Annotated in this window: 49 protein-coding genes (1 of these 49 running past the window's edge); 15 read left to right on the forward strand and 34 right to left on the reverse strand. The window is 66.3% G+C overall.

Annotated features, from left to right (window positions below):
* Nucleotides 1-405: 405 nt before the first annotated feature.
* Both ahcY and E3T48_RS01425 read right to left on the reverse strand, forming a co-directional pair.
* On the reverse strand, nt 406-1,893 hold the full coding sequence (gene ahcY, locus E3T48_RS01420) for an adenosylhomocysteinase (protein ID WP_134522103.1): 1,488 nt from the start codon (nt 1,891-1,893) through the stop codon (nt 406-408).
* Between the two features lie 334 nt (nt 1,894-2,227).
* Nucleotides 2,228-2,446, reverse strand: coding sequence for a DUF3499 family protein (locus E3T48_RS01425; RefSeq protein WP_134522104.1), 219 nt, complete (start codon nt 2,444-2,446; stop codon nt 2,228-2,230).
* Nucleotides 2,447-2,489: 43 nt separating this feature from the next.
* Here E3T48_RS01425 and E3T48_RS01430 point away from each other — a divergent pair, with 43 nt between their 5' ends.
* Together E3T48_RS01430 and E3T48_RS01435 are read left to right on the forward strand one after the other, a co-directional pair.
* Nucleotides 2,490-2,942, forward strand: a complete 453-nt coding sequence (locus tag E3T48_RS01430; RefSeq protein WP_134522105.1) for a metallopeptidase family protein — start codon at nt 2,490-2,492, stop codon at nt 2,940-2,942.
* Nucleotides 2,943-3,200: 258 nt separating this feature from the next.
* The gene (locus E3T48_RS01435; RefSeq protein WP_134522106.1) at nt 3,201-3,881 is read left to right on the forward strand and encodes a hypothetical protein; all 681 of its coding nucleotides are present in this window, start codon (nt 3,201-3,203) and stop codon (nt 3,879-3,881) included.
* Between the two features lie 89 nt (nt 3,882-3,970).
* Here E3T48_RS01435 and E3T48_RS01440 read toward each other — a convergent pair whose 3' ends face one another.
* Nucleotides 3,971-5,395 (reverse strand): glycosyltransferase family 87 protein, encoded by a 1,425-nt coding sequence (locus E3T48_RS01440; protein WP_134522107.1) that lies wholly within the window; start codon nt 5,393-5,395, stop codon nt 3,971-3,973.
* A gap of 111 nt (nt 5,396-5,506) precedes the next feature.
* Between E3T48_RS01440 and E3T48_RS01445 the strand changes: the two genes are divergently transcribed.
* Together E3T48_RS01445 and E3T48_RS01450 are read left to right on the forward strand one after the other, a co-directional pair.
* Complete coding sequence (locus E3T48_RS01445; RefSeq protein WP_134522108.1) at nt 5,507-6,772, forward strand: molybdopterin-dependent oxidoreductase; 1,266 nt, start codon at nt 5,507-5,509, stop codon at nt 6,770-6,772.
* Nucleotides 6,769-7,305 (forward strand): hypothetical protein, encoded by a 537-nt coding sequence (locus tag E3T48_RS01450; RefSeq protein WP_134522109.1) that lies wholly within the window; start codon nt 6,769-6,771, stop codon nt 7,303-7,305. The genes E3T48_RS01445 and E3T48_RS01450 overlap by 4 nt, the downstream gene beginning before the upstream one ends.
* A gap of 6 nt (nt 7,306-7,311) precedes the next feature.
* On the opposite strand, the gene E3T48_RS01455 is transcribed toward E3T48_RS01450, so the two are convergent.
* From E3T48_RS01455 to E3T48_RS01465, 3 genes are read right to left on the reverse strand one after another with little or no spacing between them, the layout of a single operon-like run.
* A complete protein-coding gene (locus E3T48_RS01455; protein WP_134522110.1) occupies nt 7,312-8,016 on the reverse strand; it encodes a methyltransferase domain-containing protein in 705 nt (234 codons plus the stop codon).
* Nucleotides 8,013-8,654, reverse strand: coding sequence for a TIGR04282 family arsenosugar biosynthesis glycosyltransferase (locus tag E3T48_RS01460; RefSeq protein ID WP_134522111.1), 642 nt, complete (start codon nt 8,652-8,654; stop codon nt 8,013-8,015). Before E3T48_RS01460 ends, E3T48_RS01455 begins: the two co-directional genes overlap by 4 nt.
* Nucleotides 8,651-9,319 carry a glycosyltransferase family 2 protein gene (locus tag E3T48_RS01465; protein WP_134522112.1) on the reverse strand — a complete coding sequence of 223 codons (669 nt, stop codon included), beginning with the start codon at nt 9,317-9,319 and terminating at the stop codon, nt 8,651-8,653. The genes E3T48_RS01460 and E3T48_RS01465 overlap by 4 nt, the downstream gene beginning before the upstream one ends.
* Before the next feature lie 109 nt (nt 9,320-9,428).
* Here E3T48_RS01465 and E3T48_RS01470 point away from each other — a divergent pair, with 109 nt between their 5' ends.
* Together E3T48_RS01470 and E3T48_RS01475 are read left to right on the forward strand one after the other, a co-directional pair.
* Nucleotides 9,429-10,175: a response regulator transcription factor gene (locus tag E3T48_RS01470; RefSeq protein WP_338145213.1), complete on the forward strand. Its 747-nt coding sequence runs from the start codon at nt 9,429-9,431 to the stop codon at nt 10,173-10,175.
* Nucleotides 10,172-11,317, forward strand: coding sequence for a sensor histidine kinase (locus tag E3T48_RS01475; protein WP_134522114.1), 1,146 nt, complete (start codon nt 10,172-10,174; stop codon nt 11,315-11,317). The genes E3T48_RS01470 and E3T48_RS01475 overlap by 4 nt, the downstream gene beginning before the upstream one ends.
* A gap of 9 nt (nt 11,318-11,326) precedes the next feature.
* On the opposite strand, the gene E3T48_RS01480 is transcribed toward E3T48_RS01475, so the two are convergent.
* The 7 genes from E3T48_RS01480 to E3T48_RS16595 form a co-directional block, all read right to left on the reverse strand.
* Nucleotides 11,327-12,394 (reverse strand): NAD-dependent epimerase/dehydratase family protein, encoded by a 1,068-nt coding sequence (locus tag E3T48_RS01480; RefSeq protein WP_134522115.1) that lies wholly within the window; start codon nt 12,392-12,394, stop codon nt 11,327-11,329.
* The gene (locus E3T48_RS01485; RefSeq protein WP_241986521.1) at nt 12,391-13,254 is read right to left on the reverse strand and encodes an MTAP family purine nucleoside phosphorylase; all 864 of its coding nucleotides are present in this window, start codon (nt 13,252-13,254) and stop codon (nt 12,391-12,393) included. The genes E3T48_RS01480 and E3T48_RS01485 overlap by 4 nt, the downstream gene beginning before the upstream one ends.
* 134 nt (nt 13,255-13,388) lie before the next feature.
* Entirely contained in the window at nt 13,389-14,873 is a 1,485-nt protein-coding gene (locus tag E3T48_RS01490; RefSeq protein ID WP_134522116.1) for a DUF5719 family protein, read from the reverse strand.
* Nucleotides 14,863-18,000 carry a glycosyltransferase gene (locus tag E3T48_RS01495; RefSeq protein ID WP_134522117.1) on the reverse strand — a complete coding sequence of 1,046 codons (3,138 nt, stop codon included), beginning with the start codon at nt 17,998-18,000 and terminating at the stop codon, nt 14,863-14,865. The genes E3T48_RS01490 and E3T48_RS01495 overlap by 11 nt, the downstream gene beginning before the upstream one ends.
* 94 nt (nt 18,001-18,094) lie before the next feature.
* Nucleotides 18,095-18,415 carry a WhiB family transcriptional regulator gene (locus tag E3T48_RS01500; RefSeq protein ID WP_134522118.1) on the reverse strand — a complete coding sequence of 107 codons (321 nt, stop codon included), beginning with the start codon at nt 18,413-18,415 and terminating at the stop codon, nt 18,095-18,097.
* A gap of 143 nt (nt 18,416-18,558) precedes the next feature.
* Complete coding sequence (gene galE, locus E3T48_RS01505) at nt 18,559-19,533, reverse strand: UDP-glucose 4-epimerase GalE (protein ID WP_134522119.1); 975 nt, start codon at nt 19,531-19,533, stop codon at nt 18,559-18,561.
* A 55-nt stretch (nt 19,534-19,588) separates the two neighbouring features.
* Nucleotides 19,589-19,726 carry a hypothetical protein gene (locus E3T48_RS16595; RefSeq protein ID WP_166789591.1) on the reverse strand — a complete coding sequence of 46 codons (138 nt, stop codon included), beginning with the start codon at nt 19,724-19,726 and terminating at the stop codon, nt 19,589-19,591.
* A 118-nt stretch (nt 19,727-19,844) separates the two neighbouring features.
* On the opposite strand from E3T48_RS16595, the gene E3T48_RS01510 reads away from it, so the two are divergent.
* A complete protein-coding gene (locus tag E3T48_RS01510) occupies nt 19,845-20,801 on the forward strand; it encodes a GlxA family transcriptional regulator (protein ID WP_134522120.1) in 957 nt (318 codons plus the stop codon).
* A gap of 212 nt (nt 20,802-21,013) precedes the next feature.
* Here E3T48_RS01510 and E3T48_RS01515 read toward each other — a convergent pair whose 3' ends face one another.
* Together E3T48_RS01515 and manA are read right to left on the reverse strand one after the other, a co-directional pair.
* On the reverse strand, nt 21,014-22,039 hold the full coding sequence (locus E3T48_RS01515; protein ID WP_134522121.1) for a hypothetical protein: 1,026 nt from the start codon (nt 22,037-22,039) through the stop codon (nt 21,014-21,016).
* Between the two features lie 191 nt (nt 22,040-22,230).
* On the reverse strand, nt 22,231-23,523 hold the full coding sequence (gene manA / locus E3T48_RS01520; RefSeq protein WP_134522122.1) for a mannose-6-phosphate isomerase, class I: 1,293 nt from the start codon (nt 23,521-23,523) through the stop codon (nt 22,231-22,233).
* Nucleotides 23,524-23,655: 132 nt separating this feature from the next.
* On the opposite strand from manA, the gene E3T48_RS01525 reads away from it, so the two are divergent.
* On the forward strand, nt 23,656-24,834 hold the full coding sequence (locus E3T48_RS01525; protein ID WP_134522123.1) for an acyl-CoA dehydrogenase family protein: 1,179 nt from the start codon (nt 23,656-23,658) through the stop codon (nt 24,832-24,834).
* Nucleotides 24,835-25,180: 346 nt separating this feature from the next.
* Here E3T48_RS01525 and E3T48_RS01535 read toward each other — a convergent pair whose 3' ends face one another.
* Genes E3T48_RS01535 through E3T48_RS01545 form a run of 3 tightly spaced genes read right to left on the reverse strand, consistent with a single transcriptional unit; the run spans nt 25,181 to nt 27,509 of the window.
* Nucleotides 25,181-25,447: a metal-sensitive transcriptional regulator gene (locus E3T48_RS01535; RefSeq protein ID WP_134522124.1), complete on the reverse strand. Its 267-nt coding sequence runs from the start codon at nt 25,445-25,447 to the stop codon at nt 25,181-25,183.
* Between the two features lie 2 nt (nt 25,448-25,449).
* The gene (locus E3T48_RS01540) at nt 25,450-25,752 is read right to left on the reverse strand and encodes a rhodanese-like domain-containing protein (protein WP_134522125.1); all 303 of its coding nucleotides are present in this window, start codon (nt 25,750-25,752) and stop codon (nt 25,450-25,452) included.
* Nucleotides 25,749-27,509: an FAD-dependent oxidoreductase gene (locus tag E3T48_RS01545; RefSeq protein WP_134522126.1), complete on the reverse strand. Its 1,761-nt coding sequence runs from the start codon at nt 27,507-27,509 to the stop codon at nt 25,749-25,751. The genes E3T48_RS01540 and E3T48_RS01545 overlap by 4 nt, the downstream gene beginning before the upstream one ends.
* A 561-nt stretch (nt 27,510-28,070) precedes the next feature.
* Here E3T48_RS01545 and E3T48_RS01550 point away from each other — a divergent pair.
* Both E3T48_RS01550 and E3T48_RS01555 read left to right on the forward strand, forming a co-directional pair.
* Nucleotides 28,071-29,375 (forward strand): O-antigen ligase family protein, encoded by a 1,305-nt coding sequence (locus E3T48_RS01550; protein ID WP_134522127.1) that lies wholly within the window; start codon nt 28,071-28,073, stop codon nt 29,373-29,375.
* A 19-nt stretch (nt 29,376-29,394) separates the two neighbouring features.
* Entirely contained in the window at nt 29,395-30,696 is a 1,302-nt protein-coding gene (locus E3T48_RS01555) for an O-antigen ligase family protein (RefSeq protein ID WP_134522128.1), read from the forward strand.
* Between the two features lie 619 nt (nt 30,697-31,315).
* Here the strand turns inward: E3T48_RS01555 and E3T48_RS01560 are convergent.
* Together E3T48_RS01560 and E3T48_RS01565 are read right to left on the reverse strand one after the other, a co-directional pair.
* On the reverse strand, nt 31,316-32,308 hold the full coding sequence (locus E3T48_RS01560; protein ID WP_134522129.1) for a glycosyltransferase family 2 protein: 993 nt from the start codon (nt 32,306-32,308) through the stop codon (nt 31,316-31,318).
* A 2-nt stretch (nt 32,309-32,310) separates the two neighbouring features.
* Complete coding sequence (locus E3T48_RS01565; RefSeq protein ID WP_241986522.1) at nt 32,311-33,480, reverse strand: glycosyltransferase family 2 protein; 1,170 nt, start codon at nt 33,478-33,480, stop codon at nt 32,311-32,313.
* 58 nt (nt 33,481-33,538) lie between these two features.
* Between E3T48_RS01565 and E3T48_RS01570 the strand changes: the two genes are divergently transcribed.
* From E3T48_RS01570 to E3T48_RS01580, 3 genes are read left to right on the forward strand one after another with little or no spacing between them, the layout of a single operon-like run.
* Nucleotides 33,539-34,414: a glycosyltransferase family 2 protein gene (locus E3T48_RS01570; RefSeq protein ID WP_134522131.1), complete on the forward strand. Its 876-nt coding sequence runs from the start codon at nt 33,539-33,541 to the stop codon at nt 34,412-34,414.
* 4 nt (nt 34,415-34,418) lie between these two features.
* On the forward strand, nt 34,419-35,576 hold the full coding sequence (locus E3T48_RS01575; RefSeq protein ID WP_134522132.1) for a hypothetical protein: 1,158 nt from the start codon (nt 34,419-34,421) through the stop codon (nt 35,574-35,576).
* A complete protein-coding gene (locus E3T48_RS01580; RefSeq protein ID WP_134522133.1) occupies nt 35,573-36,685 on the forward strand; it encodes a glycosyltransferase family 4 protein in 1,113 nt (370 codons plus the stop codon). Before E3T48_RS01575 ends, E3T48_RS01580 begins: the two co-directional genes overlap by 4 nt.
* On the opposite strand, the gene E3T48_RS01585 is transcribed toward E3T48_RS01580, so the two are convergent.
* The 14 genes from E3T48_RS01585 to E3T48_RS01650 form a co-directional block, all read right to left on the reverse strand.
* Entirely contained in the window at nt 36,661-37,821 is a 1,161-nt protein-coding gene (locus E3T48_RS01585; protein ID WP_134522134.1) for a glycosyltransferase family 4 protein, read from the reverse strand. The two genes, E3T48_RS01580 and E3T48_RS01585, sit on opposite strands and share 25 nt — an antisense overlap.
* Nucleotides 37,814-39,448 (reverse strand): DUF2142 domain-containing protein, encoded by a 1,635-nt coding sequence (locus tag E3T48_RS01590; RefSeq protein WP_134522135.1) that lies wholly within the window; start codon nt 39,446-39,448, stop codon nt 37,814-37,816. Before E3T48_RS01590 ends, E3T48_RS01585 begins: the two co-directional genes overlap by 8 nt.
* 92 nt (nt 39,449-39,540) lie before the next feature.
* Entirely contained in the window at nt 39,541-40,509 is a 969-nt protein-coding gene (galE, locus tag E3T48_RS01595; RefSeq protein WP_134522136.1) for a UDP-glucose 4-epimerase GalE, read from the reverse strand.
* Nucleotides 40,506-40,862, reverse strand: coding sequence for a DUF2304 domain-containing protein (locus E3T48_RS01600; protein WP_134522137.1), 357 nt, complete (start codon nt 40,860-40,862; stop codon nt 40,506-40,508). The genes galE (E3T48_RS01595) and E3T48_RS01600 overlap by 4 nt, the downstream gene beginning before the upstream one ends.
* Nucleotides 40,863-40,872: 10 nt before the next feature.
* The gene (locus tag E3T48_RS01605; protein ID WP_134522138.1) at nt 40,873-41,544 is read right to left on the reverse strand and encodes a glycosyltransferase family 2 protein; all 672 of its coding nucleotides are present in this window, start codon (nt 41,542-41,544) and stop codon (nt 40,873-40,875) included.
* Complete coding sequence (locus tag E3T48_RS01610; protein WP_166789592.1) at nt 41,541-42,347, reverse strand: glycosyltransferase; 807 nt, start codon at nt 42,345-42,347, stop codon at nt 41,541-41,543. Before E3T48_RS01610 ends, E3T48_RS01605 begins: the two co-directional genes overlap by 4 nt.
* Nucleotides 42,340-43,368 carry a GDP-mannose 4,6-dehydratase gene (gene gmd / locus E3T48_RS01615; RefSeq protein WP_134522140.1) on the reverse strand — a complete coding sequence of 343 codons (1,029 nt, stop codon included), beginning with the start codon at nt 43,366-43,368 and terminating at the stop codon, nt 42,340-42,342. Before gmd ends, E3T48_RS01610 begins: the two co-directional genes overlap by 8 nt.
* Before the next feature lie 106 nt (nt 43,369-43,474).
* The gene (locus E3T48_RS01620; RefSeq protein ID WP_134522141.1) at nt 43,475-44,668 is read right to left on the reverse strand and encodes a polysaccharide biosynthesis protein; all 1,194 of its coding nucleotides are present in this window, start codon (nt 44,666-44,668) and stop codon (nt 43,475-43,477) included.
* A gap of 64 nt (nt 44,669-44,732) precedes the next feature.
* Complete coding sequence (locus E3T48_RS01625; protein ID WP_134522142.1) at nt 44,733-45,908, reverse strand: DegT/DnrJ/EryC1/StrS family aminotransferase; 1,176 nt, start codon at nt 45,906-45,908, stop codon at nt 44,733-44,735.
* A 47-nt stretch (nt 45,909-45,955) separates the two neighbouring features.
* Complete coding sequence (locus E3T48_RS01630) at nt 45,956-46,891, reverse strand: NAD-dependent epimerase/dehydratase family protein (protein ID WP_134522143.1); 936 nt, start codon at nt 46,889-46,891, stop codon at nt 45,956-45,958.
* Between the two features lie 151 nt (nt 46,892-47,042).
* On the reverse strand, nt 47,043-49,529 hold the full coding sequence (locus E3T48_RS01635) for a glycosyltransferase (RefSeq protein ID WP_134522144.1): 2,487 nt from the start codon (nt 49,527-49,529) through the stop codon (nt 47,043-47,045).
* 247 nt (nt 49,530-49,776) lie between these two features.
* Nucleotides 49,777-51,072: a hypothetical protein gene (locus tag E3T48_RS01640; protein WP_134522145.1), complete on the reverse strand. Its 1,296-nt coding sequence runs from the start codon at nt 51,070-51,072 to the stop codon at nt 49,777-49,779.
* 108 nt (nt 51,073-51,180) lie between these two features.
* Nucleotides 51,181-53,268 carry a hypothetical protein gene (locus E3T48_RS01645; protein ID WP_134522146.1) on the reverse strand — a complete coding sequence of 696 codons (2,088 nt, stop codon included), beginning with the start codon at nt 53,266-53,268 and terminating at the stop codon, nt 51,181-51,183.
* Nucleotides 53,269-53,421: 153 nt separating this feature from the next.
* The gene (locus E3T48_RS01650; protein WP_134522147.1) at nt 53,422-56,361 is read right to left on the reverse strand and encodes a rhamnosyltransferase WsaF family glycosyltransferase; all 2,940 of its coding nucleotides are present in this window, start codon (nt 56,359-56,361) and stop codon (nt 53,422-53,424) included.
* A gap of 222 nt (nt 56,362-56,583) precedes the next feature.
* On the opposite strand from E3T48_RS01650, the gene E3T48_RS01655 reads away from it, so the two are divergent.
* The gene (locus tag E3T48_RS01655) at nt 56,584-57,495 is read left to right on the forward strand and encodes an ABC transporter permease (RefSeq protein ID WP_166789593.1); all 912 of its coding nucleotides are present in this window, start codon (nt 56,584-56,586) and stop codon (nt 57,493-57,495) included.
* Nucleotides 57,495-57,671, forward strand: the 5' portion of a protein-coding gene (locus E3T48_RS01660; RefSeq protein ID WP_134522148.1) for an ABC transporter ATP-binding protein. 1,053 nt of this gene lie beyond the right edge of the window; the window shows 177 of its 1,230 coding nt (coding positions 1-177); the start codon lies at nt 57,495-57,497; its stop codon lies beyond the right edge, outside the window. The genes E3T48_RS01655 and E3T48_RS01660 overlap by 1 nt, the downstream gene beginning before the upstream one ends.

A 57,671-nucleotide genomic window follows, 5' to 3' on the forward strand; every position in this document is an offset into this window, starting at 1 on the left:
CGAACAACCCTGCGGCTTTCGTTTTGGGGCAACTTGTCTAAGTTACCTGCCCCGGCAATCCCTGTCAAATCAAGGCCTGCAGACCATTCCGAGCACGCCAAAGCACACCAAAACAACCCGCCACCTCAACCGCACAAACCAACCGGAGAGAATAACTAGCTTAGGCCTCCAACACACCAAACTCCACCCGGAGCGGCACACTCAGAAACCCGTAAACCATGGTCCCACCTGAGGCCGGGAAGCACAGCGGCTTTCCGCACCTTTGGGGTACGTGAGAACACTACGGCCCCCCACCCCACCCGTCAAAACCCCACCCCGCCCGGGCGTGTCACCCCACCCACCACCCGCTCNGCATCCGTCACGGATGCGGGCGCGCGACCTGCAGGGGCCGGGCGAGGGCAGGGCTCAGTAGCGGTAGTGGTCGACCTTGTACGGGCCCTCGATCGGCACACCGATGTAGGCGGACTGCGCGGGCGTGAGCACAGTCAGCTCGACGCCGAGCGCGTCGAGGTGGAGCCGGGCGACCTTCTCGTCGAGGTGTTTCGGAAGCACGTAGACGCCGACCGGGTACTTCTCCGGGTAGCAGTAGAGCTCGATCTGAGCGAGCACCTGGTTGGTGAACGAATTGCTCATCACGAAGGAGGGGTGGCCGGTTGCATTGCCCAGGTTCATCAGGCGTCCCTCCGAGAGCACGAGAACGCTCCGCCCGCTCGGCAGGCGCCACTCGTCCACCTGAGGCTTGATCTCGACCCTCGCCGCGCCGGCCAGGGATTCCAGCGCCGCCATGTCGATCTCGTTGTCGAAGTGGCCGACGTTCGCGATGATCGCGAGATGCTTCATCCGGAGCATGTGGTCGACGCCGATGACGTTGAAGTTGCCGGTGCCGCTGACGAAGATGTCGACCTGTTCGACGACCGATTCGATCCGGGCGACCTGGAATCCGTCCATGGCGGCCTGCAGGGCGTTGATCGGGTCGATCTCGCTCACGATCACCCGGGCACCCTGGCCGCGGAGTGCCTCGGCTGCACCCTTGCCGACGTCACCATACCCGGCGACGAAGACCACCTTTCCACCGATGAGCACGTCGGTGGCTCGGTTGAGCCCGTCCGGCAGCGAGTGGCGGATGCCGTACTTGTTGTCGAACTTCGACTTGGTGACCGAGTCGTTCACGTTGATCGCCGGGAAGAGCAGGCTGTCGGCGCCGGCGAGTTCGTACAGACGGTGCACACCGGTCGTGGTCTCCTCGGTGACCCCTGCAATGGCGGCGGCGATGACGGTCCAGCGGTCCGTCGACGAGGCCAGTGACCGGCGGAGGACATCGAGGACAACCCGGTACTCATGGCTGTCGGCGTCAGTGGTGTCGGGAACCGCTCCGGCCAGCTCGAATTCGCGGCCCTTGTGCACGAGCATCGTGGCGTCGCCGCCGTCATCGAGGATCATGTTCGGGCCGGTCCAGGTCTCGCCCGCGGCGGCCGCTTCGGTGCTCCAGTCGAAGATCTGCTCGGTGCACCACCAGTAGTCCTCGAGCGTCTCGCCCTTCCAGGCGAAGACGGGAACGCCGGCCGGAGCTTCGGGCGTGCCCGTTGGCCCGACCGCGATGGCTGCGGCGGCGTCATCCTGGGTGGAGAAGATGTTGCAGCTGGCCCAGCGGACCTGGGCACCGAGGGCGACGAGCGTCTCGATCAGCACGGCGGTCTGCACCGTCATGTGCAGGGAGCCCGCGATGCGGGCGCCGGCGAGAGGCTTCGACTCGCCGAATTCGGCGCGGAGCGCCATCAGCCCGGGCATCTCGTTCTCGGCGAGGCGGAGCTGGTGGCGTCCGGCCTCGGCGAGCGCCAGATTGGCGATCCGGAAGGCGGGCACGGTGGACGAGGGGGACGCGACAACAGTCATGCCACTATCCTGCCATCCCCTGCCCCGTCAAATTCGACGGAGATTTTGGCGAGAACGGGCCCGAGAACGCGATCTCGGGCCGAATCAGCCAAAACCTCCGTCGAATTCGACCGGGGACGGGATGTCAGCGGGCGGAGCCGACCGGTTCGGCTTCATCTACGGCGCCGGTGACGGGGCCGGCTTCCGCGACAAGGACGGGGCCGGCTTCCCCGACAGGGACGGGGCCGGCGTTCAGCCCCAGCAGCACCCGAGATTCAAGCCTCTCGGATCATCACGAGCACCGATCATCACGGGCGCCGCTCCGAAATGCCCTCCTGACAAAAATCCCTGCATATCAGTCGCGGGGCTGGGCCGGCATCGTGCGCAGGCGCACGAGCTGCCAGCCCTGAGGCGCCGAGGTGCGGCGCGCGTGCCGGTCGCACAGGTCGAAGCTGTGCGGCTCCCGGACCAGGGAGAGCGGCCCGAGCACGGCCATCGAATCGCCGTAGTCGAAGGTGAGGGTCGCCACGGACTCATCCGGGCAGGCGACGCGGGAACAGGGTCTGGAAGACATTGCCCTCAGGCTACCCTCACCGCGCCGGAACTAGGATGTGACCATGTCCCGAATCCGCCGCGCCGCCGCACCGACGCCCGCGCCGACCCAGCGCGGCAGGGGCCGTGACCGGCACGGCCGCGGCATCCGCAGTTCGGTCACCGGCCCGTTCCTGCCGCCGCTGCAGACTCGGATCACCCAGTTCGACATGACTGTGGCCTCGACCATCGACTATTTGCGGTCGGTCTGGCCCGACGAACTGAGCACCGTGACCTTCGAGGTTGCGGCCGGACCGTACGCGGTGATCCCCGGCGTCGGGGTCGAGCGGTGGACCGTCACCGCGGCGGAACGCCGGATCGTGTTCTACCGTCTGCCGATCCAGCGCCTCACCCGGTTGCACCGCAACGACGACCTGCACCGGAGGATGGTCATCGAGAGCTGCGTGTTCCGCGCGATCGCCGAAATCCTCGGCAAGGACCCCTGGGACCTGGCACCGGACCGGTTCCGCCACTTCTAGGCGAACGCCAGCGCAGCACCCGCTTCCCGAGCGGCCGAGGATTCCTCGGCCGCTTTTTCGTGCCCGGGCGGAGGCGCAGCGCTGACGTCTCGACGGCCAGGAGGCCCGCAATCACCCGGCCGGTAAGCACGATCGGGACCAATTCGGTTTTTTTCCAAACCGATTCGGCGTTCGAACCGAACCCCTGACAGCACCACAAGCCGCTCCACCTTCACCGCAACACCCCACGACCACCCACACAGACAGAAGGATCATACCATGCGCTCATTTTCCAAGGCCACCATCAGCCTCGCCACTGCCGGGCTGCTCGTCGCCGGCCTCGCAGCCTGCTCCAGCGGCGCCGAGGCCAGTGGGTCGGCGTCCAAGCCGTCCGCCTCCTCCTCCGCCGAGGCCACCCCGAAGCCCGTCGCGTCGATCCCCTCGCTCAAGGGCGTGGACACCGCCGTTCTTCTCGACGCCGACTTCGCAGCGGCGCTGACCAGCCTGGGACTCACCCCCGGCACCGTCGGAACCGCCACCCTGGTCGACGGCAGCCTGCACTTCCCGATCACCGGCGGAAACGTGGACTACTACGACCCGAACGAGAGCTACCGTCCGTTCGTCCAGGGCTCGATCGAGCACTCGGGTTCCGGCTTCTCGCTGACCGCCGGCGACACGACGGTCGAACTGACCAACTTCACCATCGACCCCGGATCCTCGAAGCTGTTCGGTGACGTCAGCGTCAACGGCACCTCCGCGGCCACCCAGGTGCTGCTCTTCAACCTCTACGGTGGCACGCTCAAGCCGCTGCAGATGGACGGCGACAACGCCATCCTCGAAGGCACCACCGTGCACATCTCCGCCGAGGCCGCCGGCCTGCTGAACAGCACGTTCAAGACGGAGGCCGTCGCCGACCAGCTCCTCGTCGGCATCGCGAAGATCACCGTCGCGACCAAGTAACACCCGACCGCGACCCGCGTCGCGCAAGAACAGGCGCCTTCGTCTCCTCGACGAAGGCGCCTTTTTTGTGCCTCGGGGTGGTCGCCGGCTCAGGCGGTGACCGATTCGGTCCTGGTCCCCTCGCCGGCCGGACTCCCCTGCGGCGGCCGTCTGCGGAGAAGGCGCCCGAGCGCACCCGGACCCGCCCGGCGGAGCGAGATGACGACGATGAGGATGACTGCCGCGATGAGGGTCACCCGGGTGAGCTGAACGGACGGCACCAGCATCCGGACGCTGAGGGCGATCGGCACGGCGAGCCACTCCCAGCGGCCGCTCAGGGCGACGAACGGCACGAGCAGCAGTGCGTACCACGGGTAGCGGGGGCTCAGGATGATCAACGTGCTGCCGATCATCACTAGCTGGCCGAGCCAGGGATTCGCCGGGTCGGTCTTCCACAGGGTGAGAGCGGCGACGGCGGCGAGCAGGATGCCCGCGACGACGATCGCGGCCCCGCCGGGGGCGACCAGCGAGACGAGCGCGAACCGGGTTCCGTCCTGATACCCCTCCTCGGTGAGATAGCCGGGCAGGTAACCGAGGACGCCGATTCCGGTCGCCAGGACGTAGGGGACGTAGAGGAGGAGGAAGGTGGCGGCGGCGGCGACGGTCACCTTCCAGCCCTGTCTGCGGAGCAGGGCCGGGGCCGCGATCACCGGGATCAGCTTGGTGGCGATCGCCGCGCCGAGGGCGATTCCGCCCCGCCAGTAGCGTTCCCTGGTGACCAGGAAGGCGGCGGCAACGGTGAAGACGACTCCGAGCATGTCTACGTGGGAGTTGGTGACGGCCTCGGACGCGACGAGGGGGCACCACGCCCACAGCGCCGCGTGGCGCAGGTCGATGCCGCGGCGGCGCATCCCGAACAAGAGCATCACGGTGGTGCCGATGCTGAGCAGCAGCCCGGTCAGCTGCAACGGCCAGTAGGCCGGCCCCGGCCCGGTGACCGCACGCACTCCGGTGAAGTAGAGTTCGGCGGCGGGCGGATAGATGGTGGGGACGCGGGTGCGGTTCAGCGCCGAGCAGAGCAGATCGCCCGGCCCGGTTCGGGGCACGGCCTGGATGCGTTCGCCGACGCAGCGGGCGGTGCCGTCCGCACCGACCTGCGGGGCCGGGAACAGCCAGTCCGGCCGCAGCGAGTCGAGACGAGGGTCGGAGGGCACGTACGCATACGGCGAGATGCCGGCGTTCGCCACGATGCCGTCCCAGGCATACCGGGCCGAGTCGGTGCTCGTGTTGGGCGGCCCGGTCATGGCGGCGGCGCCGATCCCGAGCGAACCGGCCAGGATGAGCACCACGACGGCCCGCCCTCGGACGCCCCGGAGCGCGATCACCGCGGCGGCGAAGAGCAGCCAGGCGGCAGCGAGGGCAACGACCAGCGGCACCGTGTCCCGGCCGGGCGAGAACAGGTCGAAGCTTCGCACCCCGAACCAGGTGAGGACCGCGCTGGCGGCAAGGAGCAGGGAGACGACAGTGATTCGCACAGTGCCATCCTGTCGGAGTCCCGGCCCGGTCACCGGACCTGGGCGTGCGCGCGTCATCGAACCGTAAGGATTCCGGCCCCCCTCAGCCGCTCGAAACTGGTGCAATGGAACATGCGCCGTTTGATGTACGAAGCCCAGCGATCCCTGGCGTCGCCGGCGCGCAACCCGCGGATGGCGACGGTGATCGGCCGCCTGCTCGGGGCCGCGTTCCTGATTTGCTTCGGTACCGGGCTGTACAGCCACTTCCTGCAGCAGCCGCTGCCGGGGATGCGCTTCGCCACCCGGCCGGAGTTCCTCTACCAGTTCACCGAGGGAACCCACATCATCGCCGGGATGGCGTGCTTTCCGCTGCTGCTGGCCAAGCTGTACATCGTGTTCCCCGACCTCTTCGCCTACCCGCCGGTGCGTTCCTTCGTGCACCTTCTCGAACGGGCGTCGATCGCCCTGTTCGTGGGCGCGTCCCTCGCACAAATCACTATCGGGCTGCTCAACACGTACCAGTGGTACCCGTGGCCGTTCCCGTTCCGGCAGGTGCACTTCGCCCTGGCCTGGGTGCTGATCGGTTCGCTGGCGCTGCACATCGGCATCAAACTGCCGATCATCGCCCGGTTCTGGCGCAAACGCGCCGACTACGGGCCCGGCACCGATCACCTCACCGATGCGGTACCCGTCGAACGCGTCGCGGGCACCGAGGCCGATCGCCTGTGGGGAAGCAGCCGGCCGACCGGCCTGACCGGCCGGCTCATCGCCTACCTGGACGCCACCCCGCCGGCCGCCGAGAAGGTGAGCCGTCGCGGATTCCTCGCCACGGTCGGCGTCGCCGTCGCCGCCGTTGTCGGGCTGACCGCTGGCCAGACGTTCGCGCCGCTCGACGCGGTGAACGTCTTCGGTCCTCGCAAGAAGGGCGTCGGCCAGCAGGGCGTTCCCGTCAACCGCACCGCGAAGCAGGCGAATGTGACCGAGGCGGTCATCGCCGGGTGGATGCTCACGGTCGCCCACGGCGGCGTGGAACGCAGTTTCACCCGGGCCGAGCTCGAACGGATGCCGCAGACCGAGGTCACGCTCCCCATCGCCTGCGTCGAGGGCTGGAGCCAGATGGCCGCCTGGCGCGGCGTTCGGCTGCGCGACCTCGCCGACCTCGTGGGCGCCGGCGAGGACACCTCGTTCCGGCTGGTCAGTCTCGAACCGCGCGGCAGCTTCCGGCAGACCCAGATGGGCCCGGAATATGTGCGGGACCCGCTCACCCTGGTGGCGCTCGAACTCAACGGTGAGACCCTCGACCTCGAGCACGGCTACCCGGCGCGGATGATCGCCCCGGGCCGGCCCGGAGTCCTGCAGACGAAATGGCTGAGTCGAATCGAGGCGATCACCGCGTGAACCAGGTCAGCACACCGTCATTCGCGCCGGCGCCGGAGCCGGAGCAGGCAGCGCCCGGCCCGGCCATGCGGGTGGCGCGCGCCAGCCTCATCCTTGTCGGCGCCGCCGCCCTCGTCTGGGGAGTCTGGGTCATGTTCGACACGGTGCGGATCGCCCGGCTCCCCGGGGTGGCTCTCTGGGTCGGGGCGGCGATCGTCGTGCACGACGCCGTCATCGCCCCCGTGCTGTTCTTCGCAGGGGTGCTGCTGCGGCGGGCCGGCCGGCGTCTGGCCGGCACGGTCATCGCCGTCCTGCAGGGCGCGATCGTGCTGGGTTCGATCATGACGCTGATCGTCGTTCCCGCGATCGTGGCCCAGACCCAGGGTCGGGCACCGCAGAACCCGACCGTGCTTCCCTTGGACTACGGCACGAACCTGGCCGTGTTCTGGGTCGTGATCGCGGTTCTGGCCACGGCCGCATCCGCCGTGCTCTACGCGCGCAGCAGGCGGGCCGAGGGCAGGCGGTCGGCCGTCGGCCCAAGCGCTGAACCCTAAGCGACCCTAGGCGCGCAGCAGCCGGGCGAACCAGCGACCGTCGAGCCGCCAGTCCTCGGCCACGACCAGTCCGGCGTCCCCGGCGCGCTCGCGCAGGCCCGCCAAGCCGAGCTCGGCCCAGGGGAAGACCGCGCTGCGGCCGCCGGAGGCATCCTCGATCGTTCCGTCGTAGCGGTCATCCGTGTCCGGATCATGGCTGAGCTCCACCAGCAACGCGCCGTCCGGGGCGAGCAGTGCGGCGCAGCGGGCCAGCAGCGCCGACGGGTCGCCGCCGATGCCGATGTTGCCGTCCACGAGCAGCGCGGCCGCCCAGGCGCCCTCGAGCGGCATCGGGTCGAAGACGCTCCGGCGGAGCACGCTCAGTCCTGAATCCACGGCCATCCGCACGGCAGTCGCCGACACGTCGATGCCGAGGGCGGAGAGCCCGAGTCCCATCGCCGCGCGGACCATCCGACCGGGCCCGCAGCCGATGTCGAGCACCGGGCCGGCGATGCCGGCGAGCAGGCGGAGGTCGGTGGCGTCGGCATCCGCGCTCCACCGCCCCGCGTCGATCGGGAACGGCTCGGCGTGCGGCTCCGCACGGGCACGACGCAGGTAGAGCACGTTTTCGGCGTTCCGCAGCGCCGCGGCGTACGGCTCCGCCCCGCCGGCGCCGAACGTCGACGGTTCGAAGAGCTCGTCCCGGGCCTCGGTCCGGGCCAGGAGCGTCATCGGGTCGTCCCGTTCCCGCTTGGCACGAGCATCGCCGCCAGCGCCGCGGCGAAAGTGCCGTCCGGCGCGACGCCGGCGACGGTGTGCGCGTCGTCGATCGTGTCGACATCGGTGAGGGTGGGGAGGAACGCCACGTGCAGGCCCGCCGCGCGCAGCCGGTCGAGCTGGCGGGCGCCCGTGTCGTCGCGTGACATCGGGATGCCGCGAATCAGGTCCCCGTCCGGCTCGGCGAGCGCGAGCGCCCAGAATCCGCCGTCGTCGGCGAAGCCGAACCAGGCGTCGATGTCGTCGGTCCAGCCGGTGAAGACCGGTTCGAGGAGGGCAGTGCTGACCTGCGGGGTGTCCATCCCGATCAGCACCGTGGGTTCGTCGCAGTGGTCGAAGATCGCGGCGAGGCGTTCGTCGAGGCCGCCGTCGACCTGGGGAAGGATCTCGAAGCCCGCCGCAGCACTCGGCGTCGCGACACCGTCGAAGGCCAGGATGCGCCGGGTGGCCGGCAGGGCCGACACGGCCCGCAAGGTGTCATCGAGGCTCGCGGCGGCGAGCTCGGCCGCCTGGGCCAGGCTCAGCGGCGGGTGCAGCCGGGTCTTCACCCTGCCGGGCAGGCACTCCTTCGCGATGACCACCAGGATCGTCATCGCCGGGTCTCCCTGAGGAGGGCGGACATGTCCGCGACGGCGGTAAACGTTCCCTGCACCGTGCCGGTCACCTTGCTGCGGCCGACCCGCGGCGAATAGGTGGTGTCCACTTCACGGATGCGCCAGCCGGCCTCAGCGGCACGGAGGAACATCTCCAGGGGGTAACCGCTGCGGCGGTCCCGGAGGTCGAGGGAGAGCAGGTCTTCGCGGCGCGCGGCGCGCATGGGGCCGAGATCATGGATGTTCACACCGGTTATTCGGCGCAGTCGCCAGGACAGACTGGTATTCGCCATCCGGCTGTGCCACGGCCAGGCCTTCGGCACGCTCGCCCGGCGCCGGCCGAGCACCAGGTCGGCCTCCCCCGCACGCACCGGGTCCACGACCAGGGGGAGTTCCCGCGGGTCCATCGACGCGTCGGCATCGCAGAAGGCGACGATCGGCGCGGTCGCCGCGAGGAGACCGGCATGGGCGGCGGCTCCGAATCCGCGCCGCTCCTCGTGCACCACCAGGGCCCCGGCTGCGGAGGCCACCTCGGCCGACCCGTCGGTGGAGCCGTTGTCGACCACGATGGCGCGGTATCCCTCCGGCAGCCGGGACAGTACCCAGGGCAGTGCGCCCGCTTCGTTCAGGCACGGCAGCACGAGGTCCACCTGGATCAGAGTCATGATTCGACACTAGGGGGGCGGAGGGTGCGGAACGGCTCAAGAAGATTACGGCCTGAGGAAGGATCCGGCACGATCCGGGCGCGGGGCAGGTCGGCTCTATCCTGAGATCGTGACTTCTTCAGCAGGGCTCCAGGACCGGCGCGTCCTCGTCATCGACGACGACCCGACGGTCTCCGAAATCGTCAGTCGCTACCTGCGTGCCGCCGGCTTCAGAGTGGACGAGGCCCCGGACGGACCCGACGGGCTCCGCAAGGCCGAGGAGCTGCGCCCCGACCTGGTCGTGCTCGACCGGATGCTGCCCCTGCTCGACGGCATCGAGGTCTGTCGGAGGATCCGGGCCAACTGGTCGATCCCGGTGATCATGCTCACCGCGCGGGGCCAGGAGGAGGACCGGATCGACGGCCTCGAAGCGGGGGCCGACGACTACCTGGCCAAACCGTTCTCGCCGCGCGAACTGGTGCTCCGCGTGCAATCGGTGTTGCGCCGCAACGTCGCGGGATTCGTCCCGGAGGGACTGGTCACCATCGGCGATTTCACCCTCGACTCGTCCGCTCATGAAGTGCGGCTGCGCGGCGAACCCCTGGTGCTCACCGCCCGCGAATTCGACCTGCTCGCCTACCTGATCTGGCGGCCGCACAAGGTGCTGAGCCGGGAAGACCTCCTGCGTTCGGTGTGGGGCTGGGAATTCGGCGACCTGTCCACGGTCACCGTGCACGTGCGCCGGCTGCGGGAGAAGATCGAGGCCGACTCGGCGCATCCGCGGCTGTTGAACACGGTCTGGGGGGTCGGCTACCGGTTCGACCCGGTGCCTCTGGGCCGCCCGGACGAGGCCACTGCGGCAGGGACCTCCCGATGACCCTGGACGTCCTGGCCACCGTGTCGCTCTTCGCGCTCGCCTGCGCGGTCGTCGTCGGAGCGCTCGGTCTGCTGGTCCTTCGGATGCTGTCCCGCTCCTCCCTGGTGCTGCAGCTGATGATCGTCGCCCTCGCCGCCGTGGTCTCCGTGGTCGGCGGGATGGCGGCGGTCGCCTCGCAGATGTACGTCTCCAAACACGACCTCACGATTTTCTACTGGGTCGCCGGGGTGGCCGGCCTCGTGTCGCTGGCCATGGCCGCGGTGCTCGGCCGCAGCCTCGTGCGGGAGGGACGTGAGCTGCGCTCGGCCGCGGCGAGCATCGGCCGCGGCGAACGGGTCGTCGCGGCGGAACGGCACAGCAACACCGAGTTCGCGGCGCTGGCCGGCGAGCTGGCGGCGACGGGTGAGCGCCTCGCCGAGTCCCGGGCGAGGGAGAACCGGGTGGAGGACTCCCGCCGGGAGCTGATCGCGTGGATCTCACACGACCTGCGCACCCCGTTGGCGGGCATCCGGGCGATGGCCGAGGCCCTCGAGGACGGCATGGCGGAGGACCCCGGCCGGTATTACGCGCAGATGCGCGGGCAGGTCGACCGGCTCTCCGGGATGGTCGACGACCTGTTCGAGCTGTCGAGGATCCACTCCGGCACCCTGCGCCTGGCCGTTGAACCGGTCTCGCTCTACGACCTGATCAGCGACACCGTCGCCGGTTTCTGGCCGGTCGCCCGGGCGAAGTCCCTCGATCTCCGGTTCGAGGGCGAGACCGGTCTGACCATCCTCGCCGACCCGCGCGAGTTGTCGCGGGTGGTCGGGAACCTGGTGATGAACGCGATCCAGCATTCCCCGGCCGGCCTGGCGATCGTGGTCTCCGTCACCGAGAACGAGGACGGACGCGCGGTGATCTCGGTGCAGGACTCTGCGGGCGGCATCCCGGAGCACGACCTCGGCCGGGTCTTCGAGGCCGGCTGGCGCGCGAGCGAACCGCGCACCCCGGCGTCCGAGCCCACCCGGTCCGGCGGGGCGGGGCTCGGCCTGGCCATCGTGCAGGGAATCGTGCAGGCCCATCACGGCGAGGTGGTCGTGCGGAACGTGCCGGGCGGATGCCGCTTCGAGGTGTTGCTGCCCCGGCATCCGGTCGCGGGCTGACCGGCCGGTCTAGCGCCGAACGGCAGCCCGCAACGGGGCCGTGGCGAATTCCTCGACGCCGCGTTCGAAGGTGAGCGCCGGCGCCCAGCCGAGTTCGGTGCGGATGCGCTCGGACGACGCGGTGATGTGCCGCACGTCGCCGAGCCGGTATTCCCCGGTCACCACCGGGTCGGGTCCGCCGCAGGCGCGGCTGAGGGCCTCGGCCATGTCCCCGATGGTGTGCACCGTGCCGCTGCCGACGTTGAAGGCCCGGAAGGTGGACGCCGCGGTCTCCCCGGTCCAGTCGAGAGCGGCGAGGTTGGCCGAGGCGATGTCCGCGACGTGCACGAAGTCGCGGCGCTGAGCGCCGTCTTCGAAGACGCGGGGAGCCTCGCCGCGCTCCAGGGCCGAGCGGAACAGCGAGGCGACGCCGGCGTATGGCGTGTTCTGCGGCATCCCGGGGCCGTACACGTTGTGGTAGCGCAGGGCGGCGACCCGGCCACCGGTCGCGCGCGCCCACGCGGAGGCCAGGTATTCCTGGGCGAGCTTGGTGGCGGCGTAGACGTTGCGCGGGTCGAGCGGGTCCTGCTCGGTGGTCAGCGCTGGTTCGAGCCGTTCGCCGGTGATCTCGTCGACCGGGTCGAAGAGGCCGGCTGCCAGGTCGGCCGCCCGGCGCGGCCCCGGCCTGGCCGGGCCGCGGGAACCACGGAAGCTGCCCTCGCCGTAGACGACCATCGACGAGGCCAGCACGAGCCGGTCGACTCCGGCCGCTGTCATCTCGGCCAGAAGCACGGCCGTGCCGACCTCGTTGCTCCTCACGTAGTCGGGGGCGTCGGAGAAGTCGACGCCGAGCCCGACCTTCGCGGCCTGGTGGCAGACGAGGTCGATGTCCCGCAGCGCAGCGGCGACGACGACGGGGTCGGTGACATCGCCGACGATCACGTCGACTCCCGGGTCGACGGCGGGCAGTGCCCCGTGCACGTCGCTGCGGAGGGAGTCCAGCACGCGCACGCTCCACCCTCGTTCGAGCGCGGCGGTGACGATTGCGCCGCCGATGAAGCCGGCGCCGCCGGTCACGAGAAGGCGCGGGGCGTTCACAGCGGGAGCCCGTGTCCGGGGGCCGCCGGCCTGGCGAGCACCGCGGCGACCTGCTCCGGGTCGACCAGCCGGCGGGGCGCGTAGTCGCCGGGAATCGAACTCAGGATCGCGTCGATGGCGGCGAGGATGCGAGGCTGGGCGTCGGCGAGCCGGGCGAACACGAGCGTGGCGGAGACGGCATCCGCGTCGGTCCCCTCCTCCGGTGACAGCCCGGCGTCGGCGTCGGTGACGAAGGACAGGTTGACCGTTCCGATGTTGAGTTCGGAGGCGAGCACCACCTCGGGGTACTGGGTCATGTTGACGATGTGCGCCCCGGCCGCCCAGAACCAGAGCGACTCGGCCCGGGTGGAGAACCGGGGACCCTGGATCACGACGACCGTGCCGGCCGGGACGAAGTTCTCCTCGAGGCTGCCGAGCGCGTCGATGGCCGTGCGGCGGAGGACGGGGTCGAACGGGTCGGCGGCGGCGAGATGGGCGACGCTCCCCCGGTCGAAGTAGGTGTCGGCTCGGCCGGACGTGCGGTCGATGAACTGGTCGGTCACGACGAGGAGGCCCGGCGGGTACTCGGGGCTGACGCCGCCGACCGCCGAGGACGAGACGATCGCGGTGACACCGAGCGAGGCCAGCGCCCAGATGTTCGCCCGGTAGTTGATCAGGTGCGGTGCCTCGGTGTGCCCGCCGCCGTGCCGGGGCAGGAAGGCGACCCGTCGGCCGGCGCGCTCACCGATGGTGATCGGCGCCGAGGGACGGCCGTACGGCGTGTCAACCTCGATCGAGGTGGACGTTCCGGCGTCGAAGAGCCGGTAGAGGCCGGAGCCCCCGATCACGGCGATCGTCACGGGCTCGGTCGGCTCGGTCACGGCTGGCTCCAGAGGTTCAAGGGACACATCCGCCCAGTCTGCCAGCCCCGACGGCGGGGCTGGGTCTTTTCGCGAGCCCCGTCGTCGTCTGAGTGGGCGATCGGCGCAGGCAGGCGATCAGCGGGAGTGGACGATCAGTGCGGGTAGACCTGGATCGGCGCGGCCAGCGGCCCCGCCTGGCTGAGGGCGAAGGACGACACCATCCCGGCACCGGAATAGCCGACCGAGGCGATCGTCGTTCGACCGCCGGAGACGAGGTAGCGAGCGGATGCCGCGAGCGGCAGGGTCCCTGACTTGCCTGCCGGAACGGTGACCTCGATCGGCGGGCCCGTCTCGGGGGTCGCGGTGTAGGTCGCGTCGTCGTCGGAGGTGTTCACAAGGTGCAGCGCCGGGCCGGGTCCGGGCGCGACGGCGACGAGGAAGTCGTCGGCGAGCGTTCCGGATGCCGCGAACCAGGCGAAGTCCTTGCCGGCGGTCCCGGCCGAGGGGGCCTGAGCTGCGGCCACGATCGGGCGGTCCGAGCTGAGTTCGACCGAGTAGGCCCCCGGCGCGAGTCCGGTCAGCGGCACGTCCGTGGCGATTCCCGGCTGGACCTCCACCTGCACCGAGGAACCGGCAGGCTTGCCCTCTTCGCTTTCGATTCCGACTTGTTGTCCGCTCTCACTCACCACGCCGAGCTGCACGGTCGCGGCGGTGTCGCCGGGCACGAGGATCCGCACCGACGGGATGTCGTCGGCGACCCCGCTGCTGTCCGTCGCCGCCGGAGCCGCCTGCGTGGTCACGAGCAGTCCGGCGATGCGCTGGGTGCGCCCCGGTCCGGCGGACGACCCCAGAATATCGACGCCACCCGGCTCGATGCCCCGGACGACGCTCTGCTGCAGGGATGCCGCGACCTGGCCGCCGTGGGAGGAGACGTACACGACCGGCGAGCGGAGGTTCGGGGCCAGGCCGGCGAGGGAGACGATCCGTTGGGAGCCGGGCTGCACCAGGATGCCGGTCGACCCGGGCGCGTTGACCGGGCCTGCCTCGCCATAGACCGTCAGGTCGACCGTTGCGACGACTGTGCTGGGATTGCTGAGCAGCACGAGGCTGGTGCGGCCCACATCGGTGGAGCCCCCGACGAGCCACGCCTCGCTGACCGCTTCGGCGCAGGCAGCGACGGCCAGGCCGGCGAGCGACTCGGCCGCGGCGGTCTGGGACTGACTCGCGGCGACGAGCGGGGCCGTGGTCGCGCCGTCCTGCACGTCGACCCGGAGCAGGCGCGGTGCGCCGTCCACGTCGCTCTTCCCGTTGTCGGGCGCCGCGAGCTCCGTGGATGACGGACGAATCCAGTCGGAACCGGCCGAGGCCGCGTGCGCGCCGAAGGCGGCATCCGCCGGCCCGACGGAGGTGGCGGCCTGGGCCTGGGTCGAATCCTCGGCGAGGGTCAGGAGCGGACCGGGGCACACCCGCTGCTGCTCTGTCGGCACCGGCGAGACCAACACGGATGGCGGTGACGTCTCGAGGGTCGGCCAGGGGACGACCGCCGCGGCGCCGACGACGCCGACGGCGACCGCGAGGACTGCCGTGCCGGCAAGGGCCCGGGCACCGAGGAGGGCCATTCCACGTCTACTTGGCATCGTCATCCTCCTCCTGGGGGGTCGTTGCTTCCGGGGTGTCGTTTGTACTGGCGGGGGCGTCGGGGGCGTCGGCGTCACGGGCGTCGGCGTCGGGGGTTTCGGCGTCACGGCCGGAGTCCGGGGCCGGGGCGGCATCCGCATCGGCATCGGCATCGGCATCGGCATCCGCATCCGCATCGGCCACAGCATCGGCCACGGCCATGACGGGCGGCTTGGCTTTCGCGGCCCGCTTCAGCTCCCTGGCGTCCGCCTTCCTCGAGCGGGCACCGGCCCTGGCGCTCTGTCGAATCGCGTCCCGGTTCGCCTGGCGCACGGCCTCCGGTCCTGCGCCGGTCGGAACGGAGAGCAGCACGGTCGCCCCGATCACGAGGGCCGCGACGAGCGCGAAGATCAGCCCGAGCGGGCCGCCGGCGGTTCGGGGGATCGCGCCGATCGCACCGGGCACGGGTTCGGCGTCATGCCGCCACAGTCGGCCGAACGCGGTGTCGCCGACCGGGACCAGCGCGGCGTCACCGTCGAGCGCGGTCGTCGAGCGCGCCGCCGTTTCGAGGGCTGCGGAGCTCACGGGGGCTGCACTTCCCGGGCCGGTCGGGACGACCGCCGCCGGGCGCAGGAGAACGAATCGGATGCCGAAGTCGGCCAGCCCGCCTGCCGCATCCAGCCCGCTGCGCGAGGCGAGGTTGCCGGCCAGCGTCGCCAGCTCCCGTTCCGTGGCGGAGATCGTACCGTCCGTGCTGCTCAACGTCGACTGGTCGTCCAGGCTGGCTCCGTCGCCGCGAACGATCGTGGCCAGGATGCCGCCGTCCGGCTGGGGCACGATCTGCAGGGTGCCGACGCGGGCATCCGTTCGGGCCTCCGCCGAGACGAACGCGGGCTGACTCCGATCGGTGCCTTCCTGAACGACGCTGGTGCCGAGCGGCAGGGCCGCCACCAGGGGGGCAGCCACGATCACCAGGGTGATCACGGCGCTGACCGCCGGGGCGATCGAGAATCGCCGCATGCTGCGAAGCGCGAACACGACGGCGCCGACGAGACCGAGCCAGGCCAGGCTGAGACCGGCTCCGGGCCAGATGTTCACGGTCTGGGAGCCGATCGACGACAGGAACAAGTGGGTCGAGGCGACCGCAGTGGCGAGGCCGAGCAACACTGCCAGGAAGGCGAAGCCGGCGCCCCTCGCCCCCGGGAGGAACATCGAGGCGGCCGCGAGCAGGGCCAGGGGAATGAGAAGCACCGGGACGAGGATGGACGCGTGCACACCGGGCAGTCCGAGCATTTCGAGCAGCGGGGTCCAGCCGCCGAGCTCACCGGTCGGGAAGCCGAGCATGAGCTGCCAGACCGACACGGCGGCACTCGGCACCGGCGCCCCGGGGTCGGCGAGCAGGGCGAGCCAGTTTCCGCGCAGCCCCTGGTCCCAGACCAGGGGGGCGGCGAGGGCGAGCGCGGGCAGCGGGATGCCGAGGTAGCGCATGACCGCACGACCGCTGGCCAGGATGGACACCAACCAGACGACCAGGAGGGCGGGGGCCAGCGACGGCGCGCAGGCGACGATCGCGGCGAACAACAGTGCGGCCGAGGCGGACGCGGACCAGGACCGGGCGGCCGCGTAGCCGGCGAAGAACAGCCACGGGAGCAGCAGGTGCACGAGAATCGCGGCCGGGCGGCCCGCCGCGAGGGCGCTGAGGAACGTCGGGGCGAGGATCCACAGGGTGGCCGCGACGGCACGGATCGATGCCCGGTGCGACAGGCGGCTTGCCGCGAGCCAGGCACCCAGGGCCGCCAGCGGAAGGGCAAGGAAGTAGAGCAGGACCAGGGCGAAGGACGGCGACCAGAAGGTGAGCGAGCCCAGGACTGCCAGGACGGCGGCGAAGGGGTCCGCCGCGCCGACGAAACCGAGCCCGATGTCCCGCCAGCCGTAGCCGACTCCGGCCCACAACTCGGCGGGGGTTCCCGACAGGGGCAGCAGCGCGCCTCCGGTCAGGGTGCGAGCACCGAGCAGGGGTGCCAGGATGGCAACTCCGGCGACTGCCGCGGCGATCACCGTCCAGGCTCCGCCGCCGGAGAAGAACCGGATCTCGGGCCGGTCGCCCCTCGCCCCGGTGAGGCTCGCCTCGCGTCTGAGCGCGTGCCGGCGGCGCACCTCGGCGGAGGACACGCGCAGGCTGGCGATCGATCCCCAGCCCAGTGTGCGGGTCGCGGCGAAACGGCGCCGTGCGGCCGAGACCCGGATCCCGCTGAAGGCTGCGGCGAACGCGGCCGAGAACTCGCCGACGACGGCACCCGGTTCCTTCTGCAGCAGCTGGCCGACGGACCGAAGCAACGCCAGGGGAACCAGGCCGAACCAGTGCACCGGGATCATCCAGCGCCGGGAGTAGACGAGGCGGCGGTGGAGCTGGGCGGCACGAACGGCACGCACGCGTTTGCGCCGTGCCCGGCCGCGTGAGGACCCGCTGGGGCCGGCCACGCCGTCGCCGGCGGACGCGACGCGTGCGGCGGCGACCACGGAGACGCGGTAGCCGGCCATCCGCACGCGCACGCAGAAGTCCAGGGAATCGTCCGCGGAGGGCAGTGCCGGGTCGAAACCGTTCAGGCGTTCCCAGACGGTGTGCCGCACGAGCATCCCGCCGGCGCTGACGGCGAGCACGTCGCTCATGCCGTCGTGCTGCCCCTGGTCCAGTTCGCTCTCGACGAGGGTGACGGTCGCGCCACCGGGCGTCATCGACTGCCCGAATTCGTGGATGTAGTCGCGCGCGTGCCAGTCCATCACCTTCGGGCCGGCCACGGCCACCGATGGCGCGATTTCGAGCTCGCCGAGTTGCGCGGCCAGGGCGCCTGGCTCGGGGGCACTGTCCTGGGCCAGGAGCCAGAGCATTTCCCCGTCGGATTCGGGGGGCGCTGTCACGCGCAGGGCAGCGGCGATGGCCTCCCCGAACGTGAGGTCGGCGTCGGCGGAGATGAAGTGGGTGGGGCCGTAGGCGGCCAGGAGCGCGGCGGTGGTGTCCGTGGATCCGCAGTCGACGGTGATGACGACGTCGGGCTGACGGGTTTGACGACTCAGAGCCTCGAGGGTTCTCTCGAGGTGCTTCGCGCCGTTTCGGGCAACAAGGATGGCGGTGACTCTGGCATGCATATCGGTCACAGCCTAGGTTGGTCCGCGCCGAACGCCGGGGAAGCGCGGGGGCGCGCCTGAAATCCGCCTCCAGGATGGAACGACGGCGACGGGGTCAGCCGACGCGTTTGCGGAGTTTACGGCGTTCGCGTTCGGAGAGCCCGCCCCAGATGCCGAAGCGTTCGTCATTCGCGAGCGCGTACTGCAAGCACTCGGTTCTCACCTCGCAGGAGGCGCAGATCTTCTTCGCATCGCGAGTGGAGCCGCCCTTCTCGGGGAAGAATGCCTCGGGATCGGTCTGCGCGCAGAGCGAATCCGACTGCCAGGACAACGGATCGCCGTCGCCCGTTTCCTTGCGAACTCCGGGGACACCCAAACGAACCGGATCAATGAACCAGTCCTCAGGAACCCCGGAACGATACTCAGACTGCGTCATATCGTCTCCCACCCCACTGCAAAATGTGCCCGAATTACCCGTCAGCACTAATTACAGCCGTGTAATTCCCTGCCGTCAAGTCGCAGATACTAAACCCTCAATATTGGCTGGAGAGTTTCGACTCGCCGATTCGCAATATTGGGTCAGATGTGCGGGGCGGATGCCGCCTGCCGGGACGCCCAGGCGCTGCCCACCATCTCTTCGAGGCTGTGCCGCATCTCCCAGTCGAGGTCCCGGGCGGCAAGCTCCCCCGACGCCACAATCCGATCCGGGTCGCCGGGCCGGCGAGGCCCGATCACCGGCGTGAACTCGATGCCGGTCACGGCGGAGACGGTCGTCATGATCTGGCCGACCGACACTCCGTCGCCGCTGCCGAGGTTGTAGACCGGGAGGATCGGCTCGCCGGCATCCAGTCGCCTGGCCGCGGCGACGTGGGACACGGCGAGGTCGGCGACGTGGATGTAGTCCCGAACGCAGGTGCCGTCGGGCGTGGCGTAGTCGTTGCCGTTGATGCTCGGGGTGCGCCCGTCGATCAGGGCGTCGAAGACCAGGGGGAAGAGATTGTGGGGGCTGGTGTCGCGCAGTTCGAGCGCTCCGGACCCGACCACGTTGAAGTAGCGCAGGGAGGTGTGCGTGAGCCCCACCGCGATGCCCTGGTCCCGCAGGAGCCACTCGCCGATCAGCTTGGACTCGCCGTAGGGCGACTCGGGGCTCTTCGGCGTGTCCTCGGTGACGAGGTCGGTGTGCGGGGTGCCGTAGACGGCGGCGCTCGAGGAGAACACCATCCGGTTGACGCCGGATTCCTGCATCGCCGCCAGGAGGGTGGCCGTGGCGGTGACGTTCTGCTCGTAGGTGTGCAGCGGCCGCTGCACGGAGACGCCGGCGTACTTGAACCCGGCGACGTGCACGACCCCGGTCACGTCGTGTTCGGCGAAGGTGTGCATCAGGAGGTCGCCGTCCAGGATGTCGCCGTGGACGAACGGAACCGAGTCAGGCACGAAGTCGGCGTGGCCGCTGGAGAGGTCGTCGACGACGACGACGTCGATGCCCTCGGCGAGGAAGGCCCGGACGATGTGCGAACCGATATAGCCGGCGCCGCCGGTGACAAGCCAAGCCATCTGAACCTCGCGGGATCATGCGGCAACCCTGCATTGCCGCGCGTCCAGCCTAGCCTCAGCCCTGCCGTGCCTCTGGTCGCCGATTCCGCTGCGCGAGTTCCGGCCGGCCCAGACCGTCGTTGCGGAGGCCGAGAATGGTCGCGACGACGCCCCAGAGCACGAGCAACACGATAGCCACTGTGATGATGATCATGGCAGGAATTCTACGTATTGTGTTTTCCTGCCGCGAGTGGCAGAATCGCCACTGATCGTCGGATTCCTGCCATTCCGGCGTCCCGCCAGTCACTCGTCCTGTCGACAGGGGAACCGTCATGCTGGGAAAAATCGTGTGCGTCACCATGCCGGGAATGGCGCTGTTCGAGTTCGGCGTCATCTGCGAGGTCTTCGGAATCGACCGGAAGGAGCACGGCGGCCCGGTCTTCGACTTCCACGTCACCGCTGCAGAGCCCGGACCGGTACGCACCAAGCTCGGTTTCGACATCGTGGTCACCGAAGATCTCAGCGCGGCCGATGACGCCGACCTGGTCGCCGTCCCGGCCTACCAGGAGGGCGTCGGCATCCATCCCGAAATACTTCGGGTCGTGCGCGAGGCCGAGGCTCGCGGAGCGTGGGTGCTCAGCGTCTGCAGCGGGGCGTTCGTGCTCGGCGCGGCGGGCATCCTCGACGGCAGGCGCAGCACCACCCACTGGATGTACACGGATGCCCTTGCCCGGGCCTATCCGAAGACCGAGGTCGACCCCGACGTTCTGTTCGTGGAAGACCGGAGGGTGGTCACCGGCGCCGGGACCGCAGCCGGCATCGACGCCGCCCTGCACATCGTGCGCAAGGAGCTGGGCGCGGCGGCCGCCAACATCATTGCCCGGCGCATGGTTGTGCCGCCGCAGCGCGACGGCGGGCAGTCCCAGTTCATCCAGGCGCCGGTCTCCGACTGCCGGAGCGATTCCTTCGCCGCGGTCACCGAGTGGATGCTGCACAACCTCGACCGGGAACTCACGGTCGACAGCCTGGCCCGCCAGTCGCTGATGTCTTCGCGCACCTTCGCCCGCCGTTTCCGCGCCGAGCTGGGCACGACGCCGACGGCGTGGCTGAACCGCCAGCGGCTGCTCCGGGCCCAGCAACTGCTCGAGGAGACCTCGCGGAGCCTCGAGGAGGTGGCCGCGGACACCGGGTTCGGAGCCGCAGCGGTGATGCGGCACCACTTCGTCAAGGTGCTCCAGACCACCCCGACGGCGTACCGCCGCACGTTCGGCGGCAGCCGGGTCACCTGACCCGCCGGGGCGCGGCATCCGTTCCCGTTCCCGTTCCCGTCCCCGTTCCCGTCCCCGTTCCCGTTCCCGTTCCCGTTCCCGTCCCCGTCCCCGTCGAATTCGACGGTGATTTTCCGGAAATCACGGCTTTTCCCGGTTATTCGACCTCGAAACGGTAAAAAGTCCGTCGAATTTGACCGGCCGGGACCGCCCGGGAGGACCGCGTGTGCTCGTCAGTGCTCGTCTACGTCGCTCAGGCGGGGCGTGCGTGAGGTCGAGCGCGGCTGCATGCGCCAGGGAAAGGCCGGGAATTCCGTCTGTTTCGCAAGTCGGTAGTCGTCGGCGAGGGCATTGGACATGGCCTCTGCGCAGAGCGGCCATTTGCGGCGGAACAGAGGGTAGCTGAACCGCAGTACACGCCCGTTCTTGCGCGCCACGAGGATGTCGCGTTCGCGGTCGACGGCGAAGGCCTCCGGATTGTCGTGCCAATTCGCTCCATCGACCTCGACGAAAACCGCCGGCCCGATTTGACCGTCCAGGAAACCGACACCCGCGACGAAAGGCTGCGGAACGAAAGGGATTCCGGCATCGAGCGCGAGAAGGCGGAATTCCGTCTCGCCGCCCGATCCCGCACGCCCGTCGACCTGCGAGCGCCAGGCTTGAACACGTTGAGGGGCGCGGGCGAAAATCTCGTCGAGATCCGACTCCACGATCCCGGCACCACCGTCTCGCCTGCTGTGCAGCGCCGCGTCAAGACACACAATCGACGTGACCCGGTCGTGGTTTTCCAGCACATGCACGAGCGCATCAATCACACTCGTTCGCCACCGGAATGACGCGTTCCGATTGGTTGCGGCATCATTCCAGGTCACGCGGTATCGGTGACCGTCTGATTGATCGAACGGCGCCCGCATGTCGTTGGGCCTTCGCAGTCCGCGGGCGGCATCGGGCACCGTGACATGGATCTTTTTGGTCTCCGGGGTCCAGATTCCCCAGGTGCGCAGGCAACTCAACCCGGCCAGGCGGCCGCCGATCCTGAAAGCCTCCGCAGCGAACCCTGGCACGGAGGGGACGGAGTACCACCCCTTGCGAATCCGCACGATCGTCCCTTGATTCACTGCGCGGCGAAGATCCCGATCTGACCAGCCGTTCGACAGCAGGACGGCACGTTTGACAAACAATCCGAGTTCGGCAATGTCCGTCGGCAGCGAGCGCATGCCGGGCAGCATCGCACCGAAGAGGCGGGCGGCCGGCGACATCCGCCGATGTGTGGATGCCCCGCGGAATCGTCGCCTGCGGTGGATAAGTTACGCGCGCCTCCGCTGCTCCCTCATTCGCGTCGGGCCCGTCAAATTCGACGGAGATTTTGCCGAGAATGGCCCGAAACCCGGCATATCCGGCCATATACGGCAAAAAGTCCGTCGAATTCGACGGACGAAGGCCGGGCCGGTCAGGGGGTGGTGGCCAGGAACACGTCGCCGGAGCCGGCGAAGGTCAGGGTGCCCTCGTCCGGTGTGATGTAGACCGATTCGCCGCGTTTGAGGGTGACGGATGACGCAGCCCCGGCCACGAGGAATCCGCCGCTCGTGCAGATGGCGATACCGGGTCCCGCCAGCGTGAACTGGCGCATCGGGACACCGGAGGCGGCGTCGGCCGCATCCGTTGCCGGCTGCGCCGTGATGTGCACCAGGGCGAAGTCGTCCACCGCAGGGCGGTACTCGGCGACGCCCGGCGCGTGGGACACCGGGGCGAGGTAGGGCACGGGGAGCGACGTGAACTCGAGCACGTCGAGCAACTCGTCGACGTCGATGTGCTTGGGGGTGAGCCCGCCGCGCAGCACGTTGTCGGAGGCCGCCATCAATTCGACGCCGAGTCCGGAGAGATAGGCGTGGATGTTGCCGGCCGGCAGGTAGAGCACCTCTCCGCGGCGCAGCGACACCCGGTTGGTGAGCAACGAGATGACGATGCCGGGGTCTCCCGGGTAGGCGACGGCCAGCGTGCGCACGGTGTCCAGCTCCAACGGGAACTCGAGGATGGCGCCGCCATGGACGAGGCCGACCGCACTCTCGGCGAGGGCGACCACCCGTTCGACCAGCCAGGCGACCTCGCCGCTGTCTTCCCCGCGGCCGTCGCGCAGCAGCCAGTCGACGGTGTCGCGGAGGGCCTCCGGGCCGAGCAGCCGCTGCTCCAGGGCGTCCAGGGCGCCGGGCTGCGGGTCGTCGCTCGCCACGTCGAGGGCACGGAGCTCGCCGAGGATACGACGGATCTCCACCGGCTCGCGGAACCCGCAGAGCGCGTCGAAGCTCTCGCTCAGGGCGAGAATCACCTCGGGCTTGTGGAACGGGTCGCGGTAATTGCGCTCCGCGGCGCCGACCGGGATTCCGGCCTCATTCTCCAGGGCGAAGCCCGAGCGGGCGCGTGTCATGGTGGGGTGCGCCTGCAGGGAAAGCGGGCTCGCCGCGGCCAGGATCTTCATCAGGAACGGGAGGCGGGGTGCTCCGCCGGAGGCCTCCACCAGTTCCCTCCCGAGGGCGACCTCGGGGGCCGCCTCGATCCAGTCGGTGAGGGTGGCGTAGCCGCCGACCTGCTCGGGGTCGGTGATGACCGACGGCGAGCCGGGGTGGGCGCCCAGCCACAATTCGGCCTCGGGCTTGCCGGTCGGGGCATACCCGAGCAGTGCCGGGATCGCGCTGATGGATCCCCAAGCGTAGTCCCGGGGTGAATTGGCGATGCCCACAAACATGCTGGCTCCTGTACTGCTCGGTTTAGACCAAACTACCAAGCGCTTTCGGCCGCACCGACCCGCCCCCTAGGCTGGCGAGAATCCGCCGATCGCCGCACGCGAGGCCGTCGCACCCTGCAATGGAGCATCCAGATGACTTTCGAGCTACTTCCCGGTGACCTCTACGGCTATGAGGGCCTGCTCACGGACCAGGAGAAGACGGCCCTGACCAACCTGCGCTCTTACCTCGAGTCGGATGTACGGCCGATCGTCAACGGATGCTGGGAGCGCGCCGAGTTCCCGGAGGAGGTCGTCCGTCCGCTGGCGAAGCTCGGGACGTACTCCTTCGGCTGGCCGGAGACACGGCCGTTCGCGAACTCGGCCGTGTTCCGCGGCTTCGTGGCGCTGGAGATCGCCCGGGTGGACGCATCCGTCGCCACCTTCGTCGGAGTGCAGAACGGGCTGGCCTGCGGCACGATTTCGGTGACGGGATCGCAGGAGCAGCGTGACGAGTGGCTGCCCCGGCTGGCTTCGGGCGAGATCGTCGGCGCGTTCGGGTTGACGGAGCCGCTCTCCGGCTCCGACGCGGCACAGGGTCTCCGCACCACGGCCACCCGGGACGGCGACCTCTGGCGGCTGAATGGGGCCAAGCGCTGGATCGGCAATGGGACCTTCTCGGACATCACGATCATCTGGGCGAAGGACACCGCGGACGGGCAGGTCAAGGGCTTCATTGTGCACACTGATGCTCCCGGCTACACGGCCACCAAGATCGAGGGCAAGATCAGCCTGCGTGCCGTGCAGAATGCCGACATCACCCTCGACGACGTCGTGGTTCCCGAACGCAACCGGTTGCAGAACGCGAACTCGTTCAAGGATGCGGCGAAGGTGCTGCGTTTGACCCGCGCCGAGGTGTCCTGGGCGGCCGTGGGAACGGCGATGGGTGCCTACGAGGCAGCCGTGGCGTATTCACGGGAACGTGTGCAGTTCGGCAAGGCGATCGGCGGGCACCAGCTGGTCCAGGATCTGCTCGTGAAATCGCTCGGCAACATCACCGCGAGCCTGGCGATGGTGGTGCGGGTCTCGCAGATGCTCGATGAGGGCAGCCAGCGCGACGAGCACTCCGCTCTTGCCAAGCTCTACACGACCGCGAGGATGCGCGAGACGGTGGCCTGGTGCCGTGAGCTCTTCGGCGGAAACGGGATCGTGCTCTCCTACGACGTGGCGCGCTTCTTCTCGGATGCGGAGGCGATCTACTCCTACGAGGGCACCCAGGAGATGAACACCCTGATCGTCGGGCGCACGATCACGGGGCAGGCTGCCTTCGTCTAGCGCCCGGTGGTCGAGCCCTCCCCCGGTGGTCGAGCCCGCCGAGACCCGGTGGTCGAGCCCTCCCCCGGTGGTCGAGCCCTCCCCCGGTGGTCGAGCCCGTCGAGGCCCGGTGGTCGAGCCCTCCCCCGGTGGTCGAGCCCGTCGAGGCCCGGTGGTCGAGCCCTCCCCCGGTGGTCGAGCCCGCCGAGACCCGGTGGTCGAATTTGACAGTGAGGTCCGTCCCAAATTCAGGTGTGGAGCTCGGAACAGTGCGACGGATGCCCGCCGGCGCCTTGACATGGCGCGGTTCTCCTGAATTCGGAACGCACTCGACCACCGGGGACCGACGGCGCCCGTCAGGCCAGGGTCAGGCCAGAGTCAGGAACAGTTTCTCGAGCTCGTCCACGGTGAGCGAGTTCGCCGCGTCCGGGTTGTCGAGGCACTCGCGCATGGCCGTCGAGACGATCACGAAGCCTGCGCGGTCGAGGGCGCTCGACACCGCGGCGAGCTGGGTGACGACATCCTTGCAACTGCCGCCTGCCTCGACAGCCGTGATCACCGCGGCGAGCTGGCCCTGGGCTCGGCGGAGACGGTTGATGATCTTCTTCTGCTGGGCCGTGTCGTCGGTCGTCATGGTCACGCCTTTCGTTCGATGGGGAGCCCGGCCTGGCGCCAGGAGGTCATTCCGCCGGTGACGTTCACGGCGTCGACGCCCTGGTCGGCCAGGAACGCCGTCGCCTGGGCGCTGCGTCCGCCGACCGCGCAGACCAGGTAGACCGGCCCCTGGCGGGGAACCTCGCCGAAGCGCTGCACCAGGTCGCCGAGCGGGATGTGGGCGACTCCGGCAATGTGGCCGTCGGCGTATTCAAACGGCTCGCGCACGTCGATCACGACGGGGGCGGGGAGCGCGGACAGGTCTGCGACGGTGATCTCGTTCATGCCGGGATCCTTTCGGGAGCGGGAGCAGAAGCAGAAGCAGAAGCAGAAGCAGGAGCAGGAGCAGGAGCAGGAGCGGAAGCCGAAGCAGAAGCAGAAGCGGGAGCAGAAGCGGGAGCGGGAGCGGAGGTGAGTGTGGACACTCCGGCGGTCCAGGTGCGGTAGCCGCCGTCGAGGTTTCGAACGTCGAAGCCGTTCTGGCTCAGGATACGTGCGGCGGTGTGCCCGCGCTGCCCGACCTGGCAGTGCACGACGAGCGGGGCATCCGGCAACTCGGCCAGACGTTCCCTGAGGTCGTCGAGGGGCACGTTCACGGCACCCGGGATGCTGCCCGCGGCGAATTCGCCACGCGTGCGCACATCGATCACCACGGCCCCGTCCTCCAGGGCCCATTCCAATTCGTGCCACTGCAGATTGCGGGTCGTCCCGGTGGCGAGGTTATCGGCGACGTATCCGAGCTGGTTGATCGGGTCCTTGGCCGACGCGTACTGCGGCGCGTAGGCCAGTTCGAGCCGGGTCAGGGCGGATGCCGTGATCCCGCCGGCCATCGCGGTGGACAGGATGTCGATGCGCTTGTCCACACCGCTGCCGCCGACGATCTGGGCGCCGAGGATCGCGTCCGTCTCGGCGTCGATGAGCAGTTTGATCGACATCGTCTCGGCCCCCGGGTAGTAGGTGGCGTGGCTGGCCGGGTGCGTGTGCACGATCCGGTGCGGTCTTGCCTCGGCGACGAGGCGCTTCTCACTCCAGCCGACCATGGCCACGGTGATGCCGAACACGCCGACGATGGCGGCGCCGAATACGGAAGCGGCGGGGGCCGGCATCCCGGCGATGCTGTCGGCGGATGCCCGCCCGTGGCGGTTGGCCAGCCCGGCCATCGCGATCCGGGTGGGCTGGAAGTCGATCGCGTCGATCTTCTCCGCCCCGTCGCCGACCGCGAAGATCGACGGGTCGCTGGTCTGCTGAGTGTCGTCCACCCAGATCGCGCCGCTCTCGCCGATCCGGAGCCCGGCCTGCTCGGCCAGGGAGGTGTCCGGCCGCACGCCGGTGGCCTCGATCAGGAAGTCGGCGGCGCACGACGTCTCGTCGCTGAGCTGCACCCGGCCGCCGGAGGTCCCCGTCACGGCCGTGCCCAGGCGCACGTCCACGCCCCGCGCCCGCAGCGAATCCAGCACGGGGGCCGCCATCTCGGCGTCGAGCGGGCCGAGGATCTGGGGACCGAACTCGACCGCCGTCACGGCGACGCCGCGCAGCACGAGGTTCTCGACGGCCTCGAGCCCGATGAAGCCGGCGCCGATGACGACGGCGGAGACCGGCCCGGTGGCCGCGTCGAGGATCGCGGTGATCCGATCGACGTCGTCGACCGTGCGCAGGGTGTGCACGGGGATGTCGGAATGGGCCAGCACGCTGCGCGTCGTGGCCCCGGCTGCGAGGATCAGCCGGTCGTAGCTCTCGGAGGCTTCCGCCCCGGTGAGCGTGTCCCGCACGAACACGGTCTTCGACTCGCGATCGATCCTGGTCACCTCATGGTCGATCCGCACGTCGAGGCGGAACCGGCTCGCGAGTGACTCCGGCGTCTGCAGCAGCAGGTTGGCACGGTCACGGATGACTCCGCCCACGTAATAGGGCAGCCCGCAGTTCGCGAACGAGACGTAGTGCCCCCGCTCGAATACGATGATCTCGGCCGTTTCGTCCAAACGGCGCAGCCGCGTCGCCGCGGACATGCCTCCCGCCACTCCACCCACAATTACTGTCTTCACTAGAACCTCCGAAGCCGATCATACCCCTTGGGGTATAGATTTCCCGGATCGTCCATCCCGCCCGCCGGTGGTCGAGCCTGTCGCCGTTGGTCGAGCCCGTCGAGACCCGGAGGTCGAGCCTGCCGCCGGTGGTCGAGCCCGTCGAGACCGAGACCGTGGTTTCGACAGGCTCAACCACCGGCGACAGGGTCGGCCACCGCCCCCGCCGTGCCGCCCCGGGCATCCCGCCCACCCGTCGAATTCGACGGTGATTCTGCCCGAATCGACTCAAAACCGGCCCGGGAAGCGCCAAAACGCCAAAATCTCCGTCGAATTTGACAGCAGGCTGCGGGCAACGGCGGTCCGAGCGGCCTGTGTCGAGCCCGTCGAGACCGAGACCGTGGTTTCGACAGGCTCAACCACCGGCGACAGGGCCGGCCACCGGCGACAGGGCCGGCCACCGGCGACACGGTCGGCCACCGGCGACAGGGCCGGCCACCGGCGACAGGGCCGGCCGCCGGCGCGGATGAGAGAGCGCCGCCCTGAGCGGTTCGCAGCCGAGGCCCCACTACCCTTAGACACATGCCCGCCGTCCAGAGCCGATTCGTCGTTCGCACCTTCGCGACCCTGGTCTTCTTCACGCTCCTGGCCGGCCAGTTCTGGCGCAGCCTGTTCGGCTGGTGGGGCTTCGGAGCGATCGCACTCATCGTGCTCGCCGGCAGCATCGTGGGGCTCGTGCGGCTGAAGCCCGACTGGAACTGGACCCGCTTCCCCAAGTCCGTCGGCGCCTTCCTCGCGCTGGCAACCCTGTCCCTGGCCTGGTCGAACTACCTGGGCGCCTCCCTGATCGGGGTGACCCTGCAGTGGGCCACCACGATCGCCGCCGTGTTCCTCGCGCTCTGCCTCACCTGGACCGAGCTGCTCCGCGCCCTCGGCGGCGCCCTGCGCTGGGTGCTCGCGCTGTCCCTCGTCTTCGAGGCCGTCGTCGCGGTGTTCATCCGGCATCCGGTGCTCCCGTTCTGGGTCGACTACGGCACCGAGAAGGTGCCGCAGGCCTTCTACTGGTCCCGCGCGCTGCTCCTGCACGGGGGCCCGATCGAGGGCATCGTCGCCAACCGCAACCTGCTCGGCTTCGTCGCCCTGCTCGCCGTGATCGTCTTCGCCGTGCAACTCGCCGCGGGCACGGTGCGCCGCGGCTGGGGCGTCGTCTGGCTGGTCCTCGCGGTGCTCATGCTTGCGCTCACCCGGTCGGCGACCGTGTCGCTGGCCGCCGGAGTCGTCGCGGTCGTGCTCGTCTTCGCACTGTGGACCAGGCGCCGCGGCCCGCACCGGCGTCGCCCGGTCTACCTGGCGGCGGCGGCATCCGTCGTCGTCGCCGGTGCCGCCGTGGCCGCCTTCACCCCCAAGCTGCTCGCCGTGTTCGGCAAGAGCCCCGACGTCACCGGGCGGATCGACATCTGGCGCGGCGTGATCGAGGCCGCGAGCCAGCGGCCCGCCGTCGGCTGGGGCTGGGTCAGCTACTGGGCCCCGTGGGCCGAGCCGTTCAAGGGCCTGGCCGTGCGAAAGGGTGTCGTCTACCTGCAGGCGCATGACGCCTGGCTCGACGTGTGGCTGCAGCTCGGCATCGTCGGCCTGATCGTCTTCGCGGCGCTCGTGCTGTCGACCCTGTGGCGGTCCTGGTTCCTCGCCGTCGACCGACCGCGCCGCGGGATCGCCGACACCGAGCCGTATGCGGCATCCGCCCTGTTGCCGCTGCTCCTGCTGGCCGCCCTCCTCGCCCAGAGCGTGGCAGAGAGCCGGATGCTGATCGAGTCGGGTTGGGTGCTCCTGGTCGTGCTCGCCATCGTCACGAAGCGCCAGCAGGCCTCCGCCTTGCCGATGCCGTAGACGGTAGCGTGGGAAGCCCATGATCCCGAACATCCCCCGCCGCCAGGTCTCGCCCAGACTCGTGCGCTTCCTCGGGGCACCCCGGTTCGCCGCCTCCCTCACCCTGGCGATCATCGGGGTGGCCTTCTCCACCCACCTCATCCGGGGCGTCATGGGCTGGCCCGGACTGGTCGGCGCACTGGTCACCCTCGTGGCCCTGGCTGTGGCGTCCCTGGTCGCACGCCGGGAACGAACCGACTGGCACGGGCTCCTGCCGATCTCGATCATGGTCTTCGTCGGCTGGTGCGCCCTCTCGCTGCTCTGGTCGGGCTATGCGACCGACACCGTGCGCGGGGTGCTGTACCAGCTCGCCTTCACCTTCCTGGCCATCTACATCGCCCTTGCGCGGGACACCATCCAGGTCGTGCGTGCGACGGGCGACGTGCTGCGGGTGCTGCTCGGGCTGTCCCTCGCCCTCGAGGTGCTGTCCGGCCTGCTGCTCGACCTGCCGATCGTGTTCCTCGGGATTCAGGGCAATATCGCCAACCTCGGACCGGTGCAGGGCGTCTTCGGCTCACGCAACGTGTTCGGCCTGGTCTCGCTGATCGCCGGGGTCACGTTCATCGTCGAGGTGCGCGCCCGGTCGGTTCGCCGCGGCGTCGGGATCGGTTCGATCGCGCTCGCCGGTTTCGGCCTGCTGCTCACCCGCTCCCCCGTCATCCTGGTCGTCGCGCTCTTCGTCGGGCTGGCGGCGTTCGCGCTCTACTGGCTCCGGCGCACACCGGTAGAAAACCGTTGGATGCTCCAAATCAGTCTGCTCGGCACCACCGTCCTCGGCGGCATCGCCGCGTTCGTCGGCCGGTCCCAGATCCTCGACAGGCTGAACGCGGGCAGCGAGTTCGAGGCGCGGTCCTCGCTCTGGGGCGAGATGTGGCGCCTGGTGGCGCTGCATCCGCTGGAGGGCTGGGGTTGGGCCGGACTCTGGCCCACGGATGTGACGCCCTACGGCTGGTTCGATTTCGTCACGAAGCGCGACCAGACATCCGGCCTCAACGCCTTCCTCGACGTGTACTTCCAGGTCGGACTGATCGGCCTGCTCTCGTTCCTGGCCCTGGTGGGGCTGGCGTTCTGGCGCTCCTGGCTGCTCGCGTCGAACAAGCGCACCCTCGTCTACGTGTGGTCGCCGCTGGTGCTGGTGATCCTCCTCGTCACGTCGGCCGCGGAGAGCGCGGTGCTGATCGAATTCGGCTGGCTGCTCCTGCTGATCTGCGCCCTCAAGGCCGCGCAGGGCAAGAGCTGGCGCAGCCTGCTCCGGCCGAGCCCCCGCAACCGGATCGGCTGACCGGCGTCCCCGAGCCGGTCGAGTCCCCGGATCTCGACAAGCTCGATCACCGGTGGTCGGGCCGGTCGAGTCCCGGACCGGTGGTCGAGCCCGTCGAGACCCGGAGGTCGAGCCCGTCGAAACCCGGAGGTCGAGCCCGTCGAGACCCGGAGGTCGAGCCCGTCGAGACCCGAGACCCGGTGGTCGAGCCCGTCGAGACCCGGAGGTCGAGCCCGTCGAGACCCGTGACCCGGAGGTCGAGCCTGTCGAGACCCGGTGGTCGAGCCTGTCGAGACCCGGTGGTCGAGCCTGTCGAGACCCGGTGGTCGAGCCTGTCGAGACCCGAGACCCGGAGGTCGAGCCCGTCGAGACCCGGTGGTCGAGCCTGTCGAGACCCGGTGGTCGAGCCCGTCGAGACCCGTGATCTCGACAAGCACGATCACCGCGTGGCTCGATCTCGACAAGCTCGATCACCGGGCGGTTCGATCACCGCGTGGCTCGATCACCGCACGGCACGATCACCGCGTGGCTCGATCACCGCACGGCTCGATCACCGCGTGGCTCGATCTCGACAAGCACGATCACCGCGTGGCACGATCACCGGGAAACGTGATCTCGACAAGCTCGATCACCGAAACCGTCAGACCGGCTGGACGAGGTCCCGGAGCACGTCCTGCAGGCCCAGCCCGTACCGGCCGTAGTCCCCGGCGCGCAGCGCCCTGAGCACCGGGCGCACCCGCCCGATTCGCGCCGCCGGCAGTGCGCTGCGCATCCGCTCATGGGCCAGCTTGGCGTCGATCCTCCGCAGGGTCTCGGCCGATGGTGCGGGCACGAACGTACCGGCACGTTCCTGCAGCGCCACGGCCCGCGCCAGCAGCCGCGCATTGCGTGCCCGGCGGGATGCCGTCAGCCGGCCCAGCCGGCCGGAAGCGTCGAGACTCGACGCGCCGATCTGGTTGCCCTCGTGCTGGCGATAGTCCACGAGCACCTCGTCGAGCAGGTCCATCTCTCCGCTGACCGCGGCGACCATGGCCAGCCACTCATCGTGCACCCAGGCTGCGGGGAAGGGGCGGGCGCGCTCCACGAGATCGCGACGCACGACCATGGTCGCGCCGGTGACGATGTTGCGACGCAACAGGGCGTCGAGCGCCCGGCCGCTGCGCACCGCACGACGGTCCTCCGCCGACACTCCCAGCGTGTCCAGGAGGGTGGTTCCGAGTGGTGCGCCGCCGGCATCGACGAGTCGGGCATCCGTGTGCAGCAGTTGCAGGCTCGGCCGGCTCTGGAACGCTGCGACGATGCGGTCCAGCCGGTCGGCGTGCCAGACGTCGTCCTGGTCGCTGAGCGCGATGAGGTCGCCGGTGCAGGCCGACAGCGCCTGCTCGAAGTTGGCGGTGACACCCAACGGCGCCTCGTTGCGGAGAACCTGCAACGCCACCACCACGCCCGGGTGCAGAGCCTGCCACGCGCCGACGACGCTGAGCACGAGCTCCGCGGAACCGTCGGTCGAGCCGTCGTCCGAGACCACGATCTCGGCCGGCCGCAGGGACTGGTCGAGGATGCTCCGGAGCTGCTCCTCCAGGAAGGCCGACCCGTTGTAGGTGCACAGGGCGACGGAGACGCTCGGGCCCATCGCTAGCGCCGTTTCAGGCCGACCGACAGCACCCCGAGGAACATGCCGCCCATAATTGTTTGGGATCCCAGCATCATCAGGAGCGCCGACGGGATCGCGACCCGGATGGTCGCACCCGCCTCCAGGGCGCCGTAGCCGCCGGCCGCCCACCCGATCAGCTGGGAAAGCGCGATCCCCAGCCCGACCAGGAAGAGAATCAGGCCGACCACGGCCCCGCTCTCCAGGCTGATCCGCCGCTCGAGCCGTTCGAAGTTGCGGCTGCGCGGAATCCGGAAGCCCTCGTGCTGGGCGTAGATCTTGGTGAGCAGCGCGAACAGGAACGCCTGATACCCGACCACGGCGAGCGCGGCCAGGTAGATCTGGCTGGAGTAGGTGAAGCCCACCTCGCCGACCACGACGGGCCCGAAGGCGAGCAGCACGGTGCCGAGGAAGCCGATCAGGAAGGCCAGGCTGCCGGGGATCAGAAACAGCCAGCGCGGGCTGAAGATGAGCAGGAACCGCAGGTGCCGCCATCCGTCACGCCAGCTGCGGAGGTGCGGCGGACGGCTGCGGCCGTCTTTCTTCAGCGTCGTCGGCACCTCGCTGACCCGGGACCCGCCGAGGGTGGACTTCACGACCATCTCGCTGGCGAACTCCATCCCGGTGGTCTGGAGGTGCAGGGCGAGCATCGACTGCCGGTTGAATCCGCGCAGGCCGCAGTGGAAGTCCTTGATCGGCGATCGGAACAGCGTGCGGCCGATCCAGGACAGCACGGGATTGCCGAGGTACTTGTGCAGCGGCGGCATGGCGCCGGGTTCGATGCCGCCGCGAAAACGGTTGCCCATCACCAGTTCGTCGCCGGCGCGGAGGCGTTCGACGAAACCGTCGAGGGAGCTGAAGTCGTAGCTGTCGTCGGCGTCGCCCATGATCACATAGGCGCCCCTGGCCGCTTCGATGCCTCCGATCAGCGCGCTGCCGTAGCCCTTCTCGGCGACGGCCACGACGCGCGCGCCGTGCGCCTCGGCGATCTCCTGCGACCCGTCGGTGCTGCCGTTGTCGGCGATCAGCACCTCGCCGGCGATGCCGCTTCGCCGCAGGTAGTCCTGCGCCTTGTCAATGCACACGGCCAGCGTTTCGGCCTCATTCAGACAGGGCATCAGGATCGAGAGTTCGAGTGTTTCGGAGAGTGACATGCGTGCAGCGAGTCCCGTCATTGTTGGTGCGGCCCCCTCATCGTACAGAATGTGATTTGTGAACCTTGGACTCGTGGTGTCAACCCTCGGCCGTGTCGAGAGCCTGCGGCGTCTCGTCGAGTCCGTTTCAGACCAGCTGACGACGGATGACCACCTCGTCGTCGTCGCCCAGCGAAACCTTGCCGAGGTCGAGGCTCTGGCTGCCTCCTACCGGTCGCCGAACCGGCATATCACGGTGGTCACGTCCCCGCCCGGGGCCTCCCGGGGCCGCAACGCCGGCGTCGCGGCTCTGCCCGTCGGCCGGGACCTGCTGCTCAGCTTCCCGAACGACACGACCTGGTTTCCGCCGGACACCCTCGACCGGCTGCGCCGGCTCCCCGACGGCTTCCGGGCGGGTGCGCTCACCGTCGTCGACGAGAACGGCCCCAAGTTCGTGCTGCCTGCGGCCGGCACCCCCCTGGACCGGCGCACGGCCTGGACCGTCATCGAAATGGGCCTCCTCATCCGGCGCAGCCTGTTCGACGAGCTCGGCGGCTTCGACCCGGAGATCGGCACCGGCGCCCCCACGCCGTGGCAGGCCGGCGAGGCGACCGACCTGTTGCTCAAGCTGATGCGGGCCGAGCCGCGCCCGGACTTCGCCTGGCAGCCCGAGGCCCTGTTCGTGGGGGGCATCGCCGACCCGAGCGGCCTGACCGTGGCCGAGCGCCGACGCAAGCTGCGCAGTTATGGCCGCGGACTGGGCCGGCTCGTGACCCGGTGGCACTACCCGCTCTGGTGGCGGTTCGCGTTCCTCGGCGGCGGCCTGTTCTTCGGTCTGCGCAACCGCGGCACGAACGCCCTGGCCGACGGCTGGTGGGTGTTCATCGGGCGCCTCGAGGGGATGCTCGGACGCACCCTCGACGGCGCCCGGTCGCTCACCGCAGTGACCCGGTGACCCGGTGACCGCGGACCTGCCCTCCCCGTTGCGGCTCCGGAGGGCGACGCTGAGCCTGATCACCCTGCTCGGCGGGGTGTCCCTGGCCGTCATCCCGGCCGCGACCGTCTCCATCTCGTCCCGACTGTTCAGCCGCCCGGAGCAGGGCGTCATCGCCGTGGCCGTGATGGTGGCCACCTTCGTCGGCCAGCTCACCTTCGCGGTCGTGCTCGAGTCGCGGTTGAGCTCCGCCGCCACGGAACGCCGGGTGGTCTTCCCGCTCTGGCTGGCGGGGCTCGCGATCGTCGCCGCTCTCGTGATCGCGCTCAACTCGACCAACCCCGTCGTGCTGTGCATCGGGCTTCCGCTGTTGATCGCCGCCCTCGAGGTAGGGCGGGGCGTGTCGGTGGCCGAACGGCTCGACGTGCGCGAGATCTGGGCATCCGTCATGGTCGGTCTCGGCGCGCTCGGCGGCGTCGTGGCCGCGTTCACCGGCCAGACCTGGGCGCTCATCCCGCTCGTGGCGGGCATCGCCGCGGCGACTCTCCTCCGTTGCCTGCCGGTGGCGCACAGGGCGAGCCGCCCGGAGCCTGCCGTGATGGGCTGGGTGGTGGCGGACACCGCGATCACCGGGGTGATCTACCCGCTCCTGAACACGATGATCCTGGCGCTGCTCGGCCCGGGCGACGCGGTGCTGTTCACGGCGATCGCCACGGTGTCCGGCCTGCTCGCGATCCCCCTGAACTTCATGCGGCTGCGGCTGTTGAAGGCGCATTCCCAATTGGACATCGTCGTGTCAGCCGGGGCCGTGCTGGCCGCCGTGGTGGTGCTCGTGGTTCTCGAGCGCACCGGAGTGCTCGGCTTCATCTTCGGTGGCGTGTGGACGAGTTCGGCAGCCATCCTGCCGCTGGTACTCGCCTGCTGCTGGCGAGCCGCGTCGCTGCCGACGACGATCCCCTTCGCCGCGCTGCGACGGATGGGCGAGGTGCGCCTGCTCACCGGGCTGCGCGCGGTCGTGTCGGCGATGGCGTTCGCCCTCGCCGCGGTCGGCCTCTGGCTGCACAGCCTGTCGGCGGTGTTCATCGGCCTCCTCCTCGCGGAGCTGGCCTCGGCGGTCGTCTACGAACTCGCCCGGCGCCGGCTGCTGCGTGCGGCCGAGCAGGTCGCCGTGGCCGGCCGATGAGCCGGGTCCTGGTCGACCTGCTGTTCTTCACCGGTCGCAAGGGCGGCATGGAGTCGTATGTGCGCGAGATCTACAGCCGGATCGAACCGGGCGCCGACGGCCTCGAATTCATCGGCCTCGCCTCGAGTGAACTGGCCGCCGAACTGGCCGCCGGCGGTACCGGCGACACCGGCTGGTTTCCCGGCGAAATCGTCGACTCGGGCATCAGCGGCGAGAACCGCATCGAGTGGGCCCGCGGCGAGCTGTTCGGGGTCGCCCGGTTCGCCCGCCGGCTGGGCTCAGACCTGATCCACTGCCCGGCGAACCTCGGCCCGGCGTGGTCGCGGGTTCCGGTCGTGCTCACCGTGCACGACCTGCTGCCGTTCCGGCATCCGGAATACGTGCCCGGCGCGTATTCGCGGGTGCTGCGCACGATGATCCGGCTCGCCGCCCGCGGTGCGCGGCGCATCCTCACGGTCAGTGCCGCGTCGCAGACGGACATCGTGCGCTACCTGCGCGTGCCGGAGTCCCGAATCGACGTGGTGCCCCTGGCGGGCCACGGCCCGGCCGCGAGCCCCACACCGCTCCCCCGGCTGCCCCGGCAGCTCCTGGCCGTGGGCAACCGGATGCCGCACAAGAACTTCCCGCTGCTGCTGGCGGCCCTCGCGCTGGTCCCCGAAGGCGCCCGGCCGCAGCTGGTCGTCACCGGAAGCCACGGCGATGACCCGCTCGCCCCGGTCGTGGCCACGCTCGGCCTGGAACCGTGGGTGTCCCTGCGCGGCTGGCTGCACCCCGACGAGCTCGACCGGCTCTACGCCGAATCGAGCCTGATCGTGTTCCCGACCCTCTTTGAAGGCTTCGGCCTGCCGGTGCTGGAGGCCATGTCCCGCGGCTGCCCCGTCGTCTGCGCCGACATCCCCGTGCTGCACGAGGTCGCCGGGGACGCGGCCGTCTACGTGTCGCCCCACGACGCCGCGGCCCTCGCGGCCACCATCCGCAGTCTGCTCGACGATCCGGCCGAGCTGGCCCGCAGGTCGGACCTGGGCCGTGACCGGGCCCGCACGTTCTCCTGGGCGACGACCGCCCGGGACACCGTGGCGTCGCTTCAGCGGGCCCTGGCCGAGCGGTAGCGCGCGAGGATCTGGTCGGCCGAGGCGCTCAGCCCGTGGCTGGCCCGCTCTTTCTCGAACCACGCCCTCGTGTTCGCGCGCAGGGGCTCGCCGGCCTGCACGGCCCGCACGATCGCCGCACCGAGGTCGACGGGCCCCACGGATGCGGCGACGTAGCCGTTGACGCCGTCGACGACCAGTTCCGCGGCGGCGTTGTCGGGGCCGGCCACCACCACGCTCGGCGTGGCGAACGCGGCAGCCTCCACGACGACCAGGCCGAAGCCCTCACGCCTGGACGGGTTGACCAGCACGCGCGCACCCCGGATGAGCTCCCGCAGCTCCTCCTCGCCGACCCGGCCACGAAGCTCGACCGCGGCGTCGAGACCGAGCTCGGCGACCCGGGCCGCCACCGCTGCCGTTTCGGGACCGTCACCCACGATGACGGCACGCAGCTCGGGAACAGTGGCGCGGGCTTCGCCCAGGGCCGGGACCAGGTCGATCAGGCGCTTGTCGGCGATGTGACGGCCGATGAAGACCAGATAGGGGTCGTCGGGGCGTTCCATGGTGGCGCCGGGCTCGTCGCCGACGAGATCGACCAGGCCGAGAGTGACCGGTTCCGCGCGCCGCCGATACCGCCGCAGCCGCGCCCCGGTGAAGTCGCTGTTGACCGTGTGCAGGTGGGCGAGACGGATGCCCACCCACTGCAGCAGGAACGCGATCGCCCCCGGCAGCGCGCCGGCATACTCACGCCACTTCTGCCACGGCCAGACCTCGAGCCAGTCGGCGACCACGAAGGCGGGGCTGCCGAGGAGGGCCAGCCGCACCGCGAACAGGTTGAGCACCGGCAGCGTGCTCACCACCACGAGGTCATACCGGCCACGCCGACGGAGGAAATGCCGGAACACCGCCCAGGCGAAGGCGACCGCGCTCCGGGAGGTGCGGGTGCCGCCGGCATCGTAGATCTCGCCCTGCCATACCGGCACGATCCCGAACGAGGCGGGCGGGGCATCCGTCGCCCACTGCCGCCGGGTCAGGTAGTCGACGGTGCTGCCCCGATCCACGAAGAGCTCCGCAAGGCGGCGGTAGACGCGCTCTCCCCCGCCCGCGTTGAGGGGGAACAGGCAGTCGTAGGCGATCGCGACCCGAGGTTCAGGCATGTTCCCGTACGGCTGCGGGAGCGGATGCCACAACCGCCCCGTCGTCTTCCGACCGTGCCGCCCGGGTGGCGAGCAACCCCACCCACACAGCCAGTGCAAGAGACGTCAGTGCGTAGAGCGCCACGAGGGTCATCCAGCCCAGCGGAGGCTGCCACGCCGGATTCTTCCACATCGTACTGACTGGCACATCGGTGCCCACGACATACCGCAGCAGTACCAGGAAGAATGCGACAGCGCCGTACAACGCTATGAGACCAGCAGCGATCCAGGTCACCCGGGTCGAGATGAAGGATAGACGTGCGCCTTCTGCACTGGAGAGAATCATGACAGCAATGACGAGCACGCCGAGGTAAAGGAATAGGCCGTAACGACCCTGCCAGATAATGCCGGTCTGGGCGACGCTATACGCCTGCAAGAGTGCGGGCACGAAGATCGCGGCCGCGGTGGCTGTGAGCAGGGTGATCAGGCTCCTCCTGCCTGCCACCGCGAAGGCCAGGACGACGACAGGACTGATTGCGGCGACGAGGAGCCAGTAGACGTAGCCGGGGAGCGGCGCGTCGAACCAGCCGAAGTAGCCGATGGCTTGCTGGACGAAATCCGGGGTGTTCCGGAGTACGTAGGCGAAGCCCTGCATAAACGAAGCGCCCACGAGGGGTGCATCGGATTTCTCGGCCTGGCTGGAGAGGCTTCCGCCCCCCAAGGTCCAGAAAATCGAGAATAGCGATCCGGCCGCGACCGCGGCGAGCCAGAGATAGCTGGACGCCGCAGTGAAGAGTCTCTTCACGGGGAGCCAACCGCAAGCGACGAAGCAAAGCCCGACCACGATCACCAACCAGAGAGGCCCCAGAGCCCTGGCCGTGGCCAGAGCGATGGCGGAAACGGTCACGAGGAACCAGAGATATCGACGCGGCAGGGTTGACACCGTTCCCGAATCCCGGCCGTCGAACTGTTGGAGCAAGCGGAGCAGGGACGCCCAGAGCGCGAGCGCCGCCGCGATCTCCATGCCGTTGGGATTGACCGCCCCAAAAAGGTAGACCACCATGGGCGCCGCGGCAAAAGCCAACCCGAGCGGCATCCAACGGGCGCGACGGACCGACATCGCCGCCTGGAATGCCCAGGCCACGAACAACGAACAGAGGATGCCGCTGACGATACGCATCGCGTAGATTCCGGCCGAGCCGTCGAGGATCAGACTGGGCCAGCCAACCGCGTAGTAGTAGAGCGGGTTGTAGGCACCCACCCAGGTGTTGAACCAGGGCGTGCCGGTTGCGGCCCCCAATTCAACCCCACAATTGGCGGGTCTCTCAGGGTGAAAGGCGAAGCAAAGTACCTGCGGGCTGTACGAGTATCCCGCGGGCAGATCCACAACCGTGTGTTTCACACCCGGGACGTGGTATCCAATGACCTGCCCGCGCACCTGCGCAATGGCCTTCGTGGCATGCGCGTTCTCGTCGGGCACCGAGAAGATCGGACTCGCCAGCGACCACAGGGTGGCGAGCATCGCCATCAAGGCGAACGCTGTCCAGAATGCAGACCGTGTACGGTCTTCAGATAACGCGCGGGACGGATGCGCGGGGCCGGAGAGGGTGGGTTTCTGCGCATCCCACGGACCTCTTGCTTCGCTCACGGCACGCACCCCTCAGTTGTGGATAGATCCGGAATGGGCACTTCGTTCAACGTGGATTTCCCCCCATTCACACGACACCAAATCCTACCCAACTACCTGTTGGCCACCCACGATTGCCAGGCCGAGGCGACTATCTCGTCGATCCCGAGCTTGTGGCTCCAGCCCAGTTCGTCTTCGATCAAGCGCGTATCGGCGATGACGGAACTGGGGTCACCCGGCCTGCGTCCTCTCACGACCGCACGTTGCTGAGACCCGGACACGCGAATGGCGGTCTCAATGATCTGCCTGACGCTCGTGCCTCCGCCCGTCCCCACGTTGAAGACCGGTGAGCGAACTGTTCCTTCCTGCAGCGCGTCCAGAACCGCCACATGCGCATCGGCGAGATCACGGACATGCACGAAGTCACGCACACATGTCCCATCGGGTGTGTCGTAGTCATCGCCGAAGATGAGCGGGGGCTCGCCCGCATCCAAACGCTCAAAGACCATCGGCACCAGGTTGAGGATCGCGCGATCTCCCAGGTCGGGCCAGCCTGCACCAGCCACGTTGAAGTATCTCAACGAGACGGCCCCGAGCCCGTGCGCCGCGGCCGCATCTGCGAGCATTCGCTCGCCGATGAGCTTCGTCATTCCGTAGGGATTGATCGGCTCAGTCGGCGAACGCTCGGTGAGACTTTCTGAGCCCGCATTGCCATAGACAGCGGCAGAGGAGGAGGAGACGACCCGAGAAATGTTGCACTTTTCCAATGCGAGAAGCACGTTCGCAAGGGATCCAACGTTTTGCGAGTAGTACCACGACGGTCGTTCAACAGACTCCGCGACCTGCTTTCGGGCAGCGAAATGCACGACTTCATCCACGTTGTATCGCTTGATGACGTCCACGAGAATTTCGACGGATTCAGAACTCGCGAGGTCTGCCCGCACCAACGGTACGTCGCCGATTCTCCGCGCGTTTCCCGTCACGACATCGTCAACGACGACGGTGTCTCCACCTCGCTCGACGAGGAGCCTGACTACATGGGAGCCGATGTACCCGGTACCTCCCGTGACGAGAGTCGTCATCGGTGGATGGACCCCGCGTCGACCGCCGCACCCAACGCCTGCGCACGTGCCAGCTCAGTCACTTGGAGATCGACCCGGGAGTGATGCGCTCGGGTAGCGATCACATAGCCGACAAAGGCAACCACAAGACCGTAAAGGAGCAGGTCAGCTCCACGGCCGACCCCGAAAAGTCCCGCCACATCGTTCGCAAGTTGCGGGAAAATAACGGCCACTGCTGCAGTCACCACGACGAGAAGCAGCGAAATACGTCGCAAGGCCATGCGCCGAGCGCCACGCCCAGGCCAGACAATCAGCAGGGCAACGACGGCGAGGCCAGCCAGCAACACCAGTTTGATCAGGAGTTGGCTATCCATTCTTCTGCACCTACTTCAGGATCAGTTCAACGAGGATGTTTACCGAGTTCCAGATCGATTGGCCCTTCGAACGGGAATAGTCGGTGTAGACGATATGCACCGGTTCTTCTACGTACCGCATTTTCGTCCTGCCGATCTGGGCGATGAGTTCGGACGCGTGCGCCATCCGGTTCTGGCGAAGTCGAACCGATGTCAACGCTGACGCCCGAAAGGCCCGGAGCCCGTTGTGGGCATCCGACAGTCTGACCCCGGTCGTGAGGTTGGTAAAGATCACGGCAAGCTTCAACACTGCCCTCTTGAGGCGACTGGCATTCGTACGCGTGTCCAGGAAGCGAGACCCCAGCACGACGTCGACGTCTTCACCCCGCAGCCGTGCAACCATGGCCGAGGCGTCAGCTACCTGGTGCTGGCCGTCTGAATCGAACGTCACGACATACTCAGTGGCGACGTCGCTCAGCACATAGTCGAATCCCGTCTGAAGCGCGGCGCCTTGGCCCAGATTGATGGGGTGACGAACCACGTAGGCTCCGGCCGATTCGGCCAGGCTCGCTGAGTTGTCGGTGCTGCCATCATCGACGCACACGATCTTCGGAAAAACCTGGATTGCGTCTGCGATCACCTGCTGTATAACGGTCGCTTCGTTGTAGAGCGGGACGACCAACCAGGTGTCCAGATTGCTCATCCGGCGGCACCGTTGTGGGATTGGCGCGAGAGCCGGCGTGCTCGCCAGGAGACGATCTCCCCCGCTGCCAGTGTCGCCAACGAGATGGGCCCCAACCAGATGAGCGAGATTTTTCGCACTGGTCCTGTCAGGTAGTTCCGCTTCACGTCGAGTGCTTCCGTCGCCGAGGTCTTTCGATCCGCGACGGTCAGCGAGTCGGCATGCCAGCGGAACGCTGACACCGACTCTTTCGTGCTCACGAAACCGCCGATGCGCTTCAGGCGCAAGAAGGCGTCAAGATCCATCGTGTACGGCCTGTCTTCGGCAAACCCCCCGACCTTTTCCAGAGCATCCAGATTGATCAACGCCCCGGGGTGCGGAATCAGGTTCGGGCCCCATGCCAGCACTATCGACGCCAACTTGCCGACACGGTTGGTGCCGATGATCCGTGACTCACCGTCGATGTAGTCGCACGCCCCATAGGCCACGACGGTGTTTTCCCGCCGGGAGGCGAGTCCGATGAGTGTCTTGATTCCATGAGGGCGAAGAAGATCGTCGTCGCCAAGGCCAACGTAGAAGGTTTCGCCGGACCGAGCTGCTACGCCGGCATTCATTGCAGCGGCCAGCCCGCGTTTGGGATCGTCGACGAGGTCGGCGCCAAACGTGACCGCAAGGGACCGCGCCTCGGTCGCGGCCACTGGAAGGACGACGACCAGGCGAAGGTTGACTTCGGCCCGTTGCGCCGCGACGCTCTCCAGTGCGTCCCGAAGGGATTCCATTCGCCGACCGAGAGTCGGAAGCACGACGAGTACAGCATCAACCATGTCGGACGACCTTGTCGACCCAGACGCCGCCACCGGCAGCCAGCGCGCGGACATCATTGTCGACCATGATTTGGGCGAGTTCGGGGGTCTTGATCTGGGGGACCCAGTTCAGTTTCGTGCGCGCCAGGTTCGCATCGCCAACCAGCGCGTCCACTTCAGTGGGTCGCAGGTAGCGTTCGTCGAACTTGACGTATTTCTCCCACTCGAGACCCACGTGCGCGAACGAGAGTTCGAGGAAGTCGCGAACTGTGTAGGCAGCACCCGTGGCGACAACGTAGTCCAGGGGCTCGTCGTGCTGCAACATAAGCCACATCGCTTCGACATACTCGGGCGCGTATCCCCAGTCCCGGACCGAATCGAGGTTTCCCATGTACAGCTCGGTCTCCAGACCGGCTGCGATTCGGGCGACCGCACGGGTGATCTTGCGCGTGACAAAGGTCTCGCCGCGTCGGGGAGACTCGTGATTGAAGAGGATGCCATTGACTGCGAAAAGCCCGTAGGCCTCACGGTAGTTTTTCGTGATCCAGTACGAGTAGACCTTGGCCACGCCGTAGGGCGAGCGAGGGTAGAACGGTGTCTGTTCGTTCTGCGGCGGCGGAGTAGCCCCGAACATCTCGGAACTGCTCGCCTGGTAGAACCTGCAATCCAGCCCGGTGACCCGCACGGCCTCGAGCAGCCGCACCGTGCCGAGGCCCGTCGTGTCGCCCGTGTACTCCGGCTCGTCGAAGCTCACTCGCACATGCGACTGAGCCGCCAGGTTGTAGACCTCGTCTGGCCGAATCGCCCCTAGCAGAGTCACCAACCGTGACCCGTCCGTCAGATCGCCATAATGCAGGATCAGTTTGTTGCCCTCAACATGCGGGTCCGAGAACAGGTGGTCGATGCGTGCGGTGTTGAACGTCGATGCCCTGCGAATGAGGCCGTGCACCTCGTATCCCTTGGACAACAGGAGTTCGGCCAGGTAACTGCCATCCTGGCCAGTGATACCGGTAATAAACGCGCGCTTCTTTGTCTCATTCATAAGTTGAGTAGATACCGTTTTCATTCATCTTCCCGTGGAGGAAGAGGTGTTCTCGAATTCTGGTCTCCCCAATAGTACCGAACGGCCGATTGGGTGATCACTGAAGTCAGCGTCGGCCACGAGCCAGGGCCCAAACGTGAACCATCGTTCCGACAATCGGTCCGACCAGGAGTGCCAGCAGCACACGCTCGGTGATGTGGATGGGCAGGGAGAGCGTGACGGCTGTGATGAGTGCCGCGAGCAGCCAGCCCCCGGTATACGCGCGGTGGTGCCCACGCGCCAGCGCTGCTGCACCGCTGATGCTGATCACGCCGACGAAGCCTGCCGCAACGGTCGCTCCTCCGATGAACAGAGCGTCCATGTCGTATGCCTGCCCGAAGATAAAGATCAGTAGTTGGCGACCGATGAGCACGGCGACAATCCCGAGCACCAGGGAGAGGACGAACACCCACAGCATCGGGCGCAAGACGGTGCGAAGCGTCTGTTCGCGTCGGTCCACGAATGACGAAACGATCATTCCGAGGAAGGCGTTGAGCGGCACCAGGATCGGTGCGCGGGTGAGCGTTACCACGAGGATAATGCGCGCGAGGTCGTCAGGATCTTCACCGCGCACGAAGACCGCGAGGAGGAGGGGAAAGCCCGTGACGATGATGGCACTTGCGGTCGAGGCCACGACCGATTGCAGGGTGCGACCGACGGATGTGGCGAAACCGGCATCGAGTCGACTCCCGGCCGCTAGTCGAAAGGGTTCCGCAAGCAGAAACAGCAGCCAGGTCGCCATCGCAAGGGTAGAGGCAAATGCGAAGCCGAGAACGGACGATGCGAGAACCGCAACGACACCGACCAGGCAAAGCCGTGCAACAGATTCAGCAACAATAAGGTAGGAGTAGTTCGACCAGGAGTTCCTCCCCGCAAGTGCGCCCACTGTTGCTGCATGACCCGAGTACAGAAGAATCCCGAGAACAACCAACGCTACGTATTGCCATGCGGCGGCGCCGAAGATCTGACCGGCCCAGAACGGTGAGCTCGCAGCGACGAGCACGGCCACAACGGCTCCAACGGCCAACCCCGACCGCACCGCATTCGCGCCACGCCGGGTTCCGTTCTCGCCCGGCCCCAGCAGCCCGGTCTTGACGCTCCTCGTCGTTTCCTGCTGCACGCCGAAAATCCCACCGACCCCGAGATACAGCGCAGCCCAGAAGACGGAGAAATCGAGGTACCGATCGGGCCCGAGAATTCGGGCGACCAGCACAAGCACAATGTAGCCGCCGCCGGCAACAAGCACCGTTGCGACGGCCACGCTCGCTATTGACCTCGGTCGGGTTCGGCTGACGTCGTCGCTTGGTTCCATTGAGGAGTATCAGCTAATCGAGCAACTCGATGGTTTCCAACAGCAGATCCAGCTCGCTTGGGATGGGGTAGTGGTGGTTGCCGACGAATAGCCCGTCCTCATGGATCTTGTCGGCGGCAGGAAGCTCCGCCGGTACCACAGCGCGCAGCTGGGACATGACCGGGTTTCGCGCGAAGTTTCCGGCGACGATGGGCCTGGAATCGATGCCTGCAACCGTCAACGCGTCAACGAGCTGAGCGCGCTTCCCGGCGAGGTGGCCCTCGAGCACCAGCGAGAACCCAAACCAGCTGCTCTCCGCAGCCACTTTCTGAACCCTCAGATCTGCACGGCCGGCGAAGCGCTCGGCGAAGAGGGCTGCGTTCTGCTGGCGACCGGAGATCAACTCTGGGACCTTCTTGAGCTGTTCCCGTCCGAGGGCCCCCGACATTTCCAGTGGACGCACGTTGTAGCCCGGCAGGACGAAACGGAAGTGGTCCTCGAAGGCGACCCCCGTCTTGGGGAAAATCAGGTTGTCAGCAGGCAGGTCTCGGGTCCAACCGTGGGCGCGCAGGGACACCATTGCCTGATACATGTAGTCATCGTCGGTAACTATGAGCCCACCCTCCATCGTTGAGATGTGGTGCGAGAAGAAGGAGCTAAAGGTTCCGGCAAGACCGAAAGTTCCCGTGTACCGGGAGCCGATTCTCGACCCGAGGGATTCGCAGTTGTCCTCGATGAGAACGAGTCCGTGCTCGGTGCAAATCGCGGCCAGAGTCTCGAGATCTGCCGGGTTCCCCAGCAAGTTGACGGCTAGAACCGCCTTTGTGTCCGGGCCGATTGCGTCTATCACAAGCTGTGGGTCCATGTTCAGAGTGTCAACATCAATGTCGACAAATCGGAGCGTGAGCCCCAGCTGGTGAATCGGAAAATAAGTTGTCGCCCATGAGACAGCCGGCACGATGACCTCGTCCCCGGGATTCAGGTCGATGTTCGGGTTTGCGACGGCCGCGGCGATCGCGATGAGGTTCGCGCTGCTCCCGGAGTTGACCATGACCGCGTACTTGGACCCGAAGTAGGACGCGAATTCCTGTTCGAAGTTCTTCACTTCCGGTCCCATTGTGAAGCGGCCGGTCTCGATGACACGCTGCAGGGCGTCGTATTCGGCCTGATCCCACGTTGAGGTGGCCAGGGGGTAACGCGTGGTAGTCATGCTCTGTGTCATTCTCTCTCTACGGTTCGATCGCCCGAGCGATCAGGTCAGGCCAGGGTTTCCAGGTAGCGCCGGTAGGCACGGTCCATGCCCTCCAGCAGCTCGGTGCGGGGTTGCCAACCGAATTGGTGAGCAACCGCTGAGGTCATCAGCTTCTGATGCATGCCGGCAGGTTTCGTCGTGTCAAGTTCCAGTTCGCAGGTGTAACCGACCACTGCCATGGCGGCCTGGTAGTACTCCAGGACCGAGTGATCCCGCCCGAAACCGACGTTCATCATCATCGGCCAGGAATGGATGTCGTCGACGTTCGTAACTATCCAGTCCGCGAGATCGCCAACGTAGGTGAATTCTCGGCGAGCAGTGCCGTCCCCCCAGACACCGATCGTGGACGCGCCGGATTCCTTGGCGGCATGCACCTTCGCGATCGCTGCTGCGACCAGGTGTCCCTGGCCGAGGGAATAGTCATCATCCGGACCATAGAGGTTCGACGGGATGACGACCCGATAGTCGAGACCGAACTGGGTCGAGACGTACTCGCAGTACTTCGATGCCACGATTTTCGAGAGCGCATAGCCCTCGTTCGTCGGTTCCAAGGGCGCCGCAAGCAGGTCCGATTCAACCAGCGGCTGGCGGTAGTCACGTGGATACATGCAGGAGCTTCCGAAGTACAGCAGCTTCGGCACGCCTAGGTCGACTGCAGCCTTGAGCACGCTCGAGTCGATCAGCACGTTGTCCATGAGATACGTCGTCGGGTCGGCGATGTTCGCCGCGATGCCGCCAACTCGAGCGGCGCAGTGCAGGATAAGGTCAGGTTTCATTCTCCCAACCAACGACCACGTTTCCTGAGCGTTGGTGAGATCAGCGTCTGCACGAGTAACGATTACCAGCTCATCTGAAGGTCTTTGCTCGGCCCAAGCAGACTGGATACTTCGCGCCAGCATCCCGTTGCCGCCCGTCAACAATGCCCGCACCGGTATCTCCATTCAACTCTTTTTCCGACCTCAGTTCGAGCAAGACAATTTCGAGCCTAGCCGATCAGCCAATCGGTCGCTGTGTTGTGCTCCGCTCGTCATTGGAGGCTGGCCTACAAGGCCTTATCCCTACCTCGGGCTGTTTGCCAGAGCCCCGACACGACTACCGCCGAGTCAGGCGACCCTGAATCTTCTTTGCCACGACGCCGGGTCCGCCGTCCCGCATATACCGAATGACGAGACTAACGTCGTGCCGGAAACCATGCTTCTTGTTTCTGATACGCGGCCTAAGCAGTAGTCCAAGAGAATCCGACGGGACTGAGCCCGCAGCAACAAGGTCGAGGGCATGACGAGGCTCAAGCATGAAATCGACCAGCGGCTTGAGGACTCGGTCCCAGGTGAAATCTTCGCGGACACGGCGAATGTTCAATCTCGCCTCCCGAATGAAGTCCACATCAAAGAGAGACCGCTCAAGGGCACGAGCGAGGCTCTCTACGTCCCCAGATGGCACGACGATGCCCAGCTTCTCAGCCGCGATGAGTTCAGCAAAATAGTCTCCCTCTGTAACAACCATCGGCAACTCGGCCCAAAGATAGTCCAGAATTCTCGTGCGGAAGGAGAAAGTCGTCTCGACATGGGCGAAGTGAGTACTCACCCCCACGTCGGCCTCAGTCAGGTAATTCTGCCGCTCCGCGTAGTCAACCCAAGAGGAATTGAAGAAGACCGATCGATCGAGAACTCCGAGCTCTGCTGCCAAAGCTCTGGATTCTGAGACGATCGCCATCTCAGGGACGCCAGGGTGCGGGTGTTTCGTGCCCTGGAAGAATAGGCGCACGTTCCCATGTCTCTCTGAGATGGCGGCGACCGCCCGAATCAGGGTTTTGGGGTCAAACCAATTGTAAAGCCCGCCACTCCAAAGGAGGAGTTTGTCGTCCGCGCTGATCCCCGGAACTACTCCCTTGAGGACACTCCTAAGGTGTACCGGCGGAGTATCTGAGAGACCGAATGGAACGACTGCAATGAGGTGCTCGAGGTCCGGATCGTTCGCATAGTTCGCTGGGTTAATGCGCCCGAGCGCCGCAAGCTGCCCGAGATAAAAGTGGCGTTGCCGTTCCGAAGCGCATAAGAAGAAATCCCCGCGGGAGAGCTGTTCGTTAAGCACCTCTGTAGCATCCAAAACCTGTTGACCCCACTGGGCCGAGGGCAGATCTCTACCCTGTTCGAGCTGCTCTAAATGCATTGGATCATAAATGTCCACCACGACGATTTTCTTGGTTTTTCGAAGGGCGTCAAACAGTGCCATGGCGAGACCCTGAAAAACGATAACGTCTGCCCACTGCTCGAGCTTCCCCATCGCTTTCTGGTCGCCAATACGAACGGCAACTACTTCGAACGGGGCGTCGACAGGCTGCAAGCCCGCGAGCGTCACCAAGGTGACATCGTGCGTGGAAGCCAGAGCGTCTGCGATACTCCAGGCTCGGATGGCCGGGCCCGCCATCTTTGCCCCAATCGGGTCACCCGTGATGACCAGAACACGAACTGCCGCGGGCGGATCAAGCACCGGAAAGGCCGCGACAATCTTTTCGTAACCCCGGAGGTAAGATTCCTCCTGATACGAAGGGGCGTCCGTTTCCCCAAATAGCCTCCACAGCGGCCGGTCAAATACGACTCTGCTCGCTTGAATGCTTGCTCTCGACTTCTCCAGTGACGGCAGGTATTCGACGAACTGATCGATAGCGAACACGCCAGCCAGAGTCTCCTTGGCGACCGGAAGACTCGATTCAGAATCTCCACCGGGCTTTCGGAGGTCCAGCATCGTCGAATCCAATTCGCCTCGAGCAATCGCCCGACGTACTGCGAGTAAGAGAGCGGCCGGAAGAGAAGTGCGCAGTGACTCTTCACCGAGATTCTTGTAGAGGGTAAAGAGCGCATTGCGCTCCAGCAGGTACGTCTCCTTGAACGCCCCAAAAGACGTCATGGAAGCGTGGTGCTTGTGAAAAGCGAACGAGGACGGCACGTAGGCGAACCGCCACCCCAGCAAATTCAGTCGCCACCCGAAGTCAACATCTTCGAAGAACATGAAGTAGCGTTCGTCGAACCCACCAAGTTGGTCGAACACCGACCTGCGCACAAACATTGCTGCGCCAGTTCCAAACAATACATCCCTTGCAGCATCCGGAGTTCCGGGCAGTGGCTGGGCAGTTGAGGGCTTATATCCCATTCCAAACCAGGTCATAGCCGCTCCGATGAAATCAACGCGCGTGCCCTCCCAGTCGAGAACCTTGCTAGCAACGGCACCTATGCTCTCTGATTGACCGAATTTCGCAATCGCGGCACGGATCCACTCCTTATCAGGCTTGGCGTCATTGTTCAGAAAGGCCACAAACTCGCCACTGCTTGAAGCAACACCCAAATTGCTGCCGCCCGCAAACCCCAGGTTTGCATTTGCCACAACGAGTTTCACATGCGGAGCCGCGTCCCGTATTCGCTGAGCGCTGTCGTCTCCAGAGTGATTCTCGACGACCACAACCTCGAGCAATTCCGTCGGCCAATTGACCAGCTTTAGGTGCTCCAAAGCCTCAATCGTGTCGCCCGCACCTCGATAGTTCACGAGCACTACGGAAACGACACCCGGTCGTAGCTTAGTCATGCGGGCCTTTCCAGAAGAGAGCATAAGTAACTGACTCTATCAATTGGGGGATGAAGAGATTTATTTGTGTTCAACTGAAGGGAAATCAATGAACCAATGAACCAATGAACCAATGAACCAATGAACCAATGAACCAACTTACCTGAAGGCTCAGCCGTCACGTTCGAGTGGCCGTACTTTCGCGCGGGCACCAACCGTTACTTGAATCGACCCCCCAGCCGCAAGAGTCATCGCCTATTCGAATCGTCTAGCTCAGCCCGATCGCGGCAATCGCGAACACGGCCCCTGTTGCAGAGATTGCGTTTAGCGTCCGGCCCGAATGGTGCGACAAGAGATAAGCTCCACACGCAATGAAGGCTGGTAACAACACGACACCGTACCGCTCTGGGAGTGGGAAGTAGTATCCCGCCACTAGTGTCGTGGCCACGGTCAGTGCTGGGCCCATCCCTAGCGCAACGATAAATAGCGAGGCCGCTATAGCTCTTTGGGTGACCGGCACCTGTCGAGGCATAAGCACTAACGTCATTACCCCACCGACCGTGACGAGAGTCAGTGCGCTCGCTGCTACAAACCCAAGAAAGCTGGAAGACATACTTGCGGCCCCGACCGAACCAAGAAAGCGGAAGGCTTCGACTGCAGCAGCAGTGGGCGTGAGCGAAAGCAACTCAACGTCGATCTGCGGAGTCGGAACATCAGGGATTGCGGAACTCGCGCGAAAGAGCATCCATGCGACTTGGGCACCAATCGCGACAATCGGCGCCGATAACGCGGCAAGGACGGAAGGTCTCCTGACCAGCTTCTTAAACTTGAGGACGGCCGATCTGTTGTCCGCCGAAGCCCGCCGCTCCTCTCCAGCGGCAACGATCAAGAGCGCAAGCGCAGAAATGGTAACAGCAGCAAGATTTTGCACTTTAAAAAGGACCGCAACCGCTGAAAGGGTTGGGAGCCATAGCCACGAAGACTGACCCCGGCCGATGCGAAGGGAAACTAGCCCCAGACCGGCCGCCAACGCCAACGATGGAGCATCGGTACTCAAGTAGGTGGACGACCAGAATGCAATGGGCGTCGCAATAACGAACGCCGAGAAGCCGAATGCCACTTTTCGCCCAATGCGAAGTGCGATGAGCATCCTATAGAGAAGCAGAACACCAAGCGACAGCCACACAGCCCCCACTGTGCGGCCCGCATCGAGGAGAGTCATCCCAAACCCAGTCAACGGCTGAGCTAACGCCCAAGTAAAAGCAAAGTACATCGGAGTGTACAAGTCCGCGCCTGTATGTCCTGAATAGGGGTACTTCGCGTCTGCGAAATCATTCTCGCGACAGGTCCCGCCGAATGAACCGTAGCCGGCGACACCTCGGCAGCTGATTTCCTGGCGGGCCAGCTCGCCCGTTTCTTCACCGGATCGGATGAAGCCCTGGGTCGGAACCTTACTTAGATAGTCCAGGTAGACATATTCGTCGTAAGGAGAAAATTCATGATTTTGCGGGACGTGAACGGTGACGAAAGCCACGCTCAAGATGAGCAACGCCAGCAGCGGCATCCCGGACCAACGCAGCACTCTTCTCAGTACTTGAGTAATTTGGGTAGCTCGCTTTCGTAGGTAAGGAACCCGCCACCGGCCCAGAAAGGGATCCGCCCCACTTCAGGATCAGCCCGCTATCGAACGACAACCGATGAGCTGGTTTTGCCCAATTCCAAGATTGATCGCATAGGCACAAAGTTTCGCAGCACCAGCAGGCACGGCAACGTCAAGACGGAAGCCGTGCTTCGGCCCGTAGTTAGGGTACACGGCGCCGACGTCATCGCGAATCGAATCCGCTTGATAGGCTCCTCCCCAGCGTCCATCGACATAGACGTGGACGCTAACAGGATTCGCACTGTCCGGATCGATCGTCCACCCGGACATCGTCGCGATTCCGGCTCCGACAGAAACAGAATCGAGACTTCCGAATGGGGACCCGCCTGGCGTGGTCACGGTCCTACATCCGACCGATTGGTTGAATCCCGAGCCGACATTTATGGCGTATGCACAGACTGTGCTGGTTCCGCCTGGTACCGCCACTGATGCGAGAAATCCGTGGTTTGGGCCGTAACCGGGAAAAGCCTCAGCAACGTCATCCCGAATCGCGTCTGCCGGGAATGCCCCCGCCCATCGCCCGTCAACGTAGACATGGATACCGATCGAATCGGTAACGTCGGGGTCAATCGCCCAACCGCTGAGGGAGACACTCCCGAAGCCAGACTGCACGGCATCAATATTGCCGATGGGGGGCCCCGAGGCAGTCGATGCCGTCTGACAGCCGATCGATTGGTTATACCCGACGCCGACGTTGATGGCGTAAACACACACGTTGCTCGTGCCGGGAGGAATACCCACCTTTAAATTGAATCCGTGGTTCGAACCGTAGCCGGGGTATGCCCTAGACACGTCCTCCCGGGGCTGATCAGCGGGGAATGCCCCTCCCCATTTGCCATTCACATAGACGTGTATTGAAGTTGGGTTTGGGGTGTCAACGTCGATTGCCCACCCGTTCAATGTGAGTTGTCGATCCGACAAGACCGCTGATTCGACGTTCCCGACTGGTGGCCCCGTTGGGGTCGTCACAGTCTTACAGCCGAGAGGCTCATTGCCTCCGACACCGACATTGATGGCAAAGATGCAGGCTTCAAACGACCCTGGGAGAACAGGAAAGGATATTTCGAATCCGTGGTTGGGGCCGTAGCTTGGGTATGCCGCCCCGACGTCTGATCGCGACTTGTCTGCAGTGAACGAACCACCCCAACCGCCGTTGACGTACAGATGCACATCAACAGGCGCGGCTGTTTCAGGATCAAACGCCCAACCGCGAAGGGTCGCTGTTTGCATCGTGGCTGACCCCGAATCAAAGTTGCCAACTGGAGACAGGGTCGAACCTGCTGGCTGTCCAAACCAATCGGAGAATATTCTCCAGAAATTCCGATTTCCGTACGCCCCACAAGCGTCCCCCGAACCGTAGAGATTCGCCAAGGCAGACGCATTCGGCTGATACGGCGTGTACAAGTATAGGTTCGCCGTTGCCTGATTCTGAATGTAGACATTCGACCCCCCGCAGGAAACATTGGGGTGGTTCTGAATGTATACAGTGCCAATGTGGTATTTTCTCGTACCAGATTCCCCGGGAATGTTCAGCGGATACTGAGTGTACTGGCGGAATTGCCAAGCGGATTTGTATACCTGGTTGAAAAAGCCGAAGTAGTTTGCGTCACAGTTTGCGCTATAGTTAGGCCCGCTATCTGGGCATCCCCAGCCCATTGCTCTTTGATAGCCATATGCGCTCGGAGAAGTCACTAGAGACTGTTCTTTCTGCAAGAGGACGAGAAGAACCTTGGGGCTTATCCCGCAAGCCCCAGCGACCTTAGAAAGAATGCGGCTGGCAGACTCGTTGGCGGCTCCTGAGTACTGCGCGCAGTGCCCGCCACCCACGGCTGACACGGTGGGCGTCGATTGAGTGAAATCACGGAGGCACGGAACACCATCCCTCGGCACACAGTTCTGGCTCGTCAGGAAGGATTGGACCTGGCTCTCGCTCAGAGACGCGGCGTCAAAGAAGTTCTTGTCCGAGATGATGTTACCCGCGCTGAAATCCGCGCCGGTCAGCGCCGCCGCACCGGTGGCTGGAGCGAATTGAATCGCCGTGACTACGAGGACAACGCCGAGAGCCGCTGCAATCCCACGAAACCCCAAAGTTGCCTTCATCGAGTGCCCCCATTCTGCCGCGTGACGCGGAAAGGATCCGCTCGATCGTCTATCTTGAGGGAACCGTCTGTCTCAAGCGCCGTGGAGTGCCATCCATTGACGACTGTACTTGAAAATTGTCCTCCATTGCTGCAATAGCGACGGTGAAGTGCGCTAAACCGTCGCTGGACGTTCCAGAGCTTTCGCGCCACTTGGATCGCTGATGTAGGCGAAGACACCATTTAGGGCGACCTCCCAATCAGCGTGCCCGGTGGCAATGGTGGCCAACGCATTCTGCGACAGCTCGCGCCGAAGTTCAGGGTCACGCACCAGCTTGTCCAACTTTGCAACTATGTCGTCAAGGGTTCGCATGGTCAGCAGCGAGTTCTCCTCGTCCGAGAAGAGCCAGGTGAACCAATCGCTATCGGGGGCGACCATCGGCACTCCACTGCTCATCAGCTCCAGCGGAAGATACGACGGGTGCCGAGATATCTGCATCGTTAGCCCGATGTCAGTTTCGCGATACAAGCGGCCCGTTGCGCGGTAGTCGAGAAGCCCGAGGTCGATGAAGTCGGCACTATCCGGCAGGTACCGTGCTCCGGCGGCCACGATGCGCACGCCGTCGCCGTGGATCCGCTTAATTTCGGTGAGCGCGGAGTAGACCAGTTCCCAGCAGTTGCGGAAGTGGTCGCGGGCGTAGGCGAAGATCGTGACCGGTTCATCGGCGGCCTTCTCCCGGCGACCGCGGGCGTGGTAGATGGATTGGTCGACGGCGGGCGTGAAGTAGGTGGCCTCTCCGCCGTACATGCCCGTGTAGATACTGTGCATGCTCACGGTGTTGCAGATCCCGTACAGGCCGAGGCGGTAGCTCTCCTCGGCCATGGCGAAGAGAGTGCTGGCCGGGTAGAAGCTCGGTTCGTAGTCTTGCATCAGGTAGAACTTCCGCTTGACTCCCGACGACTTCGCGACGTGAATAGCGGTCAACCAGAGAGTCGCAATCGCGGCGTCCGCCGGTGGTATCGCGGCGATCTGTTCGTCTGTGCCGTCATAGAAGGCGATGTCCGAATCCGCGAGGTCAGGAAATGCCGCGGTCAGCGCTGACGCCACGAACGCTCGGTTCGGGCCGGCCAACACAACGAATCGATTCTGAACACCATGCTCCCGCTTCAGCTTCGCTGCAAGGCGGAACGCGGTGTTGAGCCCACCAAAAAAGGGCATGTCGATGTCCGGGATGAACCAGTTGATGGTCTTGATTTCCAAAGGACCCGAGAATTCCTCGTGGAGCCTGTGCACTGTGGCCACTTCTTCGGCAGAGATCGACGCTGTCCCGATGAGGGCGGAGGCCTCCTCTGAGATGGAGGAACTCTGCGCATGCTTCATGAAGGATCGTCCAAGAACCTCGAGTGCGATCTTCACGGGGTTCTCATCTCTCGGGTCCCGGTACCGCGGTACAGAACTCAGGCGAGACACGTTGGGAGATACGTACGGGTCCCCTCCCTGAAGCCAAGGGTGATAGCGCCAATAGCTAGCGTAGAAGTCCTCCGCCGGCACTGCGGTTCCTCGAGTCAGTGACTCAAAGTGACGAACGGTGTCGAAAGGAACAACGACATTGCGGAGTCCGCGAATGATCTGGTCCAGCCCCAACACGACATCGCTGCCGCAGAGAATGAACGCCTCATCCAGGCCGTTGACTTCCTCAAAGTCAGTACGTCGTATGGCCATGCAGGCACCGGTAACGGCCAAGGTGTTCCGGTACCAGGCGGTTGGGCCGATCAGGGTAGTTGAGTCAGGTTCCAGACCTGCGAAGAGGTTGTCAGCGAAGCCACCCGGGCCAAGCATCACGCCACCATGTTGGATCAGGCCGTCGGCTTGGCGATGTTGCACGCCGACCGTACCCACACCATCGCGGAGCAGTAACCCAACCATTTCCTTGAGCCACAGAGGGTCGACGATCTGTGTGTCGTCGTTTAGCATGACGATGACTTCACCGTTGGTGGACCGAGCAGCAACGTTGTTGACGCGGGAGTAGTTAAAGGGAGTCTCAGTCCACCATTGCACGGTCAGGTCTATGTCGGCGCTATTGGATACATACCACGCTGAGTTCTCTGTCGACTCACCACCATTGTCGATGATCCTCACGTTGAACTCCGGGTAGTCCGTTCTGGCAAGGCTAGGGAGAAGCCGTCCAAGATTGGAGCGAGAGTGACGAGTGGGAATCACAATGGAGACTGATGGCCAGCTCTCAGGCTGGAACCTCACCCGCACAACCTCCCCATGAGGCCCAGTGTCGGCCTGCTCGCCGAATCGGGCAAGAACCTCGCGCACCATATCAGCATCATCTTGGTCAACACGTCCGTCTCCTGGCCGCGCCTCGGTCAGGAGAACATGCGAGACGTTGCCAGCAACACGCTCGGAGTACCGTCCTGCCAGCAGGAACTCCCACACTCCGCGATCCGAGAAGGGGGTCGTGTCCGACACCACGATGGAAGTGCGCTTGATCGCGAAGGCCCGGTCGAGATAGTTGGCGCCGAGAAGGACCTCTGGGGACCAAGCTGGGCGAAAGCGCGCATCCTTCCGGCCGAGAGTCCCACGCACGTCAGAATCGAAGACGATTATCTCGAGTGCCGGGTCAATTCGATGCTGCTTCGAAACGTCGGCCAGAGCGTACGGCGAAAGCTCGGATCCGGCACGCAGGAAGAGAATGAAATCTTCACCAACGGAATCCAGAACCTCGCCTAATTTAGAACTGCGTGGGACCGGGATAGAGCGCCCGGCGCATCCGATTTGCCGGTTCACACTCTCGGTGGTCCGCCTAACATCGGCGACGGTGGCCCCCGGCTCGACCTCGACCAGGACTGCGAACGTCGTTAGTGTCTGGCGGGAGGATACAACGTCCGGAACGTGATGTACGTTCTTTTTTCGCCAACTTCTGTAGCTCAATTCGGTCTTACGTGCAACGCCTGCTGCTCGCACGAAGTTGGCCTTGGTGTGCTTCAAGAACGTGACGCCATCCTTGATGCTGTAGTACGTCGCCGCGGCAAATAGTCGCGGGCCAGAATTAATGGGCAGTGTCTTGCGCACACTGCCAGCGATCATGGATTTCCAAGGGCTCATACAGTCATGTCTCCATGCCGGTGACACTCAGTGCACCAGCGGTTGATAGTCCCACCGACAGGCAATTCGCCGCAGCAATGGGACTAGCCTATCCGAGCCGTCGCTCGGGGAGTCGATACCGGCCGGGGCGACAGCCCAACGAGGTCCACCCAAGGTCAGTGCTGTATTCTCTCATTCGGCAGCTTGTCATCCGCCGCCTCACCCACATCACTGGAGTACAACATGGCCGGCCCACACGCGCGCTCAGCGGAGCGCAAATCACGGCTAGAAGAAATGCCCTGGTTAGACGTCAATTCTCGACGAGGCCTCATCGGTGGCACCATTTCGTCCATACGTGACGTGTGGTCTCATCGCGAATTGCTCGGAATGCTGACACGGCGCGAGCTCAAGGCCCGCTACAAGGACAGCGCCCTCGGCTTCCTGTGGAGCCTCGCCCGCCCACTCACCCAGCTTCTGATCTACTACGTAGTCGTCGGCAAGTTCTTGGGTGCAGCGCGCTCGATTGATAACTTCGCAATCTACATTTTCGCCGGGCTGACGATCTACACGCTGTTCAGCGAAATCGTCGCCACCGGTACGGGTTCCATTCTCGCCAACGCAGGTCTGGTGAAGAAGGTCTATCTGCCGCGGGAAATTTTCCCGCTCGCCACGATTGGCTCCTCGCTCTTCAACTTCCTGATCCAGCTCGTCATCCTGATCGTCGTCTCGATCCCCGCTGGCACTCTGTCCTTCAGCGCTCAGCTCCTGTACGGCGTTGGGGCTTTGGCGCTCACCCTGCTCTATGCGGGGGCACTCGCCATCATCCTGTCGGCCTTCAACGTCTATCTACGCGACGTGGCGTATCTCGTCGAGGTCGTTCTACTTCTGCTTATGTGGGCCTCCCCCATCGTCTATTCCTGGGAATTCGTCAAAGCGGCCATCCCCGCCTGGGCGCTGGAGATCTACATCAACAATCCCGTAACCTTGGCCGTTCTCGGCTTCCAGGAAGCGTTCTGGACTGAATCAAGCGGGGGCCAGTCGCCGGACTTTCTGGCACTCCGGATGCTCATCGCCGGCGTACTCGGCCTAGTTTTCCTCATTGCCGCGCAGCGCGTTTTCAGCAAGCTGCAGGGCAACTTCGCGCAGGAGCTGTAATGACCACGACAATAACGACTTCGAGTGAAGTACCCATCGTTCGGGTGAATGACGTTTCCAAGCGATTCATCATTCGAAAGGACAACAGCGTCAAAGAGCGGCTGCTAAACTTCGGCCACGCCAACAGGTTCAAAGAGGATTTCTTCGCCCTGAAGCACATCGACCTGCAGATTGAT

Origin of the sequence: Cryobacterium fucosi (assembly GCF_004403515.1) — a bacterium.
Taxonomy (GTDB): Bacteria; Actinomycetota; Actinomycetes; order Actinomycetales; family Microbacteriaceae; genus Cryobacterium; species Cryobacterium fucosi.

Coding starts and splice junctions, on each gene's coding strand:
- E3T48_RS01555 (WP_134522128.1), top strand. CDS start 29,395: ATGATCCCGAACATCCCCCGCCGCCAGGTCTCGCCCAGACTCGTGCGC.
- E3T48_RS01475 (WP_134522114.1), top strand. CDS start 10,172: ATGACCCTGGACGTCCTGGCCACCGTGTCGCTCTTCGCGCTCGCCTGC.
- E3T48_RS01510 (WP_134522120.1), top strand. CDS start 19,845: ATGCTGGGAAAAATCGTGTGCGTCACCATGCCGGGAATGGCGCTGTTC.
- E3T48_RS01430 (WP_134522105.1), top strand. CDS start 2,490: ATGTCCCGAATCCGCCGCGCCGCCGCACCGACGCCCGCGCCGACCCAG.
- E3T48_RS01565 (WP_241986522.1), bottom strand. CDS start 33,480: ATGTCACTCTCCGAAACACTCGAACTCTCGATCCTGATGCCCTGTCTG.
- E3T48_RS01580 (WP_134522133.1), top strand. CDS start 35,573: ATGAGCCGGGTCCTGGTCGACCTGCTGTTCTTCACCGGTCGCAAGGGC.
- E3T48_RS01585 (WP_134522134.1), bottom strand. CDS start 37,821: ATGCCTGAACCTCGGGTCGCGATCGCCTACGACTGCCTGTTCCCCCTC.
- E3T48_RS01635 (WP_134522144.1), bottom strand. CDS start 49,529: ATGACTAAGCTACGACCGGGTGTCGTTTCCGTAGTGCTCGTGAACTAT.
- E3T48_RS01445 (WP_134522108.1), top strand. CDS start 5,507: ATGCGCCGTTTGATGTACGAAGCCCAGCGATCCCTGGCGTCGCCGGCG.
- E3T48_RS01630 (WP_134522143.1), bottom strand. CDS start 46,891: ATGGAGATACCGGTGCGGGCATTGTTGACGGGCGGCAACGGGATGCTG.
- galE (WP_134522136.1), bottom strand. CDS start 40,509: ATGACGACTCTCGTCACGGGAGGTACCGGGTACATCGGCTCCCATGTA.
- E3T48_RS01465 (WP_134522112.1), bottom strand. CDS start 9,319: ATGACTCTGATCCAGGTGGACCTCGTGCTGCCGTGCCTGAACGAAGCG.
- manA (WP_134522122.1), bottom strand. CDS start 23,523: ATGTTTGTGGGCATCGCCAATTCACCCCGGGACTACGCTTGGGGATCC.
- E3T48_RS01540 (WP_134522125.1), bottom strand. CDS start 25,752: ATGAACGAGATCACCGTCGCAGACCTGTCCGCGCTCCCCGCCCCCGTC.
- E3T48_RS01525 (WP_134522123.1), top strand. CDS start 23,656: ATGACTTTCGAGCTACTTCCCGGTGACCTCTACGGCTATGAGGGCCTG.
- E3T48_RS01645 (WP_134522146.1), bottom strand. CDS start 53,268: ATGAAGGCAACTTTGGGGTTTCGTGGGATTGCAGCGGCTCTCGGCGTT.
- E3T48_RS01495 (WP_134522117.1), bottom strand. CDS start 18,000: ATGCATGCCAGAGTCACCGCCATCCTTGTTGCCCGAAACGGCGCGAAG.
- E3T48_RS01560 (WP_134522129.1), bottom strand. CDS start 32,308: ATGGGCCCGAGCGTCTCCGTCGCCCTGTGCACCTACAACGGGTCGGCC.
- ahcY (WP_134522103.1), bottom strand. CDS start 1,893: ATGACTGTTGTCGCGTCCCCCTCGTCCACCGTGCCCGCCTTCCGGATC.
- E3T48_RS01600 (WP_134522137.1), bottom strand. CDS start 40,862: ATGGATAGCCAACTCCTGATCAAACTGGTGTTGCTGGCTGGCCTCGCC.
- gmd (WP_134522140.1), bottom strand. CDS start 43,368: ATGAATGAGACAAAGAAGCGCGCGTTTATTACCGGTATCACTGGCCAG.
- E3T48_RS01435 (WP_134522106.1), top strand. CDS start 3,201: ATGCGCTCATTTTCCAAGGCCACCATCAGCCTCGCCACTGCCGGGCTG.
- E3T48_RS01640 (WP_134522145.1), bottom strand. CDS start 51,072: ATGCCGCTGCTGGCGTTGCTCATCTTGAGCGTGGCTTTCGTCACCGTT.
- E3T48_RS01605 (WP_134522138.1), bottom strand. CDS start 41,544: ATGAGCAATCTGGACACCTGGTTGGTCGTCCCGCTCTACAACGAAGCG.
- E3T48_RS01650 (WP_134522147.1), bottom strand. CDS start 56,361: ATGAGCCCTTGGAAATCCATGATCGCTGGCAGTGTGCGCAAGACACTG.
- E3T48_RS01550 (WP_134522127.1), top strand. CDS start 28,071: ATGCCCGCCGTCCAGAGCCGATTCGTCGTTCGCACCTTCGCGACCCTG.
- E3T48_RS01655 (WP_166789593.1), top strand. CDS start 56,584: ATGGCCGGCCCACACGCGCGCTCAGCGGAGCGCAAATCACGGCTAGAA.
- E3T48_RS01515 (WP_134522121.1), bottom strand. CDS start 22,039: ATGTCGCCGGCCGCCCGCCTCTTCGGTGCGATGCTGCCCGGCATGCGC.
- E3T48_RS01610 (WP_166789592.1), bottom strand. CDS start 42,347: ATGGTTGATGCTGTACTCGTCGTGCTTCCGACTCTCGGTCGGCGAATG.
- E3T48_RS01490 (WP_134522116.1), bottom strand. CDS start 14,873: ATGCCAAGTAGACGTGGAATGGCCCTCCTCGGTGCCCGGGCCCTTGCC.
- E3T48_RS01425 (WP_134522104.1), bottom strand. CDS start 2,446: ATGTCTTCCAGACCCTGTTCCCGCGTCGCCTGCCCGGATGAGTCCGTG.
- E3T48_RS16595 (WP_166789591.1), bottom strand. CDS start 19,726: ATGATCATCATCACAGTGGCTATCGTGTTGCTCGTGCTCTGGGGCGTC.
- E3T48_RS01455 (WP_134522110.1), bottom strand. CDS start 8,016: ATGACGCTCCTGGCCCGGACCGAGGCCCGGGACGAGCTCTTCGAACCG.
- E3T48_RS01625 (WP_134522142.1), bottom strand. CDS start 45,908: ATGACTACCACGCGTTACCCCCTGGCCACCTCAACGTGGGATCAGGCC.
- E3T48_RS01535 (WP_134522124.1), bottom strand. CDS start 25,447: ATGACGACCGACGACACGGCCCAGCAGAAGAAGATCATCAACCGTCTC.
- E3T48_RS01500 (WP_134522118.1), bottom strand. CDS start 18,415: ATGACGCAGTCTGAGTATCGTTCCGGGGTTCCTGAGGACTGGTTCATT.
- galE (WP_134522119.1), bottom strand. CDS start 19,533: ATGGCTTGGCTTGTCACCGGCGGCGCCGGCTATATCGGTTCGCACATC.
- E3T48_RS01460 (WP_134522111.1), bottom strand. CDS start 8,654: ATGACGATCCTGGTGGTCATCGCGAAGGAGTGCCTGCCCGGCAGGGTG.